50 protein-coding genes (1 of these 50 running past the window's edge) are annotated in these 57671 nt (G+C 48.7%); 24 read left to right on the top strand and 26 right to left on the bottom strand.

The genetic code is table 11. The features are described from left to right. From hisA to lysA, 6 genes are all read left to right on the top strand, one after another. On the top strand, positions 1-547 hold the 3' portion of the coding sequence (gene hisA, locus RDP42_RS05915) for a 1-(5-phosphoribosyl)-5-[(5-phosphoribosylamino)methylideneamino]imidazole-4-carboxamide isomerase (protein ID WP_308762940.1). 176 nt of this gene lie to the left of the window's left edge; 547 of the gene's 723 nt are visible here — the last part of the coding sequence; its start codon lies off the left edge, out of view; the stop codon is at positions 545-547. Positions 548-569: 22 nt separating this feature from the next. Next, positions 570-1325, top strand: coding sequence for an imidazole glycerol phosphate synthase subunit HisF (gene hisF, locus RDP42_RS05910; RefSeq protein ID WP_308762939.1), 756 nt, complete (start codon positions 570-572; stop codon positions 1323-1325). Positions 1326-1365: 40 nt separating this feature from the next. Then, a complete protein-coding gene (hisIE, locus tag RDP42_RS05905) occupies positions 1366-1977 on the top strand; it encodes a bifunctional phosphoribosyl-AMP cyclohydrolase/phosphoribosyl-ATP diphosphatase HisIE (RefSeq protein ID WP_308762938.1) in 612 nt (203 codons plus the stop codon). An 8-nt stretch (positions 1978-1985) separates the two neighbouring features. After that, positions 1986-2666 carry an ATP-binding cassette domain-containing protein gene (locus RDP42_RS05900; protein ID WP_308762937.1) on the top strand — a complete coding sequence of 227 codons (681 nt, stop codon included), beginning with the start codon at positions 1986-1988 and terminating at the stop codon, positions 2664-2666. Between the two features lie 115 nt (positions 2667-2781). Beyond that, positions 2782-4107 (top strand): aspartate kinase, encoded by a 1326-nt coding sequence (locus RDP42_RS05895; protein ID WP_303916684.1) that lies wholly within the window; start codon positions 2782-2784, stop codon positions 4105-4107. Positions 4108-4200: 93 nt separating this feature from the next. Beyond that, on the top strand, positions 4201-5361 hold the full coding sequence (gene lysA / locus RDP42_RS05890; RefSeq protein ID WP_308762936.1) for a diaminopimelate decarboxylase: 1161 nt from the start codon (positions 4201-4203) through the stop codon (positions 5359-5361). 9 nt (positions 5362-5370) lie between these two features. Here the strand turns inward: lysA and RDP42_RS05885 are convergent, their stop codons facing one another. Continuing rightward, the gene (locus tag RDP42_RS05885) at positions 5371-7560 is read right to left on the bottom strand and encodes a DUF5686 family protein (protein WP_308762935.1); all 2190 of its coding nucleotides are present in this window, start codon (positions 7558-7560) and stop codon (positions 5371-5373) included. 115 nt (positions 7561-7675) lie between these two features. Between RDP42_RS05885 and RDP42_RS05880 the strand changes: the two genes are divergently transcribed. Then, positions 7676-8377, top strand: a complete 702-nt coding sequence (locus RDP42_RS05880; RefSeq protein WP_308762934.1) for a Crp/Fnr family transcriptional regulator — start codon at positions 7676-7678, stop codon at positions 8375-8377. 222 nt (positions 8378-8599) lie between these two features. Further along, positions 8600-9937, top strand: a complete 1338-nt coding sequence (locus RDP42_RS05875; protein WP_308762933.1) for a DUF3667 domain-containing protein — start codon at positions 8600-8602, stop codon at positions 9935-9937. Positions 9938-9953: 16 nt separating this feature from the next. Here the strand turns inward: RDP42_RS05875 and RDP42_RS05870 are convergent, their stop codons facing one another. The 3 genes from RDP42_RS05870 to pheT form a co-directional block, all read right to left on the bottom strand. Then, positions 9954-10196, bottom strand: a complete 243-nt coding sequence (locus RDP42_RS05870; protein WP_022353818.1) for a TIGR03905 family TSCPD domain-containing protein — start codon at positions 10194-10196, stop codon at positions 9954-9956. Between the two features lie 80 nt (positions 10197-10276). Beyond that, positions 10277-11014, bottom strand: a complete 738-nt coding sequence (locus tag RDP42_RS05865) for a YebC/PmpR family DNA-binding transcriptional regulator (RefSeq protein ID WP_308762932.1) — start codon at positions 11012-11014, stop codon at positions 10277-10279. A gap of 40 nt (positions 11015-11054) precedes the next feature. Next, on the bottom strand, positions 11055-13517 hold the full coding sequence (pheT, locus tag RDP42_RS05860) for a phenylalanine--tRNA ligase subunit beta (protein ID WP_308762931.1): 2463 nt from the start codon (positions 13515-13517) through the stop codon (positions 11055-11057). A gap of 439 nt (positions 13518-13956) precedes the next feature. On the opposite strand from pheT, the gene RDP42_RS05855 reads away from it, so the two are divergent. Then, complete coding sequence (locus tag RDP42_RS05855; protein WP_374046921.1) at positions 13957-15780, top strand: alpha-L-fucosidase; 1824 nt, start codon at positions 13957-13959, stop codon at positions 15778-15780. 79 nt (positions 15781-15859) lie between these two features. On the opposite strand, the gene dnaB is transcribed toward RDP42_RS05855, so the two are convergent. Continuing rightward, positions 15860-17422: a replicative DNA helicase gene (gene dnaB / locus RDP42_RS05850; RefSeq protein WP_204476899.1), complete on the bottom strand. Its 1563-nt coding sequence runs from the start codon at positions 17420-17422 to the stop codon at positions 15860-15862. A 110-nt stretch (positions 17423-17532) separates the two neighbouring features. Here dnaB and ispE point away from each other — a divergent pair, with 110 nt between their 5' ends. Continuing rightward, positions 17533-18357: a 4-(cytidine 5'-diphospho)-2-C-methyl-D-erythritol kinase gene (gene ispE, locus RDP42_RS05845; protein ID WP_308762930.1), complete on the top strand. Its 825-nt coding sequence runs from the start codon at positions 17533-17535 to the stop codon at positions 18355-18357. A gap of 50 nt (positions 18358-18407) precedes the next feature. On the opposite strand, the gene RDP42_RS05840 is transcribed toward ispE, so the two are convergent. Genes RDP42_RS05840 through RDP42_RS05830 form a run of 3 tightly spaced genes read right to left on the bottom strand, consistent with a single transcriptional unit; the run spans position 18408 to position 21248 of the window. After that, a complete protein-coding gene (locus RDP42_RS05840) occupies positions 18408-19559 on the bottom strand; it encodes a carboxymuconolactone decarboxylase family protein (protein ID WP_308762929.1) in 1152 nt (383 codons plus the stop codon). Between the two features lie 18 nt (positions 19560-19577). After that, positions 19578-20231: a flavodoxin family protein gene (locus RDP42_RS05835; protein ID WP_308762928.1), complete on the bottom strand. Its 654-nt coding sequence runs from the start codon at positions 20229-20231 to the stop codon at positions 19578-19580. 12 nt (positions 20232-20243) lie between these two features. Beyond that, positions 20244-21248, bottom strand: a complete 1005-nt coding sequence (locus tag RDP42_RS05830; protein ID WP_308762927.1) for an aldo/keto reductase — start codon at positions 21246-21248, stop codon at positions 20244-20246. A gap of 163 nt (positions 21249-21411) precedes the next feature. Here RDP42_RS05830 and RDP42_RS05825 point away from each other — a divergent pair, with 163 nt between their 5' ends. Beyond that, positions 21412-22311 carry a helix-turn-helix domain-containing protein gene (locus RDP42_RS05825; RefSeq protein WP_308762926.1) on the top strand — a complete coding sequence of 300 codons (900 nt, stop codon included), beginning with the start codon at positions 21412-21414 and terminating at the stop codon, positions 22309-22311. Here RDP42_RS05825 and RDP42_RS05820 read toward each other — a convergent pair. The 4 genes from RDP42_RS05820 to RDP42_RS05805 all read right to left on the bottom strand — a co-directional run bounded on the left by RDP42_RS05820 (position 22274) and on the right by RDP42_RS05805 (position 26483). Then, a complete protein-coding gene (locus RDP42_RS05820) occupies positions 22274-23308 on the bottom strand; it encodes an amidohydrolase family protein (RefSeq protein WP_308762925.1) in 1035 nt (344 codons plus the stop codon). The genes RDP42_RS05825 and RDP42_RS05820 overlap by 38 nt on opposite strands. A gap of 6 nt (positions 23309-23314) precedes the next feature. Then, the gene (locus RDP42_RS05815) at positions 23315-23911 is read right to left on the bottom strand and encodes a DapH/DapD/GlmU-related protein (RefSeq protein ID WP_308762924.1); all 597 of its coding nucleotides are present in this window, start codon (positions 23909-23911) and stop codon (positions 23315-23317) included. A 188-nt stretch (positions 23912-24099) separates the two neighbouring features. Then, positions 24100-25080, bottom strand: coding sequence for an aldo/keto reductase (locus RDP42_RS05810; protein WP_374046922.1), 981 nt, complete (start codon positions 25078-25080; stop codon positions 24100-24102). Between the two features lie 239 nt (positions 25081-25319). Continuing rightward, complete coding sequence (locus RDP42_RS05805; protein ID WP_308762922.1) at positions 25320-26483, bottom strand: serine hydrolase; 1164 nt, start codon at positions 26481-26483, stop codon at positions 25320-25322. A gap of 235 nt (positions 26484-26718) precedes the next feature. On the opposite strand from RDP42_RS05805, the gene RDP42_RS05800 reads away from it, so the two are divergent. The 3 genes from RDP42_RS05800 (at position 26719) to RDP42_RS05790 (ending at position 27595) form a co-directional block, all read left to right on the top strand. After that, positions 26719-26871, top strand: a complete 153-nt coding sequence (locus RDP42_RS05800) for a hypothetical protein (RefSeq protein WP_308762921.1) — start codon at positions 26719-26721, stop codon at positions 26869-26871. Further along, on the top strand, positions 26868-27101 hold the full coding sequence (locus tag RDP42_RS05795) for a hypothetical protein (RefSeq protein ID WP_308762920.1): 234 nt from the start codon (positions 26868-26870) through the stop codon (positions 27099-27101). The genes RDP42_RS05800 and RDP42_RS05795 overlap by 4 nt, the downstream gene beginning before the upstream one ends. Before the next feature lie 68 nt (positions 27102-27169). After that, positions 27170-27595, top strand: coding sequence for a mobilization protein (locus RDP42_RS05790; protein WP_308762919.1), 426 nt, complete (start codon positions 27170-27172; stop codon positions 27593-27595). Between the two features lie 53 nt (positions 27596-27648). Here the strand turns inward: RDP42_RS05790 and RDP42_RS05785 are convergent, their stop codons facing one another. Both RDP42_RS05785 and RDP42_RS05780 read right to left on the bottom strand, forming a co-directional pair. Next, a complete protein-coding gene (locus RDP42_RS05785) occupies positions 27649-28173 on the bottom strand; it encodes a restriction endonuclease subunit S (RefSeq protein ID WP_308762918.1) in 525 nt (174 codons plus the stop codon). Further along, complete coding sequence (locus tag RDP42_RS05780; protein ID WP_308762917.1) at positions 28170-29984, bottom strand: N-6 DNA methylase; 1815 nt, start codon at positions 29982-29984, stop codon at positions 28170-28172. The genes RDP42_RS05785 and RDP42_RS05780 overlap by 4 nt, the downstream gene beginning before the upstream one ends. Positions 29985-30301: 317 nt before the next feature. Here RDP42_RS05780 and RDP42_RS05770 point away from each other — a divergent pair, with 317 nt between their 5' ends. The 6 genes from RDP42_RS05770 (at position 30302) to RDP42_RS05745 (ending at position 37448) form a co-directional block, all read left to right on the top strand. Further along, positions 30302-30706 (top strand): hypothetical protein, encoded by a 405-nt coding sequence (locus RDP42_RS05770; RefSeq protein ID WP_308762916.1) that lies wholly within the window; start codon positions 30302-30304, stop codon positions 30704-30706. Between the two features lie 3 nt (positions 30707-30709). Next, positions 30710-31780, top strand: coding sequence for an ImmA/IrrE family metallo-endopeptidase (locus tag RDP42_RS05765; protein ID WP_308762915.1), 1071 nt, complete (start codon positions 30710-30712; stop codon positions 31778-31780). A 435-nt stretch (positions 31781-32215) separates the two neighbouring features. Further along, complete coding sequence (locus RDP42_RS05760; protein WP_308762914.1) at positions 32216-33523, top strand: AAA family ATPase; 1308 nt, start codon at positions 32216-32218, stop codon at positions 33521-33523. Next, positions 33507-34904 carry a hypothetical protein gene (locus RDP42_RS05755; protein ID WP_308762913.1) on the top strand — a complete coding sequence of 466 codons (1398 nt, stop codon included), beginning with the start codon at positions 33507-33509 and terminating at the stop codon, positions 34902-34904. Before RDP42_RS05760 ends, RDP42_RS05755 begins: the two co-directional genes overlap by 17 nt. Continuing rightward, a complete protein-coding gene (locus RDP42_RS05750; protein WP_308762912.1) occupies positions 34901-36520 on the top strand; it encodes a pseudouridine synthase in 1620 nt (539 codons plus the stop codon). The genes RDP42_RS05755 and RDP42_RS05750 overlap by 4 nt, the downstream gene beginning before the upstream one ends. A gap of 346 nt (positions 36521-36866) precedes the next feature. Continuing rightward, positions 36867-37448 (top strand): hypothetical protein, encoded by a 582-nt coding sequence (locus tag RDP42_RS05745; protein ID WP_308762911.1) that lies wholly within the window; start codon positions 36867-36869, stop codon positions 37446-37448. A 110-nt stretch (positions 37449-37558) separates the two neighbouring features. Here the strand turns inward: RDP42_RS05745 and RDP42_RS05740 are convergent, their stop codons facing one another. The 9 genes from RDP42_RS05740 to rlmN form a co-directional block, all read right to left on the bottom strand. Further along, positions 37559-38764, bottom strand: a complete 1206-nt coding sequence (locus RDP42_RS05740) for a sugar MFS transporter (RefSeq protein ID WP_308762910.1) — start codon at positions 38762-38764, stop codon at positions 37559-37561. Between the two features lie 13 nt (positions 38765-38777). Continuing rightward, positions 38778-39500 (bottom strand): HAD family hydrolase, encoded by a 723-nt coding sequence (locus RDP42_RS05735; protein WP_177864232.1) that lies wholly within the window; start codon positions 39498-39500, stop codon positions 38778-38780. Then, on the bottom strand, positions 39493-40500 hold the full coding sequence (locus tag RDP42_RS05730) for a lysylphosphatidylglycerol synthase transmembrane domain-containing protein (RefSeq protein ID WP_308762909.1): 1008 nt from the start codon (positions 40498-40500) through the stop codon (positions 39493-39495). Before RDP42_RS05730 ends, RDP42_RS05735 begins: the two co-directional genes overlap by 8 nt. Continuing rightward, positions 40500-41447, bottom strand: coding sequence for a CDP-alcohol phosphatidyltransferase family protein (locus RDP42_RS05725; protein ID WP_308762908.1), 948 nt, complete (start codon positions 41445-41447; stop codon positions 40500-40502). Before RDP42_RS05725 ends, RDP42_RS05730 begins: the two co-directional genes overlap by 1 nt. Continuing rightward, the gene (locus tag RDP42_RS05720) at positions 41447-42313 is read right to left on the bottom strand and encodes a hypothetical protein (protein WP_308762907.1); all 867 of its coding nucleotides are present in this window, start codon (positions 42311-42313) and stop codon (positions 41447-41449) included. The genes RDP42_RS05725 and RDP42_RS05720 overlap by 1 nt, the downstream gene beginning before the upstream one ends. A 66-nt stretch (positions 42314-42379) precedes the next feature. Next, positions 42380-43087, bottom strand: coding sequence for an NDP-sugar synthase (locus RDP42_RS05715; RefSeq protein WP_308762906.1), 708 nt, complete (start codon positions 43085-43087; stop codon positions 42380-42382). A gap of 1 nt (position 43088) precedes the next feature. Next, positions 43089-44183 carry a 4-hydroxythreonine-4-phosphate dehydrogenase PdxA gene (gene pdxA, locus RDP42_RS05710; protein WP_308762905.1) on the bottom strand — a complete coding sequence of 365 codons (1095 nt, stop codon included), beginning with the start codon at positions 44181-44183 and terminating at the stop codon, positions 43089-43091. Positions 44184-44185: 2 nt separating this feature from the next. Then, the gene (locus RDP42_RS05705; RefSeq protein WP_308762904.1) at positions 44186-45250 is read right to left on the bottom strand and encodes a DUF4837 family protein; all 1065 of its coding nucleotides are present in this window, start codon (positions 45248-45250) and stop codon (positions 44186-44188) included. Positions 45251-45262: 12 nt separating this feature from the next. Next, complete coding sequence (gene rlmN, locus RDP42_RS05700) at positions 45263-46315, bottom strand: 23S rRNA (adenine(2503)-C(2))-methyltransferase RlmN (RefSeq protein ID WP_308762943.1); 1053 nt, start codon at positions 46313-46315, stop codon at positions 45263-45265. A gap of 90 nt (positions 46316-46405) precedes the next feature. On the opposite strand from rlmN, the gene RDP42_RS05695 reads away from it, so the two are divergent. From RDP42_RS05695 to RDP42_RS05685, 3 genes are read left to right on the top strand one after another with little or no spacing between them, the layout of a single operon-like run. After that, positions 46406-48838: a DUF4922 domain-containing protein gene (locus RDP42_RS05695; RefSeq protein ID WP_308762903.1), complete on the top strand. Its 2433-nt coding sequence runs from the start codon at positions 46406-46408 to the stop codon at positions 48836-48838. Between the two features lie 5 nt (positions 48839-48843). Beyond that, positions 48844-50154: a SpoIID/LytB domain-containing protein gene (locus RDP42_RS05690; RefSeq protein ID WP_308762902.1), complete on the top strand. Its 1311-nt coding sequence runs from the start codon at positions 48844-48846 to the stop codon at positions 50152-50154. 12 nt (positions 50155-50166) lie between these two features. Further along, positions 50167-51435 carry an MFS transporter gene (locus RDP42_RS05685; RefSeq protein WP_374046920.1) on the top strand — a complete coding sequence of 423 codons (1269 nt, stop codon included), beginning with the start codon at positions 50167-50169 and terminating at the stop codon, positions 51433-51435. Positions 51436-51457: 22 nt separating this feature from the next. Here the strand turns inward: RDP42_RS05685 and RDP42_RS05680 are convergent, their stop codons facing one another. Genes RDP42_RS05680 through RDP42_RS05670 form a run of 3 tightly spaced genes read right to left on the bottom strand, consistent with a single transcriptional unit; the run spans position 51458 to position 54539 of the window. Then, complete coding sequence (locus RDP42_RS05680; RefSeq protein WP_072542123.1) at positions 51458-52354, bottom strand: LysR family transcriptional regulator; 897 nt, start codon at positions 52352-52354, stop codon at positions 51458-51460. A gap of 15 nt (positions 52355-52369) precedes the next feature. Further along, on the bottom strand, positions 52370-52951 hold the full coding sequence (locus tag RDP42_RS05675; RefSeq protein ID WP_308762901.1) for a DUF6621 family protein: 582 nt from the start codon (positions 52949-52951) through the stop codon (positions 52370-52372). A gap of 22 nt (positions 52952-52973) precedes the next feature. Continuing rightward, entirely contained in the window at positions 52974-54539 is a 1566-nt protein-coding gene (locus tag RDP42_RS05670) for an ATP-binding protein (RefSeq protein WP_308762900.1), read from the bottom strand. Between the two features lie 491 nt (positions 54540-55030). Between RDP42_RS05670 and clpB the strand changes: the two genes are divergently transcribed. Next, positions 55031-57619: an ATP-dependent chaperone ClpB gene (gene clpB, locus RDP42_RS05665; RefSeq protein ID WP_308762899.1), complete on the top strand. Its 2589-nt coding sequence runs from the start codon at positions 55031-55033 to the stop codon at positions 57617-57619. The last annotated feature ends 52 nt before the right edge of the window (positions 57620-57671 follow it).

The following is a 57671-nucleotide window of genomic DNA, read 5'->3' as shown; positions in this document are numbered from 1 at the left end:
ACATATCGTAAATTACAAGGTACTGGAGGCATTGGCCGGACAGACCTCACTGGTCATCGACTTCGGCGGAGGCATCAAAAGTGACGAAGACTTGCACATCGCTTTCGAGAGCGGGGCGCAAATGGTCACCTTGGGCAGTATTGCCGTAAAAGAGCCGGATACGTTCAGCCGATGGATGGAGGCTTACGGCAGTGAACGGATCATCTTAGGAGCGGATGCCAAGGAGGGAAAAATCGCCGTAAACGGCTGGCTGGAATGCAGCCGGATGGAACTGATGCCGTTCCTCGACGAATACATAAAGAAAGGAGTTACCAAGGTGCTCTGCACGGACATCTCCCGCGACGGCATGCTCAACGGTCCATCCATCGAGCTGTACAAGGAAATTATCCAAGCCCATCCCGACCTGCACCTGATTGCCAGCGGAGGTATCAGCGGCATGAAAGACATTGAAGCGCTGGAAGAGGCCGGCATCCCGGCGGTGGTGTTCGGAAAAGCTTTTTATGAGGGGCGCATCACCCTGAACGACTTGAAGGCTTTCCTTCCTTAAAACTTATTCAAGAAACAAAACTATGTTAGCAAAGAGAATTATACCTTGTCTGGACATCAAGGACGGACAGACAGTAAAAGGGACCAACTTCGTCAACCTGCGACAAGCCGGCGACCCGGTAGAACTGGGAAAGGCGTATAGTGAACAAGGGGCAGACGAACTGGTCTACTTGGACATCACGGCCAGCCACGAGGGCCGCAAAACATTTACGGAACTGGTGAAACGCATCTCGGCGGAAATCAATATTCCGTTCACCGTGGGGGGCGGTATCCATGAACTGAGTGACGTGGAACGGCTTCTGAACGCCGGAGCGGACAAGGTGTCCATCAACTCCTCTGCCCTCCGCAACCCGCAGCTCATCGACGACATAGCTCTTCACTTCGGGTCGCAGGTGTGTGTGGTAGCTATCGATGCACGCCAGACTCCGCAGGGTTGGAAATGTTACCTCAACGGAGGACGGCTGGAGACCGACCGTTTTCTGATGGAATGGGCGGAAGAAGCCAACAGCCGGGGCGCGGGAGAAATCCTGTTCACCAGCATGGACCACGACGGGGTGAAAGAAGGCTATGCCAATGAGGCACTGGCTGAACTAGCCGACAGACTGACCATCCCGGTCATCGCTTCGGGAGGCGCCGGCAAGAAAGAACACTTCCGCGATGCGTTTACGCTGGGAAAAGCCAATGCGGCACTTGCGGCCAGTGTTTTTCACTTCGGAGAAATACGGATTCCCGAATTAAAAGATTACCTTTGCAAAGAAGGCGTCACCGTACGCAGATAAAAGTATGTTTAACCACTCATTAGATATAAAATAAAAAATTATGGAACTGGATTTTGACAAAATGAATGGCCTGATTCCGGCCATCATCCAAGATAACTACACACAGAAAGTGTTGATGCTGGGCTTCATGAACAAGGAAGCCTACGAAAAGACCGTGGAAACGGGAAAGGTTACTTTCTTCAGCCGTACGAAAAACCGCCTCTGGACCAAGGGCGAACAGAGCGGGAACTTCCTGCACGTGGTATCCATCAAGGCGGACTGTGACAACGACACCTTGCTCATCATGGTACACCCGGACGGCCCAGTCTGTCACACAGGTACCGACACTTGCTGGGGTGAAAAGAACGAACAGGACATCATGTTCCTGAAGGAACTGCAGGATTTCATTGACCGACGTCGCCAGGAAATGCCGGAAAAATCCTACACGACCAGCCTGTTCAATTCGGGTGTCAACAAGATGGCACAGAAAGTGGGTGAAGAAGCAGTGGAAACGGTCATCGAGGCCTGCAACGGTACCGATGAACGATTAATTTATGAAGGAGCCGACCTGCTGTATCACCTGATTGTGCTGCTCACCTACAAAGGGTACCGCATTGAAGACCTGGCCCGCGAACTGAAAGAACGCCACAGTGCGAACTGGAAAAAACATTAATGCAAAGCATGGAAGAACAACCGCTTATCACATATCAGCATGTCAGCATCAGCCTGCAGGGACAGGAAATCCTTTCAGACGTGAACTTTGAACTGAAGAAGGGAGAATTTGTCTACCTCATCGGAAAGGTAGGCAGCGGGAAATCCACTTTTCTGAAAACTCTCTACGGAGAAGTGGATATCAACGATGGAGAAGCCCAAGTTTTAGGCTACTCTATCCGCCAGCTGAAACGAAAAGACCTCCCTACCCTGCGCCGGAAACTGGGCATCGTGTTCCAAGACTTCCAGCTGCTGACCGACCGTACCGTACACGAGAACCTGAAATTCGTGCTCAAAGCTACGGGATGGAAAAGCCGCACAGAAATAGAAAAACGCATCGAAGAAGTACTGCGGCAGGTGGGAATGGAAAACAAGGGATACAAAATGCCCAACGAGCTTTCAGGGGGTGAACAGCAACGCATTGTCATCGCACGGGCCATCCTGAACCAGCCAGACATCATCTTGGCCGATGAACCGACAGGCAATCTCGATGTGGAAACGGGACGACACATCGTGGAACTGTTGCAGGATATCTGCCGGCAAGGGTCGGCCATCATCATGACCACACACAACCTGAACCTGCTGTCGGAATACCCAGGAAAGGTGTACAAATGTGAGCATCATCACTTGACAGAAACCGTAAATTCATAAAAAAGACAAAGGAGTAAAAGGAATTTTGCCAAAATGAACTTAAAATAGGGTTTTTATTACTACATTTGCTCCCGAAAATAATTAATTATAAAACATTTTAAATTCGAAACGTAAAATGAAAGTTTTAAAGTTTGGAGGTACATCCGTAGGTTCCGCTCAAAGAATGAAGGATGTGGCCAAATTAATCAATGACGGCGAACAGAAAATTGTAGTCCTGTCTGCCATGTCGGGTACGACGAACACATTGGTTGAAATTTCGGATTATCTGTACAAGAAAAATCCAGAAGGTGCTAATGAAATCATCAACAGACTGGAAGCGAAGTATAAACAGCACATTGATGAGTTATATTCTACAGAGGAATATAAACAGAAGACACTGGATTTTGTAAAATCGGTTTTTGATTACATTCGTTCTTATACGAAAGACATATTTACGTTGTTTGAAGAAAAAGTCATCTTGGCACAGGGAGAAATCATCTCTACAAACATGGTGACAAACTATCTGTGCGAACAGGGAGTGAAAGCCATCTTGATTCCGGCATTGGAATATATGCGTACGGACAAGAACGGCGAACCGGATTTGACCTACATCCGCGAGAAACTGAACGCACAACTGGAAGCCAACCCGGGTTATGAAATTTACATCACACAAGGGTTCATCTGCCGCAATGCGTACGGTGAAATCGACAACCTGCAGCGTGGCGGAAGCGACTATACTGCTTCTTTAATCGGTGCAGCCATCAACGCATCAGAAATCCAGATTTGGACGGATATCGATGGAATGCACGACAACGACCCACGTGTAGTAGACAAGACCTCTCCAGTACGTCAGCTGCACTTCGAAGAAGCTGCCGAACTGGCTTACTTCGGGGCCAAGATTCTGCACCCGACCTGTATCCAGCCGGCTAAATATGCCAACATTCCGGTACGTCTGCTGAACACCATGGAACCGTCGGCTCCGGGCACGCTGATTTCAAACGATACGGAAAAGGGCAAAATCAAGGCAGTCGCTGCCAAAGACAACATCACCGCCATCAAAATCAAATCCAGCCGTATGCTGCTGGCTCACGGTTTCTTGCGCAAGGTGTTTGAAATCTTCGAAAGCTACCAGACAGCCATCGATATGGTATGTACTTCAGAAGTAGGTGTGTCCATGTCGATTGACAACACGAAGCACTTGAATGAGATTGTGAACGACCTGAAGAAATACGGAACGGTAACGGTAGACCATGACATGTGTATCGTTTGCGTAGTAGGTGACTTGGAATGGGAAAACGTAGGTTTTGAGGCAAAGGCACTCGATGCCATGCGTGAAATTCCGGTACGTATGATTTCATTCGGCGGCAGCAACTACAACATCTCTTTCCTGATTCGTGAAGCAGACAAGAAGAGAGCACTCCAGTCTTTGAGCGACGTGCTGTTCAACAGCAACAAGAAATAAAGACATTTTTATGCAGCGAAAAGCGGAGGATACGGTCAAAACCGCATCATCCGCTTTTTTATCATCCTAATCAAACAAAACAACTAAACTCACATGAAAGCAAATTTTCCTATACCGCGTTTCAGGGAACTTGAAACCCCGTTTTATTATTATGACGCGAACCTGCTGCGTGAGACCTTGGACAAGATCAAGGAAGAGGCAGGGAAATACAATAAATTTTGTGTGCATTATGCCGTAAAAGCCAATGCCAATCCCAAAATCCTGCGTATCATCCGCGAAAGCGGACTGGGAGCCGACTGTGTGAGCGGCGGTGAAATCCAGGCATCTATCCAAGCCGGATTCCCAGCCAGCAAGATTGTCTATGCCGGCGTGGGAAAGACTGACAAGGAAATCAATCTGGGACTGGATTATGACATTTTCTGCTTCAACGTAGAATCTATTCCGGAACTGGAGGTCATCAATGAACTGGCTGCGGCAAAGAATAAAATTGCCCGCGTGGCGTTCCGCATCAACCCGGATGTAGGTGCGCATACGCATGCCAACATCACCACCGGACTGGCAGAAAACAAGTTCGGCATCAGCATGCAGGACATGGATCACATCATCGATCTGGCACTGGAGATGAAAAACGTGAAATTCGTGGGACTGCATTTCCACATCGGCTCACAGATTCTGGACATGGGCGACTTCGTGGCGCTCTGCAACCGCATCAATGAATTACAGGAAAAATTGTATGCACGCCAGATTATCGTGGAACACATCAACGTGGGAGGCGGACTGGGCATCGACTATGCACATCCGAACCGCCAGCCGATTCCAGACTTCGCCGAGTACTTCGCTACCTATCACAAGCACTTGCGTCTGCGCCCGCAACAGACACTGCACTTTGAACTGGGCCGCTCGGTAGTGGGACAGTGCGGAAGCCTCATCACCAAGGTAACTTACGTGAAACAAGGTACAAACAAACAGTTTGCTATTGTCGATGCGGGTATGACCGACTTGATTCGTCCGGCTTTGTACCAAGCTTATCATAAGATTGAAAACCTGACCTCGGAAGAACCTGTTGAAACCTACGACGTGGTAGGTCCTATCTGCGAATCATCCGACGTGTTCGGCAAAGCCATCGACCTGAACAAGGTACACCGTGGCGACCTGATTGCCCTGCGTTCGGCTGGAGCTTACGGTGAAATCATGGCTTCAGGCTACAACTGCCGTCCGCTGCCGAAAGGCTACACTTCGGACGAACTGGTATAAGCAGTCATTCTACTTATTGAATAATTCGAAGGTAAATTTACATCCCACGGAGGTAAATTTACCTTTTTCATTTCCGATAAAGATTCCTGCATCGAACAGATGGGTGGCAAAGCCATAACCAAACTCCAGGTAGGGATTCAAATGGGGCATGAACAGAATGCCTGCATAGATTCGTTCTTTCTGGATGAAGGACAGCAGTCGGTTTACAGGATAAAGAAGGATGAAAGGCGCTTCAAACGTCATATTGCCACGAAGATAATGCCGGGATGCATTGTACCATCGCCCGTCCAACATCTGGAAAGTCCCTCCAATGTCATCGTTCCAACCCTGCGGCAGGTTCAGGTTGGCAAAGTGTACGTAATCTACGAAATACATGTCCGACTGGTTCGTGAACATTCCCCCTCCGATATGATAAGCAATAGATCGGACATTTTTCAGACGGATAATCTGTTCCACCGAGCATTCAATACGTTCATAAGTTCCTGAATTTTTCAGCAACTTGATACCTCTTTCATAATCCAACATGAAGGTCGGATAATAAGAACCTACATTGATTTTTCGGTTGCCATTCATATAATAATACATGCCCGGCGTCCACTCCAAACGGAGACGAGGTGCGAAACTGTTATAACGGGAACGGACACGAGCTTCCACCTCCGGCGTACTCTTGGTATATCGCCAGTGCATGGCCAAACCTGTACCCAACTTCAGGCCGTTACACAGTTCAATGTTGTGCGACACATCCACATACACATCCTTGAAATAGTCCAGCTCCAGCCCTTCGAACGAGAACGTACTATCCGGCATTTCTTTCAACTGATCAAGCACTACACTACTGTAAATACGGTTACCATTTCCGGCATGTACCTCAAAGGAACCCAGCCTACGGGGATTGTAAAAATATTCGATATCGGCTTTGGCATAAAGCTCCTTCTTGGTAAAATTATAACCAATCTGCGGTGCGATACGCAGCAACCGTCCGTCGTGAAACAGTTTGTTGTACTTGAACACCTGCCGGTAAGAAATCCCGTTCCGGTGACTATAACTCACAAGCAACGGATTGATTATCGGAGAACAGTTGATGCTTCCTACCCGCGACAAGTCGATATCGTAACTGCTGATCAAGGCATCCCCTATCTGACCGAGGAACACCATGTTCTTTTGGAACCTCGTAGGTGGAGGCTTCAAGGTATCCGCCTCCCGCTGCCGCCTCCGTTCATCCGCCATCCGATAAAGCGAATCTTCATACGATGACAAAAGAATCGGACGGATACGGTTGAATGAATCCCGCTCTACTACCAGACGACTGGTGTCACAAGTCAGCGTATAAGACTTGGAAAGATTATGGTCCTTCGTCTTTTTATCAATCCATTCCTCTCCCGGTTGCCGGAACGTCACCGAAGAATAGCGCATCCATCCAGTGTATTTCATCTCCAGGTGATTCTTCAAGAACTTGAAATTCAGGTCCAGGTTCATCAGTACCGGAAGACATTTCGTATCTTCCTCCTCTCCCATCTGCATGCTCAGGTGAAAGTGAATCAAATCATAACGCCCTTTCAAATCCATTTTCCGGATGGTCCAGTCGGCCGAAGAAAGCCACAAAGCCCCCTCCACCAGCTGCGTACTCCGATAACGGGGAATAACCCGGATGCAATAGAGTTTGCCATCCAAGCGAGGTTCCACACTTTCCAACAAATAACGATAATGTATCCGTGCTTTCTCATTCAAAGGCGACAACAATTTGTTACCCATCAAGGAAGGCGAATAAATGTTGAATTTCATGTAATCTATCACATCGAAAATCTGTCCTCTATAGCTGGGAAAAGTGGTAGATATGGCCCTAACCTTCCGATCGATAATTCCAGGTGCCGTGTACTGAAGTTCGCTGATGGATTCATGCACATAATCCTTTATTCCCTTCTCCAACCTGAACATTGAAGGCACATAACGAATGATGCGATTCTGCTTGTGAACCGTCAGATGCCCTTTCAAATATAAATCTGCCTTATAACCTTTGACCTCATGCGAATAAATGGAAGCTGCCTGAAACATATATCTCAAAATGGAATCAGGCACCATGGGCCTAAAAGGAAGAGCCGGAGCATTGTCACGTGCCATTCCCCGTTGTGGAATACCACCCAGCAGACATAAAGCCCACAGTCCCCACAAAACTACATATAAGGCTTTTCTTATTCGCATTCTTAGGCAAATATATAACAAAGGGCTATTCCAAGGGCATTTTTTGCCAGGAAAAAAGAAAATTTTCAAATTTTCTTTCTATCTTTGTGCTAAATAACATGGTTTTGAAACATTTATGGTAAAAAAGGAATTAACAGAAGCTGAGATTGCCGAAAGTATACCAGATTTATGGCAACCATTAACCCAGCAGCAGCGCGAATTGCTTGCTCAAAACTTCACAATTCAAAAATACAAGAAAAACGAAACTATTTACTGTGAAGGGGAAACCCCAGAAAATCTGATGTGTCTGCTCAACGGCAAAGTAAAGATTTACAAAGACGGGGTTGGAGGAAGGAGCCAAATTATCCGTGTCATCAAAAACAAGGAATATTTCGCTTACCGAGCTTACTTCGCCGAAGAAAACTTTGTAACCGCTGCCGCTGCTTTTGAACCTTGCACCATGTGTCTGATCCCGATGCCTGTTATTGTCCAGCTGATTATGGAGAATGCAAACTTAGCCATGTTTTTCATCAAACAATTGTCGAAAGATTTGGGTATTTCGGATGAGAGAACCGTCAACCTGACTCAGAAACACATCCGTGGACGCCTGGCTGAATCGTTGCTCTTCCTGAAAGAAACTTACGGCGTAGAAGAAGACCAGTGTACCTTGAGCATCTATCTCTCAAGAGAAGACTTGGCTAATCTTTCGAATATGACCACTTCCAATGCCATTCGTACATTGTCAAACTTTGCAGCCGAGAAACTGATTATCATTGACGGACGCAAAATAAAGATTATCGATGAGGAGAAGCTGAAAAAAATCAGCAAAATCGGCTAACAACTCCTTATAATTATAATACCTCCGAGGTATTGTTAACAGTTATATTGATTCCCAAGAATTACTTGATACAGAAGGAAACAATATAACTGTTTTTTTATTGCTTTCCAGTGCCTGAATAAACGAATCTCAGGTTACTGCTTCTCTTTATAAAAATTTGCAAAATTCATCTCCCAAACGTATTTTTGTGTCAGTATATTATTAACAATTAATCTTACTGACATGGATAATACCACACACAACACACAAAAGGAAACAGGTTTCCTCGCCCGAATGCGACAAAAACTGACCGAAAGGAAACGCCGGGTCATGAGACTCATCGAATTAAAACGCCTCCAGCGAATCCGTAAAAAGACTGTACCCGGCTACACTTACTGCAAGAACTGCGGTACCAAACTGGAAGGAATGTACTGCCACTGCTGCGGACAATATGCTCTCGACATCTACCAGCCGTTTTGGAAATACTTCAAGCAATATTTTGAAAATGTCTACCAATTCGACAGTAAAATCTGGCAGACCTTATGGCTCATGTTTACCCGTCCAGGCTTCCTGACCAACGAGTTTAATGCCGGAAAGATTAATTCCTACGTGCATCCTTTCCGGCTCTACATGTGCATCTCCGTGGTCTTTTTCACCCTCTTTTTCATGCTGGCCTCCGACAAGGCCAACCAAGCCCTGCAGGCCGTAGACTCTCTGAGCATCAACGACGAAGTAGTCCAACAGCTCAATTCTGACGCTGTCCTCCCCGATACCAGCGTCTACTTGTATCAGGGCCCGGAACTGGTACAGGCCCTACAAGAAAGAGGGGTTACCCGAGCCGATGAACTATTTCAGGTGCAACGCCTGGACGACCGTTTCTCCCTTTCCTATGTACGGATGCCGAAGCTGATAGCCGATTCTTGCCTCCGGGAAAGCACCCTTAGGGAAAAAGACCTGAAAACCATTCTGGACCTTCAGAAAGTGAAAACCTCACAGCTGGACAGTCTGCTGAAAGAAAAAGAAATCAGCTCGGAATCGATGCAAGCGGCCCTCCACTTCCAGACGGACTCCACTGGAAACGCCCTCACACCCGTGTACGAATGGAATCCAGACAACCCCGATGAAGCCGAACAACTCCGCCGGGAGTCTTTCCTTAACCAGCTCATAGGAGGCTTGTCCAAATGGACGCCCCTCTACATGATGTTCCTTTTACCGCTGTTCGCCTGGCTTCTGCAAGGCCTGTTCCGCAAATCACGGTATCCCTACATGTGGCATTTCGTGCATGCCATTCATCTGAATACCGTGTTCCTGATGCTGTTGCCCATCCCGTTGATTCCCCTGCTGACAGAGAAAAACTTTCTGGATGCCTTCAGAGGAGACATGCCCCTCTACACACTGGCCATTTTCCTCGTGGGTATGTTTATCTATACCTACATTTCGCTGCACACCGTGTACCACCGTGGCTGGATTAGAACCTTCCTCAAAACTGTGGGCTTACTGAGCCTGTTCACGTTCCTAGCCCTCGTCATCGCCGGCATCCTGCTCATCGTGCTGCTTTACTCACTCTCGGAGGAGTTTTAAGAAAGCCTCTCAGCGTTCAGCGTATCTCGCGCAGGGCCTTGCAAAGCTGGTCGGGGCAGGAAGTGGGCTTTCCCCCGCAACGGATACCTTCCAAGCGTGCAATCACGTCGTCCACTTTCATCCCCTTTACCAGCGAAGAGATACCTTGCAGGTTCCCGTTGCATCCGCCTGTAAAATGTACGTCTTTCACAATTCCATTTTCCACTTCCACGTCAATCTGGGAACTGCAGGTTCCCGTAGTTCTGTAACTATATTTCATGCTATCGTCTTTTTTTACGTATAAAAAAGAACGGAGTACCTTGTGAAGCACTCCGTCCGTAATGTATGTAAAGAGAAAAATTATTCTGCGTCCTCTTCCGGTTTCATGTTCGTGTAAACCGTCTGTACATCGTCGAATTCTTCCAGACGTTCTACCATCTTGTCGATTGTCTCACGCTGTTCCGGAGTCACATCCTTCAAGTCGTTCGGGATGTAAGTGAAATCACCACCGACATCTTCGAAGCCACATTCTTCCAAGTGCTTCTGGATGGCTGCGTAGCTCTTCGGGTCACCGTAGATAGTGATGGTACCTTCTTCCGGATCTTCATCGTATTCATCTTCTACGTTATAGTCGATCAAGTCCAGAATCAGTTCTTCCATGTCCAGGCCGTCTTTCTTCTTGAAAGTGAACACACACTTGTGGTCGAACAAGAAAGCCAGTGAACCGGTAGTACCCAGGTTACCGCCAAATTTGTTGAATACGGAACGTACGTCGGCTACCGTACGAGTTGTGTTATCTGTCAAAGTATCTACGAATACAGCAATTCCGTGAGGACCGTATCCTTCGTAAGTCATGCTCTTGTAATCGCTCTGGTCTTTACCCATTGCATTCTTGATAGCACGTTCAATGTTGTCCTTCGGCATGTTTTCACGCTTACAAGTAGCGATTACCGAACGCAAAGCCGGGTTGTTTTCCGGTTCCGGACCACCAGCTTTTACTGCAATTGCAATTTGTTTACCCAGACGAGTGAAGGTCTTCGCCATGTGACCCCATCTTTTCAATTTTGTAGCTTTTCTATATTCAAACGCTCTTCCCATTGGATTATATTTTTAAATTTATTTTTAATGAGTTCTCTTTTTATCGAAGCACAGCTCCCAGCTTGTTCTGCAGGTTGCCAATCAGCTTCTGCATAAACTTGTCAATCTGCTTGTCGTTCAGTGTAGCATTCTCGTCCTGAAGCATGAAGCTTACGGCATAGCTCTTCTTGCCAGCTTCCAAGTTCTTACCTTCGTACACGTCGAACAATTCTACAGACTTCAACAGCTTCTTGTCGGTTTCGTAGGCAATCTTTTCGATCTCGGCAAACTGTACCTTCTTGTCAATCAGCAAAGCCAAGTCACGTTTTACAGCTGGGAACTTGGAGATTTCCTTGTAGCTTACCACATTGTTCTTGATAGCCTTCATCAGTTCCTTCCAGTTCAGGTCGGCATAATATACTTCATGATCAATGTCGAATGCCTTCTGAATCTTCTTGCAAACCACACCGAAGGTAGCCAGCAGCTTACCGCCACGAGTGTGTACGGAAATAGCCACAGAGTAAATGTCGTCCGAAAGATTTCCGAATACCAGTCCTCCGAAGTTTACACCCAAACGACGGAAGATATTCAATACGTAAGCCTTCAGTTCATATACAGACGCATTTTCATCGGCATGTGCCCAAGAGTTGCTTACCCGCTTTCCTGTCAGCCACAAGCCCATGTGCAATTCTTCCGAATAGGCAGCCAGTACCTTTTCCGGATTCTTCTTCTCAGCATGGAAGTGGTAGCAGTTACCAAACTCGAAGAACTTCAAGTCAGCATTCTTGCGGTTGGCATTGTGCTGGATACTTTCCAGACCGCCAAAAAGCAGTGTGGCACGCATTACGTTCAAGTCGTTGCTCAACGGATTCACCACACGCACCAAGTTTTCTGGCTTGAACGTTTCCAGTCCGTCATAATAAGCCGCAGCGGTCAGTGAGTTGTTCAGAATCTCATTGAAACCACAACCTACCAACTGTTCGCCGACCAGGTTCTGCAGTTTCACTGACTTGTCAACTTCTCCCTTCACACTCAAGCTGGACTTCAGGGTAGTCGGGATTTCCACATTATTATAACCATAAATACGGAGAATATCCTCTACCACATCGCACGGACGCTGTACATCCACCCGATAAGGAGGAACCAGCAACGAAAGACCTTCTGCAGTTTCGTTCACAATCTTCATCTCCAAGCTGGTAACAATGCTCTTCACGGTTTCTACCGGAATCACCTTACCTACCAGTGAATTGACATAATTATAAGAAAGTTCTACCGGGAAATCAGCAATCGGATGCGGATAGTTGTCCTTGATTTCAGAAGCAATTTCACCTCCCGCCAGTTCCTTCACCAGCAGCGCAGCTTCCTTCAAAGCATAAATAGTAATGTTCGGGTCAATACCACGTTCGAAACGGAAAGAAGAATCCGTGCTCAAACCGTGACGACGCGCCGTCTTGCGCACCCAAGTCGGATGGAAATAAGCGCTTTCCAGGAACACGTCCGTAGTCGTTTCCGTCGTACCTGAATCCAGTCCGCCAAATACACCGGCGATACACATCGGCTCTTCCGTGTTGCAAATCATCAGGTCCTTATCAGACAGCTTGCGTTCCACTTCGTCCAGTGTCACGAACGGAGTTCCTTCGGCACAAGTCTTCACCACAATCTTTCCACCCTTAATCTTATCGGCATCGAAGCAGTGCATCGGCTGACCGTAGGCATGCAGGATGTAGTTGGTAATATCGACGATGTTATTAATCGGACGCACCCCAATCAGACGGAGCTTGTTCTGCAACCATTCCGGACTTTCCTTCACGGTCACGCCTTTGATGGCTACTCCTGCATAACGCGGGCAAGCTTCCGTGTTTTCCACCACGATGTCGATATTCATGTCGTGGTTGTCTTCTTTGAATGCATCGACAGAAGGACGCTTCAAGGTAGCTTTGTGTCCGTTCTGAATGAGCCATGCATACAAGTCGCGCGCTACCCCATAGTGTGAGCAGGCATCGGCACGGTTCGGAGTGATGTCCACTTCGAGTACATATTCACTCTTGATGTTATAGTAATCCTTGGCGGGTGTACCCGGAATCACATCATCCGGCAATACGATGATACCTTCGTGGCTTGTTCCCACGCCGATTTCATCCTCAGCACAAATCATACCGTTTGACTCCACGCCACGGAGTTTTGACTTCTTGATAGTAAAGCACTGGTCGCCGTCGTACAGCTTCGTACCTATTGTAGCTACGATAACCTTCTGTCCGGCAGCCACGTTAGCCGCGCCGCAGACAATCTGTACAGGCTCTCCCTGTCCCAAGTTTACAGTGGTAATATGCATGTGGTCGGAATTGGGATGCGGTTCGCAAGTCAGCACCTCGCCTACCACAAGGCCTTCCAATCCTCCCTTAATCGTTTGAACTTCTTCCACTCCCCCAGTCTCCAGACCGATGGAAGTCAGTGCGGCTGCCACTTCGTCCGGAGTCAGGTCGAAGTCGACGTATTCTTTCAGCCAGTTATAAGAGATATTCATATTGTTGTTATTTATAATTTCCTAAGAATGATGCGCAAAGTTATAAAAATTAGATGGAATATTCTAATAAAATCCGCAGATTGCTTTAAATTCAACTGAATACTAAAGAATTAGGCCAACAAATATTCAACACTTCCAAGTCAAAAAAACGAAAACATGACCCATACCTCCTCACCTTTACTCGTTCATATACAATCTTAAAAGGCTTTTTTTCTGCAACTCACTTTACAAACGACAGATATTTCTCCCAAACGAAAGCCCCATTCTTCAAACATAAAAATTCTTATACAAACCGTTTTTATTCGCTGAAATAGCTGAAAATTGAACAAGTTATATTACTTTTACCCAATAAAACATTTCGGGGAATATCCCTTTGAATTAAATTCAGCGACAATTCCCCTATTATGAAATAAAATCACCATCCGACAATCAACTCATTATGAAAAAACTATCTCAATTTCTCGTGGCATGCGCAATGCTTTCGCTTCCTGTAGGAATACACGCACAGCAAGACACTGCTTATTTCGTGAAACATCTGTCTTTCTCCGGCAATGAAACCATGGAACAAAAAGTATCCATGGCCGCCCGCCTGGTTCCTACCCCTCAACAGTTAGCCTGGCAACAGATGGAGCTGACGGCCTTTCTGCACTTCGGCATCAACACATTTACAGACAGGGAATGGGGCGACGGCTCTGAAGACCCGGCTTTGTTCAATCCGACCGACCTGGATGCGGAACAATGGGTGAAGACTTTGAAGGAAGCCGGTTTCAAGATGATACTGCTCACCGCCAAACATCACGACGGGTTCTGTCTGTGGCCTACCAAGACCACCACACACTCCGTTGCCTCTTCTCCTTGGAAAAACGGGAAAGGCGATGTGGTCAAAGAACTTCGCGACGCTTGTACTAAATACGATATGAAATTTGGTGTCTACTTGTCACCTTGGGACCGAAATGCCAGCTGCTATGGCGATTCTCCTGCCTACAACAAATTCTTCATCGAACAGCTGACCGAATTGCTCACCAATTATGGAGAGGTACACGAAGTATGGTTTGACGGCGCGAACGGAGAAGGCCCCAACGGAAAAAAGCAGACCTACGACTGGGATGCCTTCTACAAGACCATCCAGCGCTTGCAACCCAAAGCCGTCATGGCCATCATGGGCGACGACGTACGCTGGGTAGGCAATGAAAAAGGACTTGGAAGGGAAACCGAATGGAGCGCCACGGTTCTGACCCCGGGAGTTTACGCCCGCTCGGAAGCGAACAATGCCCGCCTGAAAGTATACAGTCAAGCCAAAGATCTGGGCAGTCGCGAAATGCTGAAAGATGCCACGGAACTCTTTTGGTATCCGTCGGAAGTCGACGTATCTATTCGTCCGGGATGGTTCTGGCATGAAGCTGAAAATGACAAGGTAAAAAGTCTGAAGCAACTCTCGGACATCTATTTCCAATCGGTAGGCTACAATTCCGTCCTGCTGCTGAACATTCCTCCCGACCGTCGGGGAAGGATTCATGAAGCCGATGTGGCCCGTCTGAAAGAATTTGCCGCTTATCGCCAAGAAACGTTCAAAGACAACAAAGTGTTCCTTGGAGACCAGCCTTGGGAAGCCCCGCAGGGAGCTGCACGCACCTATGCCGTAAAAAGCCAAAGCCCTATCAACGTGGTGATGCTGCAAGAAGACATCTCCAAAGGGCAGCGAGTGGAAGACTTCACCCTCGAAGCCTGGGACAACGGCAGCTGGAAGCTTTTGGGAAAAGGAACCACCGTGGGCTACAAACGCATGGTACGCTTTCCTGATACCGTGACTGATTCATTGAAGGTCACCATCAACCAAAGCCGACTGAACGCGCACATCCAGCAAGTGGCGGCTTACTATGCCAAACCTTTGGCTGAACAAGAAAGCACTGCCAACTGGAACAACCTGTCCAGAGACTCCTGGAAAAAACTGTCGGGTTCTCCGCTGACCATTGACTTGGGAAAGGCCGTCACCCTCAAGGCCTTTACCTATGCCCCTCTGAACGCAGAAGCCAAACCGACCATGGCTTTCCGCTATAAGTTCTCTGTCAGCAAGGATGGAAAGAAATGGAAAGAACTGATCAGCCACGGAGAGTTCAGCAACATCATGCACAATCCGCTACCGCAGACCGTACCCCTTCCGCAGGCAGAATCTATCCGATTCGTCAAACTGGAAGCTACAACTCCCGATGCCACTACCGCAACGGTAGAACTGGAAGAATTCGGAGTGACCGTTGCAGAATAACTTTCGAAATAACCCGTATAGATACACCACAGGCGGCCCGCATCCAAACGAGCCGCCTGTGGTATTTTAGTCCTGCCTCTTAGAATGGTACATCCGGCACTGGGGCACCGAACGGATTATCCGGCATTGGAGGTAAATCAGCAGGTGGAGGTGGCACGAAATCCTGTCCCCCGCCGCTGTTCATTTTCGAACGGAGTACAGGAGCCGCTTTCTCCTCACCCGGCATCGGCACAATCATGTCGTCATCCGGGTTCTGGAAACGCGCATATTCGGCACGGAAACGCAACAGCACATCGCCCACCGCACCGTTACGATGCTTGGCGATGATGATCTCAGCCATACCATGCAAATCGTTTCCTTTCTCGTCGGTATAAATCTTATAATATTCCGGACGGTGGATGAAGCATACCATATCGGCATCCTGCTCGATGGCTCCTGACTCACGCAAGTCACTCAACTGCGGACGCTTTCCGTCGATACCTTCACGGTTCTCCACACCACGGTTCAACTGACTCAGGGCCACAATCGGAATGTTCAACTCCTTGGCCAGTCCCTTCAACGAACGCGAAATGGTGCTGACCTCTTCCTGACGGCTGCCGAACGACATTCCGCTGGCATTCATCAGCTGAAGGTAGTCGATGATGATAATCTTCACCCCATGCTCGCGTACCAGACGGCGCGCCTTGGTTCGCAATTCGAATACAGACAATGACGGCGTATCGTCCACATACAACGGAGCATCATACAATTCCTTAATTTTATAGTCAAGCTGTCCCCACTCGTAAGGCGCCAGCTGACCGCTCTTGATTTTCTCACCCGGAATCTCACAGACGTTCACAATCAGACGGTTCACCAGCTGCACGTTGCTCATTTCAAGCGAGAACAACGCTACCGGTACTTTGTTGTTCACCGCCATGTTCTTCGCCATGGAAAGCACGAACGCCGTCTTACCCATGGCCGGACGGGCTGCAATGATAATCAAGTCAGAATTCTGCCAGCCCGAAGTCATCTTGTCCAACTGATGGAAACCGCTTGAAAGTCCGCTCAAACCATCGGTACGGGCCGCTGCCTTCTGCAACATCTCGTACGCCTCCTGGATGACCGGATTAATCTGCGTGTAATCCTTCTTCATGTTCTGCTGGGAGATTTCAAAGAGCTTTCCTTCGGCCTCCTGCATCAGGTCGTCCACATCCTGCGTCTCGTCGAACGCCTTGGTCTGTATGCTGCTTGTGAAAGAAATCAGTTCACGCGCCAGAAACTTTTGGGCTATGATGCGGGCATGGTATTCAATATGAGCCGACGAAGCCACCTTACCACTCAACTGCGTAATATAGAACGGTCCGCCTACCTCTTCCAAATCGCCGCGCGAACGCAACTGCTCGGTCACAGTCAGGATATCAATCGGTTTCTGCTGGATGGCCAGGTCGGTGATGGCTGCATAAATCAACTGATGCCGGTGTTCGTAAAACGATTCCGGACGAAGAATCTCGCTCACCAGCGAATACGCATCCTTTTCAATCATCAGCGCACCTAATACCGCCTCCTCCAGTTCAGGAGCCTGCGGCTGAAGATGCCCATACTCATCCATCGGCTTGGTCTTGGCCGTTTTTGCCACACGTGTATTTCTTCTCGGTTCTGCCATTTCAATTTTGTTTAAGTGGGGCAAAGATACGATTTTTTCCGTGAATCCCGTTTTTCTAAAAACTTTCGTGTATATTTGAGCAACAAAAAACATACAAAACAAACGACACTATGATTACCTTTCCGAATGCCAAAATAAACCTTGGCCTGAATATTGTTGAGAAACGCGCCGACGGTTACCACAACCTGGAAACCATTTTCTATCCCATCCACCTGCAAGACGCACTGGAGGTGACACGAAGAGAAAAAGATGACACTCCTTATACCCTCCACGTAAAAGGGACCGCCCTCGAAGGCGCTCCGGAAGACAACCTGGTGGTGAAAGCTTACGAACTGCTGAAGAAAGATCACGAAATGCCGCCCATTGACATCCACCTGTTCAAGCACATTCCTACGGGTGCGGGACTGGGTGGTGGTTCGTCCGACTGTGCATTCATGATCAAACTGCTGAACGAAAAATTCCGTCTGAGCCTGAGTCTGGAAGAAATGGAGGGCTATGCCGCCCGCTTGGGTGCCGACTGTGCCTTCTTCATCCGCAATCAACCCGTCTTTGCCACCGGCATCGGCAACATTTTTGAGCCCATCCGCCTGTCACTTTCCGGTTGCTACCTCGTACTGGTGAAACCAGACATCTTCGTATCCACCCGCGAGGCCTTTGCCCATATCACTCCCCACAAGCCGGAGGTTTCCTTGAAGGACATTGTCCGCCAGCCGGTAGAAACGTGGAAAGACAGTATGAAAAATGATTTTGAAGACAGCGTTTTCCTGCAACATCCGGAGATTGCCGCCATCAAAGACGAACTGTACGACCTGGGTGCTGTGTTCGCCAGCATGAGCGGTTCCGGCTCCTCGGTGTATGGCATCTTCCGCCAGCCGGTAGAAAACGTAGATGAAAAATTCGGCGGCTGCTTCTGCCGTCAGAGAGAACTGGACTGATTAGTCCGGTTTTCTCCTCTATGAAGCAAAATCCATTCTCCCCAATCGCATCATTTGATTTTCAGTCCCGGTATCAGGGGATTCACGTCCACCAGTTCCAATTCCTTCACCATTGAAAGCGTTCCTTGCTTGTACTTTTGGAAATGGGATGTTTTCAGGTGGCTTTCGTAGGCCGCACGGTCGGCATAGATTTCGAGAATGGTCACTTTGTGCGGCGCCTCCTTCTCGGCAGTGGCATAGAGTGTCAATACACCCGGTTCCAACCGCATGGAAGCTTCGATTTCTTCTTTCAGAAAAGCATTGTAGGCCTGCAATTGGGTTGAATCGACTGTTATTTTTGACAGGCGCACCAGGTTGTTTTCGGCAGGAATCGGCCGGGAATATTCTTCTTTGATGATGCGCAACGCCTTGATAGCCGCCGGGAAACCAATATACGGTAGACACTGGATGACGGCAGCTGTCAATGTTTCGGGCGTGTTGCCCACGTTGAGATTGCCGTGATAGTGCGAACGAAGCTGGCTTTCGGCTTCTAAGGTTGTCAGCACACAGTAGCCCAACAATTCGCGTGTCGGCAAATTGATGGCGCCCCGGCTGTATATCTCGCCAAAGAAATAATCCGTGAGGAATTGTTCCACCTGCTTACCCATGTCACTGGGCAATCCTTCCATCACCGAAGCGATACCGCCGGGATAGAGCCGGTCCTGAATGGCCTTGCCCGTCGCATGACGGGTTTCCTCCGTCACCGTACCTTGCTTCTCCAATGGAAGAGAAATACCCCGCTCCCGAAGCACTTCATTCACCGTAGCCACGGCATTCAGCATTTTAGGGAAACCGATAAAAGGTGCAGTGAGGTACATCACCTCTCGCAGCTCTTCAGGAGTAACGCCTACATTGAGTGCCGCCCCTGCATGGGCTTTCAGTTGTGGAAGTGTCTGTATGGTGGCAAGGGTAATGCAGGTAATCATCTCACGTTGTTTCAAGGTAAGGTTGCCTGTTTGGAATACCTCACCGAAGATAAACTTCTGCAGAATGTCCATCATTTCCGGGTCTGTACCCTGTCCGGTTAAGGCTTCCCCACCGAACAGCGTGTGGTAATTCTGCTTGCATATTTCTATCCTGTTCATACTATTGTCTGCTGTTTGTGCCATCGTGGACAAGCTGCCTGCCAGCACGAGAGCAATGAGACCTATTACTTTTCTCATATTTCCTATAATAAAAGGTTATAAACTCTTGCCCAATTGATAGGCCTGCTGTGGATAGTCTGTATGCTGGACGCCGCCCGCCGTCCAGACTCCCGAAGCTACCACTTCACCCACACTTGTCCATCCGAGATAATCCATCAGCGTATGGTAATGCACCCGCATCGGTTCTGCTTCTTTTTGGGAAGTGTCAGCATAGGCCATTAGGAGAGCAGCTTTTTTGGATACTCCCTTTATCTGCCCGTTGATCGCATAAAAACGGTCTATCACCCGCTTCATCTGTGCTGAAAAACCAAAATAATACATGGGCGTGGCAAATACCACCATATCGGCTTCGATAAGACGAGGTCGGAGTTCTTGAAAATCATCATTGAAGATGCAAGGCCCGTTCATGCCACAACGATTGCAGGCGCGGCACGGTTCCACCTGTTTGAAAGCACAATCGAAACGGAACACTTCATGCCCCTTCTCTTCCGCTCCTTTAATAAACTGTTCCGCCAGATAAGCGGAATTCCCGTTTTTACGGGGACTACCCGTCAATACTACTATTTTCATCTTGCTTGTCTTTAATTTGTTATCACTTATATGGTTAAAAGCCTCCACTATCCCTGTACCGGCTACAGCCGTACTCAAAGCGGCGAGTACAGACTTCTTCAAAAAATCTCGTCGTTCCATAGGTGCCTGAGGTTAGAGTCCTGTCATTTTCTCCTGGTCTTCAGGATAACGTCCCCCAAGAATCTCTATGCTGTCCAAATGCTGGCGGATGTCTGCCAGTTCTTCAGACGTGAACTCTATGTCCGCGCCACCTATGTTTTCCTGTATACGCTCGATGCGTTTCGTGCCTGGAATGGGAACTATCCACGGTTTTTGGGCCAGCAGCCAGCCAATGGCGATACGTGCAGGAGTCGTTTCTTTCTTCTTCGCCAACTCTTCCACGTATTCCACTAATGCCATGTTATGCTTCAGGTTCTCGCCTTGAAAACGGGGAATGGCTGAACGGAAGTCCGTCTTGTCAAATGTAGTGTTTTTGGTGAAGCGTCCGGTCAGCATAGCCTTTCCCAGCGGACTGAACGGTACGAAACCTATACCCAGTTCTTCCAATGTGGGCAACAACTCCACTTCAGGCTTCCTGTACCAGAGGGAATATTCACTTTGTACGGCAGTCAGCGGACAGACGGCATGGGCACGGCGCACCGTAGCAGGAGCAGCTTCCGACAATCCCCAATGCAACACCTTACCTTCCCGAATCAGTTCACTGACAGTCTCGGCTACGGTTTCAATCGGCACATTCGGGTCCACCCGATGCTGGTAATAGAGGTCGATGTGATCCGTACGCAGACGACGCAACGAACCTTCCACCGCTTTACGGATTGTTTCGGGACGGCTAGACAGACTGACGGGACGCGCAGACGTATTCAAATCGGGTGTCTCGGACAAGTCGTAACCAAACTTGGTAGCGATGACCACCTTGTCCCGGACAGGCTGCAACGCCTCCCCTACCATGTCCTCATTCTTGCCATAGCTATATACCTCAGCGGTATCAAAGAAAGTCACACCCAGATCCACGGCCTTGCGTATCGTTTCTATCACATCCTTACGGTCAGGATAGGGCGGATAACTCTGTGTAAATCCCATGCAGCCCAATCCTACGGCAGACACTTCCAAATCTTTTCCTAATACTCTTGTTTTCATAACTGTATTCCGGTTATTTATCTAATACAAAAATACATCGCAACAAGCAAAAATCCCGTAACCATAAGTTGGCAAAACATACCCGTTTTACAGAAATTACGTATTTGCCTCCATCATTGTGCGTTAAATACTTTATCTTTGTATGGGATTAACGGAAAGGACGATGAGCAAGATACTGAAAGTAAAGAATGTCAATGACTACGGTCACTACCTCGGACACGCCGACCTGCATCCGTGGGTCAGTGTCATCAACTATGCCGAGGTGTCCCCCATACGTCATAGTCTGAACAATTACAGTGTGTACGGACTGTTCCTGCGGGACGATGCCGATGTAGCCTTGGACTATGGCCGTGGCAAGTATGACTACCACAAAGGTACGCTGCTGTGCGTGGCACCCGGACAAGTGGGAGGCAAGGAAGACAACGGCGAACAGGTGTCTATTACGGGGTGGGCGCTCCTGTTCCATCCTGACCTGCTGCACGGATTTCCACTCGAAAAGCACATCAAGGAATACTCTTTCTTCGACTACCGTGTCAATGAAGCCCTACACATGACAGATGAGGAGCATGACATCCTTGTCTCTCTCATGCGCCAGATACAAGACGAGTTGTTCAAAAAGCCAGACGAGCTACAGAACACCATCCTTGTAGGCTACATCGAACTGATGCTCAACTTCTGCCAACGGTTCTACAACCGCCAGTTCTTGACCCGTAAGGTGGAAAACTCCGACATTCTCGTCCGTTTCGACCGTCTGCTTCGCAATTATTTTGAAGACAGACTACAACTGACCCTCGGCCTGCCTAGCGTGCAGTATTGTGCCGACAAGCTGTGCCTGTCACCCAATTATTTCGGCGACGTCATCAAGAAAACCACTGGCGATACGGCAAGCAATCACATCCGTCGATTCATCATCCGGCTGGCCAAAAACGGACTGGCAGCGGGCGAAACCGTGTCGCAGGTATCCGACAGACTCGGTTTTGAATATCCCCAACATTTCAGCCGCATGTTCAAGAAGCAAGAAGGCATCACTCCTTCCGCATACTGCCAACAGCTGCACACTTAACAAACAAGTCATCTGCATTCTTCCACAGAAGCAAGTCGGCATATCCGGCAAGTTCCTTATCAGAAGCAAGCGTCTGCTTCAACCTTTGCAGGTTGGCTTTCAGCACGGCATCAGGCAGGTAAGGATAGTCCGAACCGTAAAGAATGTGGTCGGGCGTGGTGAGGGTAAGCAGCGAGCGCAAGATTTCCATGGTCGGGTTGCCCGCCAGATCGAAATAAAGGCGCGAAAGGTTGCCTTCCCAATCTATCGGCTGCATATAGCCCTGCTTCACCATTGCCGGGAGAATGGATTTCATGCGAGGTAAAGCCAACGGCAGGAACGAACCGCAATGGGGTACAACCACTTTCAGGTTCGGATAGCGCACCAATACATTTCGTGCCAGCATGTTCACCACGGCACGAGTGGACTCTGCCGGATATTCGTACATCGCCAGCGGTGTGGTGTCTATGATTTCCTTCGGATAAGGTGTGGGATGGTGCGGATGGAGGATGACGACCGCATGACGCTCGTTCAGAACCTCCATCAACGGGTCCAATGCCTCATCCCCCAAGTACTGCCCGCGACTGTTGGTCGCCAGTTTCACGCCATCGGCCCCTAGTGTGTCGAGTGCATACACCGCTTCCCGTATGGCAGCGTCCACATCCGGCAACGGCAGTGAGGCACAGAACTTGAATCTTCCAGGGTATCGCTGTTTCATTTCTGCAGAAACCTCGTTCACCCTGCGGATACACGCAGCGCTTTCCTCTGTATCGCCATAATAAGGTTGTGGAGCTGGCATGGTCAGCACAGCGGTACGGATGCCTGCACTGTCCATAAAAGCGATGTGCCGCTCTACATTCCACTCAGGCAACGGAAAAGTTTCTTCCAATTCTGCCCCGTGTGCTTTCAGCACTTCCCTGTATTCAGGAAGAATGATGTGGCTATGTACATCCACCGTCTGTGCAGATACAGTAGCGAATGCCGCACACAATGCCCCTGTCAAAATCAATTTATTCATTACCTTCTATTCCCCGGTTATTGTACTTGTCGTTGTTGCTCTGCATTTAATTTCTTTGATGACCTTCGCCGGATTGCCTCCTACTACCGTCATCGGCGGCACATCGTGCGTCACCACGCTGTTTGCCCCTACAATGGCACCGTAACCAATGGTCACACCGGGCAGGATAGTGGAATTGATGCCTATCCATACTTTGTCTTCAATGACGATGGGACGCCCGTAAGTGGCGCTGCGGTTGTCCGGATTAGGGTCATGATTGATGGTGATAAGGTTCACTTTCGGGGCGATGAACACGCCGTTGCCCAACGTGATGCCACCCCGGTCGAAGAAAGTGCATCCCTGCTGTATCCAGCAACCTTTCCCTATGCGGATGTTCTTCCCGTAATCCACATAAAACGGAGGTAGCAGCGTGACCGATGAATCAATCTCACGGCCTGTGATACGAGACAGATAGTCGCGCACTTCTTCAGGCGTGTGCCAGCCGGCATTCAATTCATTTGCCAGCTTCATGGTATCCCAAATCACATTAATTAATTTGTCATATCCCGGTTCATTGGGAGAAACCATTTCTCCCGACAAGTCTTTCTTGAAAATATCTTCCATATTGTCTTTAATTGATTAGTTCTTTCTATGTGATAAAGATACGACAATACCACCCGATACAGAGTAGACATATCCTCTGTGTTTATACCAATTTCACTGAAAATGAACTTATAAACCCCACAAACACTTTCATGCACCTCTCTTCTTGGATGATGACCTCCAAATTATCTGTATAATGGTAGAATCATTTATTTATCTATTTGACTCTCCGTGAACGGGTCGGCACGGTGCCCCATCAGATCTATCTTGGCGTAGGCAGCGTCAAACTCCTCCATTTCGTAAGGAGTCAGCCGTACGGAAGCGGCACCGAGGAAGTCATCCAAATGGTCAGGATTGGTTGTTCCAGGAATAGGGACAATCCATGATTTACGCGAGAGCATCCAAATCAAAGCGAACTGCGCTGGAGTCACCCCTTTACGTTTCGCCCATTCCTCCACGAGATAAACCAACGGCATATTGTGTTTCAATGCTTCAGGCTGGAATTGGGGCAGATTATACCGCCTGTCTCCCTTTTGGAAACGGCTGTGTTCGTTGATCGTTCCCGTCAGAAAAGCCCGTCCCAGCGGGCAATAAGGCACAAAGCCGATACCCAGCTCCTGAAGCGTGGGAAAGATCTTGGTCTCCGGTTCGCGCCACCAAATGGCATATTCACTCTGCACGGCTGAAAGCGGACATACCGCATGTGCCTGGCGTATGGAACGGGCACTTGCCTCAGACAATCCCCAATGCAAGACTTTCCCTTCCTGCATCAAGTCTTTTACCACCCCAGCCACCTCTTCCATCGGCACATTCGGGTCCACACGATGCTGATAAAGTAGGTCGATGTGATCTGTATGCAAACGGCGCAAGGAACCTTCCACTGCCCGCCGGATATGGTCCGGCCGGCTGTTCAGGGCGGTCGGCTGACTCTCTTCTACCCCGAATCCAAACTTCGTCTCGATTTTAATTTTGTCACGAAATGGGGCAACGGCCTCACCCACCCATTCCTCACTGGTGTAAGGCCCGTAAACCTCTGCCGTATCGAACAACGTGACCCCCTGGTCGTATGCCCGCCGAATAAGGTCTATCATCTCCTTCTTCTCATATTTGCCTCCATAGTAGCCCACCATCGGCAGACATCCCAAGCCGATGGCAGAAACTTCCATCCCGCCCAGTTTGCGGTGTTCCATCTCTTTTCTTTGTACCCGATTGTTTGACGACGCATCTGCTGCGCTCTCCCCCACCGAACTCGTTCCGGCAAAAGCCTGCCCTATGCCTGTCATCATTCCGATTGCGGCCAAGGTGTAACCGGAAGCCTGTTTCAGAAAATTCCTTCGATCCATAATCTCCTGTGTTTTTAGTCTTTATGCAAATATAGCGAAGAACAGGAAGTAGGTATGTAACAATAACTCGGAGGTGCGTACCCGTTTCACTGATTTTCTTTCAGTATCTTCAGGGCGATGTCCATATACCGTGTGATGTCGGTCGTAAGCTCACGGTGATAGACATCGCTACGCTTGCGACCCAAGCGCACGACGATGGCATCTAATGCAGGGATGGCGATGATGTATTGCCCCAGCATACCGCGCATGTAAGGACAACGCATCCCGCGATAATCCATGATCCACGTCTGAAAACCGTAGTAGCTGAGTGAATCCTTGCCCCACTGGTCTTTCAGGTACGAAGCAGGACGCATCAGTTCGTCCATATAGGCTTCGGATACCAGTTGGCGGCCGTGCCAATTGCCGCGATGCAACAAGAGACTTCCGAAACGGGCTACGTCGCGGGCCGTGGTATGGAAGCAGCAGAAGGCTTTCTCGTCGCCGTCTTTCTTATCGAGCAGCCAGTAAGCATCGCGCTCGGCCTGCATCGGACGCCAGAGTTTCTCTTCAGCATAGTCACTTAGTGTTTGCCCGGTAGCCGCTTCAATCACAAAGGCCAGTAGTTGGGTCTCGCCGCTGCGGTAGGAATACTGCACGCCGGGCTTTTCCGTCACGTCCAAGCCCGTCACCAAATCGTACAAATCATTGCCGTAGTAGCCGTGCGTAGTGACGGAGAAGAGCGACGCATACGCCTCATCCCACGCCATGCCGCCGCTCATGGTCAGCAAGTCGCGCAGGGTAACATCGGCCTGCATCCCTTTCGTATAGGCCGGAATGTAGCGCGATACGGGATCATCCAGACTGTGAATCTTTCCTTCGTCGAGGGCCACACCCGCCAACAGTCCCACGATGGTTTTTGTAGCAGAATAGAGGTTCGAAGTCAGTGTGTCGTTCCACCCGTCACGGTAACTTTCAAAAAGAATACTGTCACGACGAATGACAAGGAAGGACACGGTGCGCAGGCTGTCCAGATAGTGCGCATCCTGCTCCGTCAGTCGGTAACGGTTATAGTCGGCAGAAAGAGGCCAATGCCACACGTCGTTGGGATTATGACGTACCGTATGCCGGTGAAAGGTTTCCAGGTCGTCAATGACGGGCATCCAGTGGATAAGCGCCTGACGGGCATAGTAGGGCAAGGAGGCATACACCACCCCGAGCACCACGACCAGGGCAATGAGCAGACGAAGGACAGTTTTCTTCTTTATTTTCATAGGGATATGCTGTAAAAATATTTTCTTTCCGTAGTTTCTTAAAAGCCTGTATGCCAAGCGGGATAGATTCAGTTTCTTATCTGAAATGAGGGGTATTGTTTTTACAAACTTACGGAAAATATCTGTAACAGGCAATTAGCTCGAAAAAGATATGGCGAGAATGTAGGGCGAGGGCAGGAAAGCCAAGAAGAAGCAAGCTGACGGCAAACGCACCTGTCACAAGAAAGCCAATACAGTGCACCTGTGTGCCGATGACGTGCTGACACGTAAAAAACTGGCCGCCTACCACGACGGTTACGCAAGAGTAATGGGAAATACGGTTTGCAACGAGGCGTACGTGGCTCGGAAGCACGGCATACCACCACTGCTCAGTATTACCGAGATTTGAAAAGACAAATGGAGGAATTGGAAGTCAATGTTCAGCAACTCCATTCCGAACAGCAGGAAGCAGAAAAGCGATTGGACGAGGTAAAGCTGGACACTAAATCGGAGAAGCTGGGAGTTACCAAAACGGAAGCGAAAGCCGCATGCGTGGCAAAGGTCGGTTCTCTTTTCGGTAGCGGAAAGTTAAAAAGACTTGAAGCGATAATCAGACCTTGCAAAATGAAATTGCCGTAGGTGACAAAAGCATTGTGATGTTGCAGTCACAAATACAAAGGCTGCAGGAAGAACACAAGCGTCAACTCATGAAACTGCAAACCAAGCATCGCAGGGAGATAGCGGATAAAGATATGGCGTGCCCAAAGGAAGTGTTATTACTAAAATCTATTATCTTAAAAGCCAAGAAATGGTTTCCTCTATTTCAAGAATTGATATATATGGAGAAGTTCTGCCTTAAAGTCGGTTTCAAAGAAACGCAAACAGCTACGCTTATCAGCAAAAAGCCACTTTTCTATGAAGATAAACTCTATTTGGAGGAACACAAGCGGAAGTTCAAAACAGAGATGGCAGGTTTTCAAGTGGCAAAAGACCCGAAAGACAAGTCAAAACTTGCACTTCTCATCGAAGGAAAACCAATTGGAGAATGGTTCAAGGAGAAATTCAACAAATTGCTTCCTTCCATACGTAGAACAGCTGTGCCCCTCAAAAAGAGTAAAGGTATAGAACTATAAACAATTCCAATGAGATGAAAGGATAGCAAGTCTACGCATTGAACCGTTTACGCTTACATCTCTATAATATTTGTTAACTTATTTATAGACATCCGTACTTGAGATTCAATGTTTTTCATGTATTGCTCCATATATTCCCAATTTGGCTCACCAGAACTATAAACAGGCAGTTTAATTTTTTCTAAACCAATAACATCTTTATTGGCCATATCACTATACATGTATTTTTTACACACAGAACGAATAACAGTAGCAATAAAATTACCATTATACCTATTTAAATTTGGATTGTATAGTAATATGATTGAACTTCCAGCCCCACCTCTACCAAGAAAATTACATTCTTGGTAAAAGCTACTACCATCTATTGGGCTAACTGTAATACAATTTCCTAAATCAATGTCTTTATCATTTTTGGGTTTAAGATATTTAAGAACACCATTATTGAAATTACCAGAAGCAACAAATGGCACCTCACCTTCATCATAATCCATTTGGCTTCGTGCTTCAGGTCTCTTGATTTCAAATAAATCCCGTATTACAAATTCATGCCAATTTAAAATATCTATTTGTTTCATTTGTTATCTTTATTTATGGAAATATTAATGTGTTGTCCTGTATCTTCTATTAAACTGGAATATAGGACTTTCTTTAACAGTTTCTCGCAAAATTCCTTAGAATCAATTCCACGCTGAAACATTTCATAGTCCATCATAGTCTTGACAAAGTCCTCCTCAAATATTTCAAATGGGGCGGTTGGCATTTGATAGGAAAGATGTTCTAATGGATTGATTATCTGGCGAGTATTATATAGAGGGTCTGCTCCATCCCTAATAGCTTCAATCCAGTAGTCTTCTTTTTCTTGCCAACGGTTCTTCGTGTCCTGACGACCTTGGTTTTTCACAGTTTCCAGACCGTCTTCCTCAATATAGTAACCTATAATATTGCGTCTATTTTGTGGTTTCCCTGCTTCAAAAACGAAGATAGAAGTTGTTACCCCGACCCCGAAAAACAAATTCTCAGGCAGTTTAATTATTGTCGTGAGTGTATTGTTCTTCAAAAGTTTGTTGCCGTACTTTTTATCAGTATAATCTTTCTCTAATTTTTTGTCAGGCAAGATGAATGCACATTTTGTTCCAACAGGTACAGATTTCAATACATTTTCTACTATCTTCAAACATCCGTACTTTCGTTCATATGGAGGGTTCATCAACACTTTTGTTATTTTCTTGCTCTTAATCCATTCGCAAGCCTCCTCGGTGCGTGTGTCTAACTGTTCAAGATTTGTTTTCCCATCTTTGTGAATGAGCATATTCGCACAGGCAAGCGCAAAAATTTCCCGGTCAAACTCAATTCCAAATAATTGGCTTGATTTTATAGTCATTGCTTCCGAGGTATTTACACCGCCGGCTTCTTTCACCATATTACACATAGCCTTCACAAGAAAAGCACCTGAGCCACATGTTGCGTCAAGCACCCGGTCGTGCTGGTTTACCTCAATAAGCCTATACATAAAAGAAGTAATATGGTCCGGCGTGAACACCTGCCCGCTCTCGGATTTTTTCTTGTAACGGTTGAACTCATTGAAGAATATTCCCATTACATCTTCACCATTCCAATAATCGGAATTGACACAATCAGAAATTTCAGAGACCCACGTTATGAAATTGTCTATTGCCTCTTGGTTATTTGTCATATTCATCTTTATTTCAGAATAGACTTCAACAAGAAGATCTAATTTCAAGTTCTGCTTTCTGTTTTTTTCAAGTGACTTGGACAACGTATTAAGTATGGAAGATGTCATGAGAGAATATTCCATTCCCTTTGCAAGCATTGCCCCATACCTTTTTGCTACCAATGCACAGGCTGTGATAATCATTCTATGGTATAGATTTTTTATACCAAATTGGACATGCAAACAGTCGTTTATTTTCTTGGTTAGTGCATATATCAATTGCTTGTTAATCCGGTTTTCCTTGAACAGTGCTATATAATAGCGTTTGTTTTGGAGTGTTTTTGCAACATCCTCTATTTCTTCATATTGTCCGCTCCCTTTGATATGTTTGACAACGCGAACATCCGTTCCGTTGTAAAGAATGCCTACAACACGTTTGTATTGTTGGGCTGTTATCTCTATATTTTTGACCAACTCTGCATAATGCTTTTCTGAAAACACATCCTCTTTCTCAGATTTAGTTTCCAAAATAATAGCTATATCTTGTTTATCATTGGGAAGATACCACCCATCAGGTTTGTCAGACACGCCCTTAAAACCCAGTTGGTTAAAAGTCGTGATTTGCCCTGTTCCTTGTTTCACATCAGGGTCTTTTTCATCAAAGCCCAGTATAACTTTTGCGTTATCTCTTATTTCGTCTTCAGTCAAATACATCGTATTATATTATGATTGAGTGATTTCACTATTAGGCAATAACAATTCCCATACATCCATTCCTAAAATATCTGCAATTTGATATAATACTGGAATTTGGGGGTGTACTTTATTTGAAGCATACAAATTGACCATATTACAAGTTTGTTTGCCAATTCTGTTTGGCTGACACCTTTAGTTCTCAATGCTTCTTTTCTATTCTATTCATAATTAGCATTCTTTTTTATACTTGCAAAAATACATAATTTTATTTGGTAATAAATAGGCTTTCGAGAGATAAGTTGTATCTTTGCTCGCAAATTATAAATTGGATTAAAATGAACATTGAATATAGTAGCTCTAAAGAAGTTAAGTGTTATCGTGATTTTGTAATGAATCCCGATAATCGTAATGCGTCAAGGGCATTTTCAAAGACCTTTGGAGCTAATCTGATGGAACCAGCAAAGAAATTGCATGACAGATTAAGAAAATATGTTTCAGCTGGTGCTTATAATGCAATGTTCGGAAAAACAGATAATAGAATAGAAATTAAACAAGGATGCGGTAAAAAAAATCCCTTAATTTTAAAAGTTCGCGTTGGACAAGGGCCAAGAAAATTCTTTAATCATATTATAGATGAAGAAAAGAATTTGTTACTAACACAAGATTGGCAAGGAGACTTCAACTCAATAACAACAATATATGTTATTGCCGTAAATAACCACGATTATAATAATATATAAAAAATGGCTGCACCTGAAAAAACACCGGTATTAAACCCTTTGACTCTGCGTAATACAGTTGGAGGAGAACTTGCTGATATATTCGAGGCTCGCGGCATAGAGAATTTCGAAGAACTTATCGGCATTAAAGAATTAAGAAATAAGGAGCGACTATCCGATAAAACCCTAAGAAAGGTATCTGAAATTTTGGGTGATTCTAGCATAAGTAAATATTTGTCTGATTTTCAAAAAGATTATTTGGACGAGAAGCCACGATATATGGCTAATTACAACCAAGCAAAGAAAACATATACCAAACTAAAAAAAGTCCTGCCCTTACTACGAGGTGAATTTACACAAGGATATGATATTTTAGACGATATTTTGGATTTCTTTGGCGTAGATTCAGAGGTAGAGATTTTTGAAACTTCAGAAAAACAGGCAGCATTATTTCGCACACAAAATAAGATAGAAGTTGACCCGATTAATCTTCATGCTTGGTTGCGTCGTGGTGAACTTGATTTTCAAGCTATTAATCTTTCAGATTATGATGAAAACAGATTAATGAATTGGGTTGAATCGAGAGAATGGATGGCTCATATTGAAGATGTTGATTATTTCAAATCTTTACCTTCAGTATTTTCTCATTTTGGTGTAGGATTGGTCTTTGTCCCATCATTACCTAAAACAGTTTATGGGGCAATACGTTGGATTGGCAATAAACCGCTTATTCAAATTTCAGACCGAGGACATGACCTTATATCTTGTTGGTTTACTCTTTTTCACGAAATAGGACATGCTATCAAGCATAAGAATGTTGAGATTTACGAAGGAGAAATAAATGAATCGAAGACCAAACAAAATACGCGAGAAAAAGAAGCTAATAAATTCGCAAATGAATACTTATTCAATGGTGATAATTTACGCAAAGCTGTTTTCGACCGAAAACGTGCTGGATTAGCAATGTCTGCAAAATCATTAGCAGAGGAGTTTCATGTACAGCCAATATTTGCCTCATATTGGTTGTTAAAAGCTCAATATGCACCTGCGTTCCAGCGAAGAATCCAGATAGATTTTGTTTCGCAATATCAATAATCAAAGATTAATTAAATAAAATCTGTTGGGCGTTAAAATACCAACAGATTTTATTTACAATATCTGTTAGCATATTATTTATTTCTGTACTTTTTCTTAAAGAAAAACATTTTCTTTATTTTGCTGGGTAGAATTCCACAGATTATGCGTAACTTATAAGAACAAGCAAAGCGATGCAGAATACAGCAATCGGAACGCTTGCCAACTCATTACCTCAAAACAAGAGAATTCTTCTAACTCGTTTAAATTCAACCATCTATATTCCTTATACAGATTCACGAAAAAAGTCTGGAATAACCTTGTAAAACAACAAATGTAATTAATAATAGGCACTCATATCCACCAAACTATTACAGCTTTTTTCTAACTTTGTTTCCATATTGTATGGGTCAGTCAGTATTACCCGCTTATACTTTATCAAACAACTATGAAAATATGGAAGAGAAAAATCTAGACTACTATATCCAACTACTGGAAGCAAATAAAAATCTTATTCTGACAGGCGCACCCGGTACGGGGAAAACGTATTTGGCCAAAGCAATTGCGGACGCGATGGAAGCTGAATATGAATTTGTTCAATTCCATCCGTCGTATGATTACACAGACTTTGTGGAAGGTTTGCGCCCCACTCCTCCCGATAAAAATGGAAACATCGGGTTTGAAAGGAAAGATGGAGTGTTCAAGGAGTTTTGCAAGAAAGCAATCGAAAAATGCAAAGGTTTATCCACTGAGTCCTCAATAAATATCTCAAAAAATTCCATCGATGAAAATGATAAGATTGAAAAAGCAATGAGTTGGCTTATGAAACAAAATGGAGCCACTCTCAAATCCATACGAAGTGAAACAAAATTCACGTTAGTGATCAATCAAAATAAAATATATCTAAGAATTCCCAAAGGTAATGAGAATTATGTAAACCCTAACGGTGTTATCAGATATCTAAAAACGGGGGAATTTGATAAAGAACATCAAACATATGAACCTTCTGTCGGCTTTTTTATTAAAGAAAACTGTCCTTTATATACAAAGGACACATCTAATAATCACACTTTACATAAAGATATTCTACCTTCTAAAGAGAAGCATTTCGTATTAGAGAATAGTAAAAAAGAAAAGACTAAACATTTTATTTTCATCATCGACGAAATCAACCGAGGTGAAATCTCCAAGATTTTCGGGGAACTGTTCTTCAGCATCGACCCCAGCTATCGCGGAGAAAAAGGATTGGTCAAGACCCAGTATCAGAATCTGATTACCGATGAATCCGACCCGTTCTACGAAGGCTTCTACGTTCCGGAAAATGTCTATATCATTGGAACCATGAACGACATCGACCGCAGTGTGGAGAGTATGGACTTCGCCATGCGCCGCCGTTTTGCCTGGGTGGAAATAAAAGCCAATGAGCATACAGGGATGCTGGACGAGGAACTGGCGGATATGAAAGAGGAAATCGTTCAGGTCATGACGCGCCTGAATGCCGCCATCTGGGATGAAGAGAACCACACGGGCATAGAAGGATTAAGCCCTGCCTATCACATTGGAGGGTCCTACTTCAGCAAACTGGCACTTTATCTGGACAACGAACGCACCCACAAGGAGGCAGCCTACAAGCACCTGTGGGAAAACCACCTGAAAGGTGTGCTGTTTGAATACCTGAGAGGTACGGCCAACGCCATGGAGAATTTGAAAATGCTGGAACAAGTGTATTATCAAAAAGAAGGAAAAGATGATATTGAAGGATAACTCAACCTATTCTTCCACTTCGGAAAATCTTGAAGAATTCCTGTCTCTACAAAATGTAGCCAACCGTACCCTGTCGGAACTGACGGATGAATGTGGAAACGACTTGCTTATCTACCCTTATTCTTTCGAGGAATGTGAGGATAAGATAGGCAACCAGCCTCTCATGTCCTTACAGACCGATTGGAAAGGGAAGCAATGCACAAAAGTCCATTTAACGACAGGCAATCTGGTGGGATTTATAGGAATCGACGGACATTCCGTTTCCATCCAGTCTCGTTTTGTCCAGCACACCGGCGAAGATTTCTTCCTGCATTACATGCTTCAAAAGATGCTGTACCTCAACCTTTTCCGGATGCCACACGAAACAAGCGACGAAGCAGTCTTCGACTTTCTGCTCTATCTGTTTCCCAAATTTCTTAATGAGGCACTGGCGCAAGGCATCTACAAAGAATACCAACACAATGCGTACAATGACGCGAATGTACGCGGCGTGATAAACATTTCCCGGCAGATAAAATGCAACCTGCCGTTTAATGGCCGCATTGCCTATCGCACCCGGGAGTTCAGCCAGGACAACCAAGTGACTGAGCTGATACGTCACACCCTCGAATATATCTGCACCACCCGATTCGGGAAAGCATTATTGGAAAGCGACACCCAGACCCGAGACAATGTGAGCCAAATCAGGACTGCCACCCCGAACTATCATCGGCAAGACAGAGAAAACGTAATCAGACACAACTTGAAGATTGTCCCTCATCCTTACTTCACCCGTTATGCGCCTCTTCAAAAACTTTGTTTACGGATACTGCGACACGAAAAAATCAAATACGGGCAACAAGAGAATCCGATACACGGCATTTTGTTTGATGCGGCTTATTTGTGGGAGGAATACCTCACCACCATCCTCACAAAGCAAGGATTCACGCACCCCAATAACAAAAAAGGCATCGGACGCATCTACTTGGCCAAAGGGCACAAATTTCCCCGTTACCTGGACTTTTTCCGGGAATCCGACGGAACAATCGTGGATGCCAAATACAAAATGGCTACGGAAAAAAGAGAGGATGTACATCAGCTCATCACGTACATGTATCGGTTAAGAGGGAAACAGGGCATTTTGATTCATCCCACCTTTCAAGCGCATGCCACAACCCGACATTCCTTACGGGGATATGGAGAGGATGACAACGCGGAACTGGAAACCTATTTGTTCCACATTCCCCAACAAGCTGCCGACTATCCGGATTTTGTTTCAAAAATGGCGGCATCGGAAGAATTGCTGCGGAAACATCTGCAAGGCAACAAAATTTTTATGGAAAGCCATTTTCTTCGTACCTTTGCCCCCACAATAAAAAACGAACTGAATTTCTCATCATGATACATTCTTTCCACACCCCGACCGAAGGCATCGAATTGCCGAAGGCTTTCACCTTTCCCTTCCACTACACCCCTCACCCGCTCACCCGACTGGCAGCGGAAGAAGTGCGCCAGTACCTGCTCACACGGGACGACTGGCAGGAAGAACTCCGGCAGGGAAAGATGTTCGGGGTACTGGTCATCCGGGATACAGAAGGAAAGCTGGGTTACCTGGCTGCTTTCTCGGGCAACCTGGCCGGCAGCAACCACCATGCGTTTTTCGTACCACCGGTGTACGACCTCTTGCAACCCGACGGGTTCTTCCGCATCGAGGAGGCGGAGATTTCGGGCATCAATCACCGGATTGCGGCACTGGAAGCCAGCGAGGCTTACTGCTCGGCACAGGCAGCATGGAAGCAGGTGGAAGAAGAGGCGCAGGCCACACTGACCCGTGAGAAACAGAAACTGAAGGAGGAGAAAGCCCGTCGGGAGCAACGGCGAAAGGAAGGAGTTTCTCCCGAAGAGGCGGAAGCGATGTCGCGCGAGAGCCAGTTCCAGAAAGCAGAGTTCAAACGGCTGGAACGGCGGTTAAAGGAGAAGGTGCAGGAGGCCGGAGAGGCTTTCCAGGCTCTCGACCAGGAGATTCAGGCGTTGCGCCACGAACGGAAGACGCGCTCGGCGGCACTCCAGTTGCGACTGTTTTCCCAGTTCCGGATGCTCAACGCCCGGGGCGAGGTGAAAGATTTGTGCGAGATTTTCCAAAATACCCCGCAGAAGACTCCACCTGCCGGAGCGGGGGAATGTGCCTTGCCCAAGCTGCTCCAATATGCGTACCTGCATCACCTCCAGCCTCTGGCCATGGGCGAGTTCTGGTGGGGCATGTCGCCCAAGGACGAGATACGCCGCGAAGGGCATTTCTATCCGTCGTGCAAGGGGAAATGTGAACCGATTCTGAAACACATGCTCGTGGGGCTGGAGGTCGAACCGAATCCGCTGGAGGAGGACGTACACCGACAGACGGCCCTGGAGATACTCTACGAGGACGAGTGGCTGGTGGTGGTACACAAACCGGCGGGCATGCTTTCCGTACCGGGCAAGAACGACCTCGATTCCATCCTCCAGCGACTGCACAACCTCTACCCGAAAGCCACTGGACCGCTCATCGTGCACCGGCTGGACATGGCGACGTCCGGACTGCTGTTAGCGGCCAAGACGAAGGAGGTGCACAAGGAACTTCAGGCACTTTTCGAAACGCGCCTCATCCGCAAGCGGTACACGGCCATCTTAGAAGGGGAACTGGAAACGGACGAAGGCATCATCGACTTACCTCTCTGTCCGAATCCGATGGACCGTCCGCGCCAGATGGTGAGCCGGGAGTATGGGAAACGGGCAGTCACGTCCTACCGGGTACTGGAGCGCAAGGATGGGAAGACAAGAGTAGCGTTTTATCCGCATACGGGGCGCACGCATCAGCTCCGGGTACATGCCGCGCATCCCGAAGGACTGAATCATCCGATTGTGGGCGATGACCTCTACGGCCAGCCGTCCGACCGTCTGTACCTGCACGCCGCCGCGCTGGAGTTTGTGCATCCGGTCACAGGGGAAAAACTAAGTATCGTAAAAGAGGCTGATTTTTAATCATTTACAAAAATCTGATTCCCGCCTAAAAAACGCAAGTGCGTTTGAAGTAAAACGTAAGGACGTTTCATCTAAAACGCAAGGACGTTTTAAGTAAAACGCAAAGGCGTTTGAGTCCAAACGCACTTGCGTTTTTCGTGCCTGAAATCCCCAATATGGAGCAGTCGTTTTTCGCAATTAATTTGACAACATCCTCCATCTTTCTTTAAAAAATTCACATTTTTCCTCTCATTCCCCTTTCAAATGTTAAATCTCTGATTTTTCAATAAACCCTGAGAAAGTCTGATTGTCTTAGAGTCGTAAGTGCACTAAAAACAAAATGTTCAACTTAAAAAAAATGACTACAATGAAAACAACTCGTTTATTCTCTACATTAATTCTCGCCGTATGCTTGGGATGCGGCACCCTGATGGCGCAAAACGCTCCACAGAAAGTTTGTCCGGCCAAAGCAGGAAAAGGTACTTGTGCTAAAATGACACCGGAACAGCGGATGGATATGCAGGCTGCCCGGATGGGAAAACAACTGATGCTGGACGATGCCAAACTGGCTCAGTTCACCACCCTCTACAAAGAGTACCTGACCGCACTGAAGGATTGCCGTCCGGCTCCAGCTGAACCTTCTGCAGAAGCTGTAAAACCGTGCGAACGTACCGACGCACAGATTCAGCAGGACATTGAAAAGCGGTTTGAGATACGTCAGAAAGTGCTCGACACACAGAAGAAGTATTACAATTCCTTCAAAAAAATCCTGAATGCCCGTCAGTTGGAAAAGGTGTTCAGCATGGGCCGTCCGGGAAAGATGCACAAGCGGATGGGACAGAAGCCCTGCCCGATGATGCAGGGAAGAATGGGCAAGCCGGGACAGATGCCGGCTCCGGGATATTCGAACCAATGTCCGGAAGCTCCTCAGGCTCCACAAGGTAAATAATCCCCAATTCTATACTTATCATTTAATACGCCGAAGCGCAGAACCCAGGGTATCGGGAGACACCTCAAGTTCCGCGCTTCTTTTATTTTATACCGCCTGAGAGAACGGTCTCAGTTTTTCAGACGCATCATGTGACGGGCATAACACCACACCACTACATAGCCAACAAAGGGTACCACAAAGGCCCAGTGCATATCGGCATAATCGCCTACCAGTCCCATGAGTACGGGACCCACAGCACCGCCCACCGGTGACATCATCAGGAAGGAAGAGGCACGCTTCGTATGGCTGCCCAGTCCTTTCAGGGAGAGGGCGAAAATGGTGGGGAACATAATGGCTTCAAAGGCATAACCGCAAAGCAGGGCCACGAACGACACGGAGCCCAGGTCGAGAATCACCAGCAACGTGGTGACAACCGTTCCCGTAGCACACCAGAAGAGCATCTTCTCGGCCCGTACACGACGCATGATCCAACTCCCCACGAAACGTCCCACCATGAACAGTCCCAGTCCACCGAACGACAGAATCAGGGAGGCATCGCGAGCGTTCATCCATCCTACCTCGGTCACGTAGTTGATGAAAAAGCTGTTGATGGAAATCTCGGCCACCTCGTAGGCAAACAGGGCAATCAGACCGAAAACAAACAACTTATGTGCCCAGAGGCCGACGTGGTTTCCTTCGCTGTCCACTTCCTCCTCATGGGGTATCTCGGGCAGACGCACCCGCATAAAAGCCAGGGCGGCCAACAGCACAATCACGCCCATCACGGCGTACGGGAGGGCCACATTGCCGCTGGCTCCCTTGTCCTCGTCGGCAAACAGGAGGATGCCCGTCAGAATCGGGGCAAAGATGCATCCCAGTCCGTTGAACGACTGGGCGAAATTCAAGCGGCTGGCAGCGGTCTCCTTCGCTCCTAATTCCGTGACATACGGGTTGGCGGCCGTTTCCAGGAAGGTCAGTCCGCATCCGATGACGAACAGGGAGAAGAGGAAGAAATTGAACGACATCCAGTGCTGTCCGGGAATGAACAGCAGGGAGCCAATGCCATACAGCAACAGTCCTAACACCACCCCCCGGCGGTATCCGTAACGGTTGATGAACAATCCGGCAGGGATGGCCATGATGAAATAACCCATGTACATCGTAGCCTGAATCATGGCCGAGTGAGTACGGGTGATGGTAAGCAGTTCCTGAAAATGCTTGTTCAGCACATCCAGAATGGCATGGGCAAATCCCCACAGGAAAAAGAGTGAGGTAATCAGTACAAAGGGGAACAGGTATTGGCGTTCCACCAGGGCAACTCCTTGTTTTTTCATCCGTGCCCCTCCTCTATACATACGACAGCAATTCCGGCAAATCGGTAATGATGAGGTCCGGAAGGGTTTCGTCTATTTCTTCATTTCCCCAGCCTTCGCCTTTCAGCCAGGCCACCTTGCAGCCCACTTTCTTCGCGGGCACCATATCCTTCGAGAAGGAATCGCCTACCACCAGCACATTCTCAGCGGGCAGGCCCATGGCTTCCACGCCCAGGCGGTAGATGGCCGGATCAGGTTTGCGCACACCCACCACCGACGACTCGATGATGTCGGCAAAGAAATCGAACAGGCCGAAGTCTTTCAGGATGGTCTGGATGTTTCCGTAGAAATTGGACACCAGCACCAGCTTATAGCGTTCGGAAAGGGTCTTCACCACAGGACGGGTACGCTCCAGCACGTCCAGCACGTAGCGATAGCAACTATCGGCCACCTTTTCGGCATAACGCTCGCGGCTGGCGGTCGCTTCGTCCAACTTACCCTGCTCCACCAGATATTTCACCTGAATATCGGTCTTGATGCGCAGTACATCGTGGAAGTTATGTTCCGGCTTTACCAGCGGCACCCGGGCCAGCGTGCGCTCACCGTGCACATACGCCTCACGGAAGCTGGCTTTGTCCACCGGCACTTGAAATTCCTCATACTTGCTCCACAGCACTTCCGCCCAGTGGCGGCTGTTTGTATCAATCGTACCTCCGTAATCAAAGATTACGCCTTTCACATCTGTCAGTTTATTCATCTTTCATTTTATTTGGGGTTCCGTTGCCGACTTTCATCAGCAACACTCCGATTACAATCCAAATCAATTCGCGCACACGGGTAATCAGTCCGGTATAGATACCAAACGCACTCGGGATGGCCAGTCCGCCCACGGCCAGCGCGAATCCTCCTTCACGGGCACCCAGCTGCATGGGCGAGAAGAAGAACAGGTTGGCAAACAGGGAAGTGAAGGCCATAATCAGGATGCACGACAGGAAACTCACATGGTCGGTCAGGATATTCAGGATGAAGAACACCTCGGCACAACCCACGATGCGGGCCGTGAACTCCAGTCCCAACGACGCGTAGAACGTGCTCTTCCGCTGCTTGTGAAGTTCGGCAATCTGTGCGTCCACCCGCTCCAGCGATTCCTTCTTCTCGGTCAGAAAACGGTGTGCCCAGCGTTTCACGTAGGGCACATGGCCCAACAACTTGAACGTGCGTACGGCCATTCCATTGCGGTAGCCTTTCATGAAGAAATAGATGGCCAGCAGGCAGAAGAAGGCTACTACCGCCAGCACGATACCCATTCCCCAGTTCATCGGTTCAAAAATGAGATACAGCACCACGCCCGTCAACCAGAAGCAGAAATGAGAGAAGATGTGCATCATCACGTAGAGGATGACCGACGAAGTGGCCTTGCTGGCTCCCACGTAAGGGGTCAGCTCCATGATGCGGTACGGCTCCCCTCCCATCAGTCCCACGGGAGTGGCATAGTTCAGGGCAAAACCGGAAACGGTCAGCTTGTACACCTTCCAGAAAGGCACCTTGGCATGTTTCCCGTCGCGGATGATGACATACCACGACCAAGTGTTCAGGTAGTAGATGAATACCCACAGCAGGATGACTGCCGGGAACCAGATACCAGCTTTCCGCAGATTCTGCCAAAGTTCCTGGTAGTCCATGTCGAACGTGCAAAGCATGACCACGATGGCAAAGATGCCGAAGAACCAGAATATGTTACGAAATTTCTCTTTCATTATTGGGCGTATTTATGATAAAGGAATGCGCACAAGGCTTCGTGACGGTGACGCATGTACACGAACAAGGAAGTCATCACCACAATCTCAAAAATGAAATACAACCAAGGTTCTCCAATCAGCAGACTGATGTAAAGGGCTATCGCACGGGTGTTGAACGTCAGGATGTTGGTGTACTTCATCAGTGGGAGGCTCAGGGTACGGAACTCGTCGCGCAGTGCCTGAGGGATGTTGTCGCCGTAACGCTCCTGCACAAAGGCATAGAAACGCTGGAAGTTCGGCGTCATCTGCTCCTGCTTGCGAGTATAATTACCATAAAAATACAGGAAAGCCTTCCACCAGAAGTTGCCTTTCCAAGGCAGGCTGTGGAAAATCTCACGCTGCTGCTTGAAGTTGTCCAGCTCACTGCCGGCCTTTCCCTTCAGGAAAAACAAGTGGATATTACGGTAATAATCGGCCAGCGTACACTGCTTGCTGTGGCACACCGTACCGGAGAACAAGGCAATCAGCCAAATATAAATGCTCCAGGTCTGCCCGGAAGCCTCCCCGATATGGAAAGGAAGAGGTTGGTTTGTCAGGCGCAAGCAGATGGCCACATAAATCGTGATAAACCAGAGGTCGCCGGCAAATCCGTCGAGCATACGTCCCCAGCGGGTTTTCTTGCCGGTCATACGCGCCAGCTGCCCGTCGCAGCTGTCATAATGGTTGGCCCACATCAGCAGGAAAATACCCATCAGCGTATGGGGCATGTCAGGATAATAGAACATCACCCCTGCCGCCACTCCGAGGATGATGGACAGGATGGTCACCACATTGGGATGGACGCCGAAACGCTGGAAAAACAAGGCCCATACATAACCGATGGGGCGATTGAAATGGATATCCAGAAACTCTTCTGTATCCATGGACTTGAAAGAAGCCTCTACTCCTTTTTTCTCCGTACTCATTATTTTTCTAATTTGTGAATAATACGATTATAAATACATTTGGCTATTTCCGGTCCAGCTTCCACACGGCAGCGGGCAAAACTGGGCCAGTCGTTGAAATCAATAATACGGATTTCACCCGTGGACGATACCACGCAGTCGCCTCCGTAAATAGGAACATTCAGCACTTCAGCGGCCTTGTTCGCATAAGCCTGAAGCTGTTTCACGTCAAAGGGAAATCCACGCGTCTCTCCGTTGATGGCTTCCAAACCAAACTTGCTGTGTGATTGTTCCGTGGGGTAGAAACTATAGAAGAAATCCGTTCCCTGCACGCCGTAGAACTTCACCAGATCCCCTACCAGGTGTTCGTTGACCACGGCCACCGGAATGTTCCGTTTCCGGAAATCAGCCATTACCACCTCTGCCTCTTCCCGACATTCCACATACACCACGTCTTCTTTCACCATGGCATGCGAATTGCCCCGCTTAATCCAACAAGGGAAAACGGAAGGGGTAAACTTCCCGTCGGTGGGAATAATAAAACTCTGTGGATGGGGTACTCCGTTTGCCATCAGCAGTTCCGTCATCCGCTGACGGACACAGTTGTCGATGCCATAGGCCGAATTTACAACCACAGCTCCGTCAGCTTCCAATTCTTTCAACCGTTCAATGGTAGCTCTGTCGCGTGCCATGTCAAAGATAAACTTTGCCTCTATTTTTTTAGTCACAAATTCCTTTTCCGGATACATAGTGACCTCACACCCCATTTTCTCCAATGCTTCTGCTGCCAATCGAATGATGGCAGCGTCATTGTCTACGTGATTCGGGGAATACTCATTACCGCGGCTCACACCAACTACCCGAATCTTCTCTCCTCTTTTATACATTCTATCTTTTTATTCTAGATTTTTCGCAAAAAATCAGGTTTTATTCTTTTATCTCGTTTGGTATATTTAATCTTGTCCGTTCAAAAAAGCCTCTGCTTTTACGATGTCGTCCGCATGGTCTACATCCAGAATCTTTGAAAAGGGATAAGCCTTGAGCTGCAAACCGTCGGCCACCAGCTGGCGCTGGAAATTACGCATGCGTGACATGCCCTGCGCCATACATTTCTCCAACGTCACAATCGACTTGGGAGACAAACAATAAATTCCGCCCGAAATGTAACGGGTGTCGGGCTGCAGACTATCGTAGAACCCAGTGATGCGATTGGCTTCATCCGTACCGATGTACAAGGGTTTCTCATCGTCGATATAATCGGTCACAGCCATCATGCCGTCGCCGTCAAAAGCCTTGAAGGCTTCAATGAAATGGGCGAACTCTTCTTCCCGGAAAATGGTGTCGACAGTAGTCAGACAGAAACGGTCGTCTTTCAGGTAACGACTCAGTTCATAGAAACTATGCATGGAACTCGGAGTAGTCTTGACCACTACCCGCAAAGGTACTTCCGATGTTTTTTCCAATTCCTGTAGATGAGCCTTTGTAAGGGGTACCTCGTTGTTGATAATGACCACCACTTCCTCCGCTCCGTTTTGGGCGAAGATGTGTATCAGGCGGTCAATCATGGCCACACCGTTCAGTTGCACCAAAGGTTTGGGCAACTGAACTCCTTCTTGTGACAACCGGGAACCTTCCCCGGCTGATATGATTGCAAACTTCATGTTATTCTTCTTCTACGCTATCTAATTTCAGTTTATCACTATCGTCGCGCTTTTCATAATACTGCTTGCGCAACGGGCGTGCGCTGATTTCTTTCTCCCAGGCACGGTTACGGAACACATCCATAGCCACGTACACTGCCTGACGGAATGAATCTTCCGAAGCGATTCCTTTCCCAGCAATGTCGTACGCCGTACCGTGAGCCGGTGAAGTACGTACGATGGGCAGACCCGCAGTGAAATTCACTCCCTCGTCCATGGCCAGCGCCTTAAACGGAGCCAGTCCCTGGTCGTGATACATGGCCAGAATACCGTCGAAGTGGGTATAGTTACCGGAACCCATGAAACCGTCGGCCGGATAAGGTCCGAAGCACTGCACGCCCTTGGCAATCATTTCCTTCATGGCTGGAATGATAATCTCCTGCTCTTCCGTACCCAGCAAACCGTTGTCGCCGGCATGCGGATTCAAAGAAAAGACGGCAATACGCGGATTATCGATGCCGAAATCCTTCTTCAGAGACTGGTGGAAGATTTCCATCTTCTCCATAATCAGTTCCTTGGTCAGCATGCCGGGGATGTCTCTCACCGGCACATGGCCTGTGACCAACGCCACGCGGAAATCGCCTTTCAACAGAATCATGAGCGCTTTCTGTCCGTCGCCAACCCGTTCCTCGATGTATTCCGTATGTCCGGGAAAGTGGAAAGTCTCTGACTGGATGGTATGCTTATTGATGGGAGCCGTGACCAGCACATCGAACAAACCGGCCCGATAGTCGGTCAGTGCTCTTTCCAACGCTGTCAAGGCTGCCTTTCCTGCTTCAGGCGTCGGTTTGGAAAGTTCCACCTTCAATTCTTCTTCAATGCAGTTCACTACGTTTACTCTTCCGTCCTGTGCATCCTCTGCCGTGTTTACGATGCTGAAGTTGGTCGGAATTTCCATGGCCTTGCGATGATAGGCAGCCACCTTCGGCGAACCGTAGATAACCGGCGTACACAATTCCAACATGGTCGGGTCGGAGAAGGTTTTCAAAATCACCTCGTAACCAACTCCATTTATATCTCCATGAGTGATACCCACTCTAATTTTACGATTTTCCATATTTATTGCTTGTTCTGTTCAGCTTCTTTGTTCACTTTTTCTTCCGAAATGGCATTGTCTACCGGAATCTCCGATACTTCTTTTTCCGACGGGAGCTGCAAGGTGTAAAGCGCCGCATTCAGTTTACGGATTTGGTCGCGTTTCAGCTTGCCCGGGTTATAAACAAACCCTTCCACTACAATGACGCGGGCATGTTCACGGTCTACGCGTACATGAGATACGAACGGACCGCCCATGGCATCATTCTTCATATCCCACAATCCGCGAGCTTCAAACGCATAATCTCCTTTCACAGCAATATTGCGAGTGGTAAGGAAGATGGAATCGGATGTTTCCATATACATGCCTTCGCGCTCACCCGGCAGGTTCACCTTCATGACAGAGTCGCGTTTGTGAATGAAATATTCCTTAGTAAAAGTATTCTTATCACGGAACGGGTAGGAATACATCACAAAGTTCAAATCGTTCAGATTGCTGGAAGCCCAAAGAAAATCCTTTCCTACCTTATAGGACTCCAGTTCCACCGGCATCCAGATATCACAGTCGAACAGGCTCTGTACCTTCGTAGAAATCAGCTCGCTGTGCTTCTTTTCCAACAGTTTGACCTGACGGTTCATTTCGGCACGAGTAAAGAAATCGATAATCACCTGTCCGTTCTTCGATACATAATCGGCAAATTCCTGCTGATTAGGAGCCTGGATGGTCATAATCATCTGTGGAGAAGAATAGGCATCACGGGTATACTTGAATTTGGGCTGTGTATAAATATCCTGAATGTCCACGATAATGATATTACGGAACAAACGGATGGACCGGTTAAACGCATCCGGACGCACACGCGAAATACGGAACGAGCGTTCCGGCTGAGGCAATCCCGGCACATCGGTGTCCAACACGTGGAAGAGGGCACTGTCTGGACTCATCCAACATTTGTCGTCGGCTACCACCATTACTTCGTAAGGACGTCCGCTAGACACCGGAGTAATGATACTCTTTCCGCCATTACGGCAGGAAGCAAATGACAGCACTGCCAAGGCTATTCCAAGATAATAAGTTACTCGCTTCATGATATTCTGGTATTAAATGGTTTCATTTTCTTTCTCTTTTTTCTCTGCCTGCTGCTGGGCAGTAGACAGCATGCCGCACGCGGCAAAAATATCTTCTCCGCGGGAAGCCCGGATGGTAGCAAACAAACCATGCTGGGTCAAATAATCGCGGAACGCAATCATCGACTCCATGTCAACTCCCTCCAAATCGACATTCGGGATAGCATGGAAACGAATCAGGTTCATCCGGCAATCGAGTCCCCGCAACAGTTTGACCAGTTCTTTGGCGTAAATCAGACTGTCGTTCACGCCCTTGAACACGATGTATTCAAAAGACAGGCGGCGTTGCTTGCTGAAATCATACTTGCGGAGAATGTCCACGATTTCCGTAATAGAGAAAGCCTTCTCGGCCGGCATCAGTTCCCGACGCTGGGCAGGAAACGGTGAATGCAGACTGATGGCCAAGTGGCAATCACTCTCTTCCAAAAAGCGCTCCAACCCTTTCCGCAAACCTACGGACGACACCGTGATACGCTTCGGACTCCATTTGTAGCCATAGTCGGCCGTCAGGATTTCCAAGGCACGCAACACCTCATCGAGGTTATCAAACGGCTCTCCCATTCCCATGAATACCACATTGGTCAGGGTATCCCGCTCGGGCACCGAATAAATCTGGTTCAGAATCTGTGCCGCGGTCAGGCTGGTGGTATATCCCTGTTTTCCGGTCATACAGAACTTACAATTCATCTTGCATCCCACTTGCGAAGACACACAGAGCGTAGCTCGGTCTTCGTCGGGAATATATACGGATTCGATGTAATCACCTTCGGGCGTGCAGAACAAGTACTTCACTGTTCCGTCTACCGAACGCATCTCATGCACCGGTGCGCTGGCTCCCACCTCGTAGTTCTCCATCAACCGCTCACGGTTCTTCAACGAAAGGTTGGTCATCTCGTCAATTGAACGCACTTTCTTATCGTACAACCACGAAGCAATCTGTCCGGCCGTGAACTTGGGCATTCCCAAATCCTGCACAATCGCTTTCAATTCGTTCAGTGTTTTCCCCAATAAAGGAGCTTTTGTCATCATAATTCTCTTATATTCTACACATTTAGCGTACAAAGTTAGGGAAAAAATAAGATATATTCCCTATCTTTGTCCGTATAAATGTATTATATGAATAATCTAGTGACTTGTTTCCTTCCTTACGAAGGTGATAACCAACAAAATAAGACAATTGAGGGATTGAGTGCCAGTTCCCAGACAGACCAGATATTCCTACTAACCGACCACCCGGAAAATGTGGGCGCCCCTACCGAAAAATGCCGCGTTCTCCCGTTTTTTTCTTTCCAGCAAACCGACGGCATCCGACAGATGCTGTCTCTGACGCACACGCCTTACCTGCTCATCTACACCAAGACGCAGGAACTGGACATGGGCTACATGGCGCTGGAACGCATGTGCGACTACCTGTGTGCCCTGGAAACTGGTATGGTCTATGCCGACCACTACCAGGTGGTCAACGGGGTGCGACAGCCTCATCCGGTTATCGACTACCAGCCGGGAAGCGTGCGCGATGATTTCGACTTCGGTTCGGTCTTGCTTTTCAAGACAGCAGCCCTACAGGAAGCCTTTGAATGCATCACCCACCAGCCGGAGTACCGTTACTCAGCCCTCTATGCCGTGCGCCTGGCTCTCTCTCAACAGCACGAGCTGACCCACATCCGCGAGTTCCTCTACACCGAAATTGAAGAAGATACCCGCAAGTCGGGCGAGAAACAATTTGACTACGTAGACCCACGCAACCGGAGCGTACAACTGGAACGGGAAACAGCCTTTACCTATTATTTAAAGCACATCGGAGCTTTCCTGCCTCCAGTACAGCGGGACATTGACCCCACGGAAGGGGAATTTACCTACGAGGCCTCAGTCATCATCCCCGTACGCAACCGCATCCGCACCATTGCCGATGCCATTGATTCCGTATTGACCCAAGAGACTGATTTCCCCTTCAACGTGATTGTCATCGACAACCATTCGACCGACGGCACCACGGAGTGCATCGACCGCTATGCCGGCAACGAGAAGGTGATCCACCTCATTCCGGAACGGGACGACCTGGGCATCGGCGGATGCTGGAACTTAGGTGTGCATCATCCCCTCTGCGGACGCTTCGCTGTGCAACTGGACAGTGACGACCTGTACAGCAGTCCGTCTACCCTCCAGACCATCGTCGACAAATTTCGTCGGGAACGCTGCGCCATGGTCATCGGTTCGTACCGCATGACCAACTTCCAACTGGAAACCTTGCCGCCGGGCGTCATCGCCCACAAGGAGTGGACCGACACCAACGGCCACAACAACGCCCTCCGCATCAACGGACTGGGGGCACCACGTGCTTTCTTTACCCCGCTGCTGCGGGAAATCCGCGTACCGAACACCAGCTACGGCGAAGACTATGCCTTAGGACTGGCTTTCTCCCGCAAATACCGCATCGGCCGTATCTACGACGTGCTTTATCTGTGCCGTCGTTGGGAAGGTAACTCCGACGCAGCCCTGAGCATCGAAAAACAGAACCTGAACAACAGTTATAAAGACAGCCTGCGTACGCTGGAAATACGCAAACGGCAGGCCATGCTCCGCCGTCCGCTTTCCTGGGAAGAAGCATCCCCGGACATTTCGGCAGATGCATTCATCCACCACCAACTGGACACCTGGCCATTGGCCCGTAAGAACCATGAAGCCTTGGAGCACGTGCAGACCCGCACGCTTCCGCTGGACGGTAACGACATCACTGTGCAGTTCAACCCGGCCCGTGCCGTTTCCACCTGCGCCAAAGTGGACAAGGCTTCCATCGCGGCCCGTCCCTGTTTCCTCTGCCTGAGCCACAAGCCGGAAGAGCAGCAGAGTCTCCGCATCATGCTGGACGAAGCTTTCAGCCTGCGGCTGAACCCTTATCCCATTTTGCCGGGACACCTCACCATTTCTACGGAACGGCACCAGTGGCAGACCTTGGCCGACAAGACCGCCCGCCGGTTGCCCGAACGGCTGGTCGACTGGCTGGAGAATCATTTCTCCAGCGGCTATACCGTATTCTACAACGGAGCCAAGTGCGGCGCTTCCGCCCCTGACCATTTTCATTTCCAGGCCGTACGCCAAGAAGATGTACCCCTCATCCAGCAATGGGACAAGCTGATGGGCACTGCCGTAGAAAAAGGGTTCGAACCGCTTGCCAATGGAAAATCCTGCATCGCTTACGACATTGAGGGCTATATCTGCCCCTTGCGTGCTTTCATCACCCAGGGAGGAATGGGTACCGGCACTCGGCTGATTGACAGCTACCTGCGCAGCTTGCCCTTGCCCGAAGGAGAGATGGAGCCCCGCTACAACCTGTTTGCCTGGGACGACCCCCGCTACGGATTTGTCACGGTCTACATTCCGCGAACTGCCCACCGTCCACAATGCTACACCGCCGAGGGGGATACCCAGCTGCTCGTCAGTCCCGGAGCCCTCGACATGGCTGGCATTCTAGTGACGGCCCGCGAAGAAGATTTCCAGAAACTGAACGCCGACACCCTGCGGCAAATCTATCACGAAGTAACCCATTAAGCATCATGAAAGAACCCGAAATAAACGTGGGCATCGTCAATGCCCTTGAAATACATTTCACCCTCAATGCCAAGTTCCTGGCCAAAGGGGAAACCGTCTCCGGCAAACAGCATGTATCCTTCGACGAAGGAGGCATCTTTTGGAACGGAAACGTGTACCGCGAACTGACTTTCACCCCGCTGGAAGACGATGCTTCCTTCTCGCTCGAAGATGTGACCATCGGCATCAACTTCCATTGGGAACGGCAGGAGACACAGACTTTCTTAGGTACCTTACGACTGGTGGTGGACGAGGGAAAGATTACGGCCATCAACCAGCTTCCAGCCGAGGACTACCTGATCAGCGTCATTTCTTCGGAGATGAGTGCCACCTCTTCCTTGGAATTCCTGAAAGCCCATGCCGTTATTTCCCGAAGCTGGCTGCTGGCCCAGATTGAAAAGCGGAAAGCCCTCAGCAAACAAGGCAGCGGCTTCTTCCCCTTCTTCAAGACCGATACGGAATACATCCGCTGGTACGACCGCGAAGACCATACCATCTTTGACGTCTGCGCCGACGACCATTGCCAGCGCTACCAAGGCATCACCCGCGCATCGAACCAGAGCGTGGTGGAAGCGGTCAAGGAGACTCGCGGCCAGGTACTCATGTACAAGCACGCCATCTGCGATGCCCGTTTCTCCAAGTGCTGCGGCGGGGTGACCGAAGAATTCAACTACTGCTGGGAGGACAAGAAATATCCTTACCTCAGTGCCGTACGCGACCTGGACACCGAATCCCCGCTACCTGACCTGACAAAGGAAGAGGAAGCCGAACGCTGGATCCGCCAACGACCGGAATCGTTCTGCCACACCACCGACCCGAAAATCCTCTCCCAGATTCTCAACCACTACGATCAGGAAACACAGGACTTCTACCGCTGGAAGGTGAGGTATACGCAGGAGGAACTGGCCGGACTGATTGCCACCCACACCAAAAGTGACTATGGCGAGATTCTCGACCTTATTCCCGTGGAACGTGGAAAGTCGGGCCGCATCAGCCGCCTGAAGATTGTGGGTACCCTAAAAACGATGATTATCGGAAAGGAGCTGGAAATACGACGAACCCTCTCGCCCACCCACCTGTTCAGTTCAGCCTTCGTGGTCGACAAGGGACCAGAGATAAACGGCGTGCCGGAGTGGTTCGAACTGACCGGTGCCGGATGGGGACACGGCGTGGGCCTTTGCCAAATTGGCGCTGCCGTGATGGGCGAAAAAGGCTATGCCTACGACCAGATTCTGCTACATTATTATCGGGGAGCTGAAATCCGCAAGTTATACTAAATCCTGACGGCCATGCATACACGTTCTCCTTGGTATTGGGTACCTTCACTCTACTTTGCCGAAGGTCTCCCCTACGTAGCGGTCATGATTCTTTCGCTGGTGATGTACAAGCGGATGGGCATCTCGAACACAGAGGTAGCCCTCTACACCAGCTGGCTGAACCTACCCTGGGTCATCAAACCCTTGTGGAGCCCGTTTATCGACCTGCTCCGCACCAAACGGTGGTGGATTATCCTCACCCAGTTGCTGTTAGGAGCGGGACTGGCCGGCATTGCCTTCACCATCCCTACAAGCCATTTCTTCCAGACTACTTTGGCCGTATTCTGGCTGGTGGCCTTCAGTTCTGCCACCCACGACATCGCCGCCGACGGATTCTATATGTTAGGACTTACTCCGCACCAGCAAGCCTTCTTCGTGGGCATCCGCAGCACCTTCTACCGCTTTGCCACCATTGCCGGACAAGGACTGCTCATCATGCTGGCCGGACGACTGGAGGAAGTGACCGGCCGCACGTCCTACGCCTGGAGCATCACCTTCTTCACCCTGGCAGGCTGTCTGCTGGCCCTGTGGCTCTACCATTCTTTCGTCTTGCCACGACCCGATCAGGACCGTCCTTCAGCCAGTCATCCGAAAAACACCAAAGGTATCCTGACCGACTTCCTGCTCACCTTCCGCTCCTTCTTTCAGAAAGAGCAGGCTCTCACCGCCATTCTGTTCATGCTACTCTACCGCCTACCGGAAGCCCAGCTGGCCAAAATGGGCATCCCCTTCCTGCTCGACCCCGTGGAACAAGGAGGTCTCGGTATGACCACCGCCCAAATCGGCTTCGCACAAGGTACGCTCGGCATCGTCGGACTGACCTTAGGCGGCATCTTGGGAGGTATCGCCGTAGCACGCCAGGGACTCCGCCACTGGCTCTGGCCCATGGTGTGGGCCATCTCCCTGCCCGACCTGGTCTATGTGTACCTGAGTTATGCCCAACCCGACAGCCTTGTCCTCATCAACAGCTGCATCTTCGTGGAACAGTTCGGCTACGGATTCGGCTTCACGGCCTACATGCTCTACCTGATTTATTTTGCCAACGGTTCGCACAAGACCTCGCACTATGCCATCTGCACAGCCTTCATGGCCTTGGGCATGATGCTACCGGGCATGATTGCCGGATGGATGCAGGAAACCTTAGGCTACCAGCTGTTCTTCATCTGGATTATGGTCTGCACCCTTGCCACCTTCGGTGTGACTGCCCTACTGAAAATTGATCCTGAATTTGGAAAGAAATAAAATGAAGCGCTCCGTCCGGTCTTCATTTTCCCGCAAGGAAATGCCGGACAAAGCGCATGAAATGCAATACGGTATCGGCCTCCTGTCCCTGGGCCGATACAAAACAGAAATGCCGCTTGAACTGCAAGCCTTCAATGTCAATCACCTGAAAGTCGCCTGCTTTCAGTTCCCGTCCCAAGGCACAGACCGATACAATCCCCATACAGTCACTGCACCGCAGGAACGACTTAATGCCCTCCGTGCTGCCCAGGTGCATCCGCACGTTCAATGAAGAGAGTTTCAACCCCTGCTCGGCCAACACCATCTCAATGGCATCCAGCGTGCCGGAACCCCGTTCACGGAGCACCAGCGGCACGCGGGTAAACTCATCCAATGTCAATTCCTCCTTTCCGGCCCAGCGTCCACGCGGACACACCACCGGCACCAGCTCGTCGCACAAGAACGGTTCATAGCGCAGATTGGGCAGGCGGAACACACCTTCCACCATCCCCACGTCGATGGTATGCTCCTGCAACGCCTTTTCCACGTTGCGCGAGTTGGTATCCATAAGCGATACGCTCATCTGAGGATAACGTTCCGTATAAGCAGCCAATACAGGCGGCAACACATATTGCGAGATGGTCGTACTCGCTCCCAGTCGCAGTTCCCCCGCATACTCGTTGTTCAGCTGGTGCATATCATACTCCAGCTTGCGGTAGTCGGCCAGGATACGCTCGCAATGCTCCATGAGCAACTTCCCCGCCTCCGTGAGCGAGATGGAGTTCCCCTTGCGGTCGAACAGGCGCACCCCGTAGAGACTTTCCAGCTCGCGCACATGTTTGGTCACAGCCGGCTGGCTCACAAACAACTCCTGCGAAGCCTTGGTAAAACTGAGGTTGCGGGCCACACTGTAGAATGCTTTCAAACGGAAATCAGACATAGGCTATTCCACGAATTAAAGCTCCTCTGCCCGAATGCCCAGTGACTGAAGCACGGCAAACCCGAGCATCTCAAAACGGTAACTGCACTCGTGTGCCGGAGGGTTCATGCCGAACACCGTCACACCTTCCTTGTCTTTCATCTTCTCTGCCAGTTCTGCTACAGCTGAGCTGTATTCTCCCTCATCGGGCACCAGCATCACCCGGCGCGCATCTTTCGACTCCGTGAGCAACTGCAACGATTCACAAAACAAATCTTCCCGCCGAGCCATTCCCGAAGTCTGGAACGCATACAGTGAAAACTCACCCAGCCGGCCCTGGAAAGCCATACCGTGAATTTCCTTTTCCAAATCGGAAGGCGTACAGAAACGCATCCGGCCATGTGCCGCATCGTACACAAAAATCACCTGTATCTCGTGCTGCCCCGGTTCCAGACCGGCATCCAGTGCCAGACATTCCAGCAACACCGCCAAGTCGGCTTTAGGCAGTTCCCGGCCCACCAGGGGCGCAAAATGAGCCGCCATATCCCCGCCCACACGGTCCAAGAAAGCAGCATCTATCAAAATTACATCAGAAGCAAAGGGTATTTTCTTTTCCATAAATTAGTTAATGTGTTTCCGTTTATATTTGTTTCCAGTCGCCGATAGTACCCGTCTCGGAAGAGAACACGGCCCCTATCCTGTACAGTTTGCGGCCGTCCGCCTCATACTCGCGGGCATAGCCTTTTTCCTCTATCTGGCGCAAGGCCTCATCGGCCGTCCCGTCCAGCTTGAACTCGAAGATATAGACATACTGCGGCGTCTCCACCACACAATCCACACGACCCTGACTCTGCAACTTCTCCGTGTAGACCGTATAGACGCTGATCAACCGCATAATCAGGTAGAACGTATAATGGAAATAGCGCTCCCGTTCCCGTTCGTTCTCCTTGCGGCGCATCGTATAAGGTATGCTTGCCAGGAAAGATGTCAGCCCCGTGCGGAAGTTGTCCAGTTCCCCTTTCCGCAGGAAGATGGTCGCCTCCCGCACCCAAGGATAAATCTTATCCCCGTTATCGAAGTATTTGGAAGCCACCATCGACAGAAAACCTTCCTTCACCTCCTTGTTGGGATAATCCAACAGGAACAAGTCGAAATCCCGGTCAAAGTTCTTGATGGTGAGATAACCGCTCTGGTAAATCATCGGAAGCGGCTGTTCCACGTCTGCCTTGTAGTCGATAAACTCCTTCGGCGCATAATACCGGCCCGTAATTTCGTCCATGTTTTCATTCGTGTGCGAAAGCAGGCGAATCAGGTAAGTAGGCGTACCACTCTTGAACCAGTAGTCGGAAATACGCTGGGTAGAAAAGGCATTCAGCAAACTGAACGGATTATAAATATCAGTCATCCGGTCGCTGAAGTGATAGCCGTCATACTGCGCCTTCAGCCGGTTACGCATTTCCTCGTACGTACATCCGTACACCTGTGCCATTTGCTCCATCGGCTTCCGGAAAGTGTTCTCCAGTTCCTCCTGCGTGATGCCGCAAAGCGTCTCATACTTGCCGTGCATGCTGATGTCGAAAGGCTGGTTGAAACCGCTGAACACGCTCACCTGTGAGAATTTCGTCACGCCCGTCAGAAACACGAACTGAAGATGCTCGTCGGCCCCCTTGAACACGGAATAAAACGCTTTCAGGATGTTGCGGTGTTCTTCTTCCAAATTCTTATCCACATCCAGCACGTCCAATATCGGCTTGTCGTATTCATCCACCAGCACCACCGCACGACGCCCCGTCTGTTCGTGGGCTGCACGGAGCACCTTGATAAAACGGAATCCCACATCCAGCCTGTCACTTTCAGAAGGCAGTCCGTAGCAAGCTTCCCACTCCGACACATAATTATCCAAGCGTTCTTCCAGCACTCCCTTCTGCATGAAATTGGAACCATTGAAATCCAAATGAAATACAGGATACACTTTCCAGTCCTTCTCCAGACTATCAATCTTCAGGCCCTTGAACAGTTCCTTCCGCCCCAAAAAATAGTTCTTCAACGTGGAAACCAGCAGGCTCTTTCCGAAACGCCGCGGACGGCTCAGAAAGTAAATTGAACCTTCCCGGGCAAGCGAATAAACCATATCCGTCTTATCTACGTACACATAACCGTCTTCTATGATGCGGTCAAAACTCTGTATTCCGATTGGGTATTTCATACATGCACAATTAAAAGCCTTTAGACAAAGGTACGAAAAATATCCGAGAGGGCACACTTTTCTCCCGTTATTTCAACGGTGCCGATTTCTTCACCACCCGCTTCCCCTAGGCTATAACAAGACATTCTCCTTGTCACCTCAAGGGTTGAGAAGGGGCCGAAAAAACGCAAGTACATTCGTCCGCAAACGCCTTTGCGTTTCAACCAAAACGCAAGGGCGTTTGAAGTAAAACGCAAGTACGTTTTAGAGAAAACGCTTCGACGTTTTAGTCCAAACGCAAGTGCGTTTTTCCGACTGACAAAAAGCAGGTCATAACTGACAGATTTTCAGCATAAAAACCACATAAAAATGACAATTCGTCAGGCTTTTCCAACAAATGGCTTCTGGCAAAGAGTTTGCATAAAAGTAAGCGTCGTGAGCCGCCTGTCACAAGGCGGGAGGCTCCCGGCAAAGAAAAAGAAAAACAACAAGAACGAGAAAGGAGACCATTTATGAACTTTAACAACTTTACAATCAAATCGCAAGAGGCAGTGCAGGAGGCGGTGAATCTGGTACAGAACCGCGGACAGCAGGCCATCGAGCCGGAACATTTGATGGCAGGTTTGCTGAAGGTGGGCGAAAATGTAACCAACTTCATTTTCCAGAAACTCGGCATAAACGGCCAGCAGATAGAAACCGTACTCGACCGGCAGATTGCTTCCTTGCCGAAGGTATCGGGAGGAGAACCCTACCTGAGCCGTGACGCCAACGAAGTGTTGCAGAAAGCCGTGGAGGTATCCAAGGAACTGGGCGACGAATATGTGTCACTCGAAGCCATATTGCTGGCATTGCTGAACGTGAAAAGCACGGTGTCTACCATGCTGAAGGATGCAGGTCTGACCGACAAGGAATTGCGGGCTGCCATCCAGGAATTGCGTCAGGGACAGAATGTGACCTCACAATCAAGCGAAGATACATATCAATCACTGAATAAATATGCCATTAACCTGATAGAAGCTGCACGAAGCGGGAAACTCGACCCGGTCATCGGCCGTGACGAGGAAATCCGACGGGTGTTGCAGATTCTGAGCCGGCGTACGAAGAACAACCCGATTCTGATTGGTGAACCGGGTACCGGTAAGACGGCCATCGTAGAGGGACTGGCACAGCGAATCCTTCGGGGCGATGTGCCGGAGAACCTGAAGAACAAACAGCTGTTCTCACTGGATATGGGTGCGCTGGTAGCAGGTGCCAAATACAAAGGTGAATTTGAGGAACGTCTGAAATCGGTCATCAATGAGGTGAAGAAATCCGATGGAAACATCATCCTCTTCATCGATGAAATCCACACCTTGGTGGGTGCCGGAAAAGGTGAAGGTGCCATGGATGCAGCCAACATCCTGAAACCGGCCTTGGCCCGTGGGGAACTGCGGAGCATCGGTGCCACTACCCTCGACGAATACCAGAAGTATTTCGAAAAGGATAAGGCGCTGGAACGTCGTTTCCAGACCGTCATGGTAGACGAACCGGATACGGCCAGCTCTATTTCCATCTTGCGTGGACTGAAGGAGCGTTACGAGAACCACCATCAGGTACGTATCAAGGATGAAGCCATCATCGCGGCCGTAGAACTGAGCAGCCGGTACATCACCGACCGTTTCTTGCCGGATAAGGCTATCGACCTGATGGATGAGGCAGCCGCCAAGCTGCGTATGGAACGTGACTCTCTGCCGGAAGAACTGGATGAGATTGAACGCCGGTTGAAACAGCTCGAAATTGAACGCGAGGCCATCAAGCGGGAAAAGGACGAGGCAAAACTGGCTCAATTGAACAAGGAGATTGCGGAACTGAAGGAACAGGAGACTTCTTACAAGGCCAAATGGCAGAGTGAGAAGGAGCTGGTGAACAAGATTCAGCAAAACAAGAAGGAAATCGAACAACTGAAGTTCGAAGCTGATAAGGCAGAACGTGAAGGCGACTACGGAAAGGTGGCCGAAATCCGTTACGGAAAGCTGCAGGCTCTGGAGAACGAAATCAAGTCCATCCAGGAAGACCTGAAGAAGAAACAGGGCGACAACGCCTTGATCAAGGAAGAGGTAACGGCCGAAGACATCGCCGACGTGGTATCCCGCTGGACGGGTATACCGGTGAGCCGTATGTTGCAGAGCGAGCGTGAAAAACTGCTCCACCTGGAAGACGAACTGCACAAGCGGGTCATCGGACAGGATGAAGCCATCCAGGCTGTGGCCGATGCCGTACGTCGTAGCCGTGCCGGACTGCAAGACCCGAGACGTCCGATTGGTTCGTTCATCTTCTTGGGTACGACCGGTGTCGGTAAGACTGAATTGGCCAAGGCTTTGGCAGAATACCTGTTCAACGATGAATCGCTGATGACGCGTATCGATATGAGTGAGTATCAGGAAAAGCATACCGTGTCACGTTTGATCGGTGCGCCTCCGGGATACGTAGGTTACGATGAAGGGGGTCAGCTGACCGAAGCCGTGCGTCGGAAACCGTATTCAGTAGTCTTGTTCGATGAAATCGAAAAGGCGCATCCGGATGTGTTCAACATCTTGTTGCAGGTACTGGACGACGGACGTCTGACCGATAACAAGGGACGTACGGTGAACTTCAAGAACACCATCATCATCATGACTTCCAACTTGGGCAGCTCTTACATCCAGAGTCAGTTCGAGAAGATTAACGACCAGAACCACGACCAGGTGGTAGACGAGACCAAGAAAGAGGTGATGAACATGTTGAAGAAGACCATCCGTCCGGAGTTCCTGAACCGTATCGACGAAATCATCATGTTCCAGCCGTTGAACAAGCCGCAAATCGAACAGATTGTCCGCTTGCAGATCAAAGGCATCCAGAAGATGCTGGAGGACAACGGTGTAACCTTGCAGATGAGTGCCGAAGCCATCGACTTCCTGGCTACTGCCGGCTACGATCCGGAATTCGGTGCACGTCCGGTTAAACGTGCCATCCAGCGCTACTTGCTGAACGATTTGTCAAAGAAACTTCTGTCACAGGAAGTGAACCGCGAGAAACCGATTATCGTAGAGCGCGAGGGTGATGGATTGAAGTTCCGTAACTAACGTGAGTTCGATATAAGATCAAAAGATAGTAAGTTGCCCGTCATTGATAAAA

Origin of the sequence: uncultured Bacteroides sp., assembly GCF_902472605.1 — a bacterium.
In the GTDB taxonomy this organism is placed as follows: domain Bacteria; phylum Bacteroidota; class Bacteroidia; order Bacteroidales; family Bacteroidaceae; genus Phocaeicola.
This window is presented reverse-complemented; position numbering and strand designations above follow the sequence as displayed.

Bases quoted from the DNA above. Each gene is read 5' to 3' on its own strand.
- hisIE (WP_308762938.1), top strand. From the start codon at position 1,366: ATGGAACTGGATTTTGACAAAATGAATGGCCTGATTCCGGCCATCATC.
- RDP42_RS05680 (WP_072542123.1), bottom strand. From the start codon at position 52,354: ATGTCTGATTTCCGTTTGAAAGCATTCTACAGTGTGGCCCGCAACCTC.
- RDP42_RS05815 (WP_308762924.1), bottom strand. From the start codon at position 23,911: ATGGAAGATATTTTCAAGAAAGACTTGTCGGGAGAAATGGTTTCTCCC.
- RDP42_RS05760 (WP_308762914.1), top strand. From the start codon at position 32,216: ATGGAAGAGAAAAATCTAGACTACTATATCCAACTACTGGAAGCAAAT.
- RDP42_RS05725 (WP_308762908.1), bottom strand. From the start codon at position 41,447: ATGAGTACGGAGAAAAAAGGAGTAGAGGCTTCTTTCAAGTCCATGGAT.
- RDP42_RS05750 (WP_308762912.1), top strand. From the start codon at position 34,901: ATGATACATTCTTTCCACACCCCGACCGAAGGCATCGAATTGCCGAAG.
- RDP42_RS05810 (WP_374046922.1), bottom strand. From the start codon at position 25,080: ATGGAACACCGCAAACTGGGCGGGATGGAAGTTTCTGCCATCGGCTTG.
- RDP42_RS05785 (WP_308762918.1), bottom strand. From the start codon at position 28,173: ATGAAACAAATAGATATTTTAAATTGGCATGAATTTGTAATACGGGAT.
- RDP42_RS05825 (WP_308762926.1), top strand. From the start codon at position 21,412: ATGAGCAAGATACTGAAAGTAAAGAATGTCAATGACTACGGTCACTAC.
- RDP42_RS05675 (WP_308762901.1), bottom strand. From the start codon at position 52,951: ATGGAAAAGAAAATACCCTTTGCTTCTGATGTAATTTTGATAGATGCT.
- RDP42_RS05835 (WP_308762928.1), bottom strand. From the start codon at position 20,231: ATGGAACGACGAGATTTTTTGAAGAAGTCTGTACTCGCCGCTTTGAGT.
- RDP42_RS05755 (WP_308762913.1), top strand. From the start codon at position 33,507: ATGATATTGAAGGATAACTCAACCTATTCTTCCACTTCGGAAAATCTT.
- hisF (WP_308762939.1), top strand. From the start codon at position 570: ATGTTAGCAAAGAGAATTATACCTTGTCTGGACATCAAGGACGGACAG.
- RDP42_RS05705 (WP_308762904.1), bottom strand. From the start codon at position 45,250: ATGAAGCGAGTAACTTATTATCTTGGAATAGCCTTGGCAGTGCTGTCA.
- RDP42_RS05670 (WP_308762900.1), bottom strand. From the start codon at position 54,539: ATGAAATACCCAATCGGAATACAGAGTTTTGACCGCATCATAGAAGAC.
- RDP42_RS05840 (WP_308762929.1), bottom strand. From the start codon at position 19,559: ATGAGAAAAGTAATAGGTCTCATTGCTCTCGTGCTGGCAGGCAGCTTG.
- clpB (WP_308762899.1), top strand. From the start codon at position 55,031: ATGAACTTTAACAACTTTACAATCAAATCGCAAGAGGCAGTGCAGGAG.
- RDP42_RS05870 (WP_022353818.1), bottom strand. From the start codon at position 10,196: ATGAAATATAGTTACAGAACTACGGGAACCTGCAGTTCCCAGATTGAC.
- RDP42_RS05805 (WP_308762922.1), bottom strand. From the start codon at position 26,483: ATGAAAATAAAGAAGAAAACTGTCCTTCGTCTGCTCATTGCCCTGGTC.
- RDP42_RS05730 (WP_308762909.1), bottom strand. From the start codon at position 40,500: ATGAAAGAGAAATTTCGTAACATATTCTGGTTCTTCGGCATCTTTGCC.
- dnaB (WP_204476899.1), bottom strand. From the start codon at position 17,422: ATGGCAGAACCGAGAAGAAATACACGTGTGGCAAAAACGGCCAAGACC.
- RDP42_RS05875 (WP_308762933.1), top strand. From the start codon at position 8,600: ATGGATAATACCACACACAACACACAAAAGGAAACAGGTTTCCTCGCC.
- RDP42_RS05770 (WP_308762916.1), top strand. From the start codon at position 30,302: ATGAACATTGAATATAGTAGCTCTAAAGAAGTTAAGTGTTATCGTGAT.
- lysA (WP_308762936.1), top strand. From the start codon at position 4,201: ATGAAAGCAAATTTTCCTATACCGCGTTTCAGGGAACTTGAAACCCCG.
- RDP42_RS05690 (WP_308762902.1), top strand. From the start codon at position 48,844: ATGAAAGAACCCGAAATAAACGTGGGCATCGTCAATGCCCTTGAAATA.
- RDP42_RS05895 (WP_303916684.1), top strand. From the start codon at position 2,782: ATGAAAGTTTTAAAGTTTGGAGGTACATCCGTAGGTTCCGCTCAAAGA.
- rlmN (WP_308762943.1), bottom strand. From the start codon at position 46,315: ATGACAAAAGCTCCTTTATTGGGGAAAACACTGAACGAATTGAAAGCG.
- RDP42_RS05765 (WP_308762915.1), top strand. From the start codon at position 30,710: ATGGCTGCACCTGAAAAAACACCGGTATTAAACCCTTTGACTCTGCGT.
- RDP42_RS05780 (WP_308762917.1), bottom strand. From the start codon at position 29,984: ATGTATTTGACTGAAGACGAAATAAGAGATAACGCAAAAGTTATACTG.
- RDP42_RS05855 (WP_374046921.1), top strand. From the start codon at position 13,957: ATGAAAAAACTATCTCAATTTCTCGTGGCATGCGCAATGCTTTCGCTT.
- RDP42_RS05885 (WP_308762935.1), bottom strand. From the start codon at position 7,560: ATGCGAATAAGAAAAGCCTTATATGTAGTTTTGTGGGGACTGTGGGCT.
- ispE (WP_308762930.1), top strand. From the start codon at position 17,533: ATGATTACCTTTCCGAATGCCAAAATAAACCTTGGCCTGAATATTGTT.
- RDP42_RS05695 (WP_308762903.1), top strand. From the start codon at position 46,406: ATGAATAATCTAGTGACTTGTTTCCTTCCTTACGAAGGTGATAACCAA.
- RDP42_RS05715 (WP_308762906.1), bottom strand. From the start codon at position 43,087: ATGAAGTTTGCAATCATATCAGCCGGGGAAGGTTCCCGGTTGTCACAA.
- RDP42_RS05745 (WP_308762911.1), top strand. From the start codon at position 36,867: ATGAAAACAACTCGTTTATTCTCTACATTAATTCTCGCCGTATGCTTG.
- RDP42_RS05735 (WP_177864232.1), bottom strand. From the start codon at position 39,500: ATGAATAAACTGACAGATGTGAAAGGCGTAATCTTTGATTACGGAGGT.
- RDP42_RS05685 (WP_374046920.1), top strand. From the start codon at position 50,167: ATGCATACACGTTCTCCTTGGTATTGGGTACCTTCACTCTACTTTGCC.
- RDP42_RS05790 (WP_308762919.1), top strand. From the start codon at position 27,170: ATGAAACTGCAAACCAAGCATCGCAGGGAGATAGCGGATAAAGATATG.
- RDP42_RS05865 (WP_308762932.1), bottom strand. From the start codon at position 11,014: ATGGGAAGAGCGTTTGAATATAGAAAAGCTACAAAATTGAAAAGATGG.
- RDP42_RS05820 (WP_308762925.1), bottom strand. From the start codon at position 23,308: ATGAATAAATTGATTTTGACAGGGGCATTGTGTGCGGCATTCGCTACT.
- pdxA (WP_308762905.1), bottom strand. From the start codon at position 44,183: ATGGAAAATCGTAAAATTAGAGTGGGTATCACTCATGGAGATATAAAT.
- RDP42_RS05900 (WP_308762937.1), top strand. From the start codon at position 1,986: ATGGAAGAACAACCGCTTATCACATATCAGCATGTCAGCATCAGCCTG.
- RDP42_RS05880 (WP_308762934.1), top strand. From the start codon at position 7,676: ATGGTAAAAAAGGAATTAACAGAAGCTGAGATTGCCGAAAGTATACCA.
- pheT (WP_308762931.1), bottom strand. From the start codon at position 13,517: ATGAATATCTCTTATAACTGGCTGAAAGAATACGTCGACTTCGACCTG.
- RDP42_RS05740 (WP_308762910.1), bottom strand. From the start codon at position 38,764: ATGAAAAAACAAGGAGTTGCCCTGGTGGAACGCCAATACCTGTTCCCC.
- RDP42_RS05720 (WP_308762907.1), bottom strand. From the start codon at position 42,313: ATGTATAAAAGAGGAGAGAAGATTCGGGTAGTTGGTGTGAGCCGCGGT.
- RDP42_RS05830 (WP_308762927.1), bottom strand. From the start codon at position 21,248: ATGAAAACAAGAGTATTAGGAAAAGATTTGGAAGTGTCTGCCGTAGGA.